The 57,671-nt window shown below is 67.1% G+C and carries 48 protein-coding genes and 3 pseudogenes (1 of these 51 only partly in view); 33 read left to right on the plus strand and 18 right to left on the minus strand.

Translation table 11 applies throughout. The features are described 5' to 3' along the window. From secA to ACW5E8_RS08625, 6 genes are all read left to right on the plus strand, one after another. Positions 1-2,155 carry the 3' portion of a preprotein translocase subunit SecA gene (secA, locus tag ACW5E8_RS08600; RefSeq protein ID WP_456965033.1) on the plus strand. 581 nt of this gene lie to the left of the window's left edge, so only the last 2,155 of its 2,736 coding nucleotides appear in the window; its start codon lies off the left edge, out of view; its stop codon occupies positions 2,153-2,155. A 114-nt stretch (positions 2,156-2,269) separates the two neighbouring features. After that, positions 2,270-3,292, plus strand: a complete 1,023-nt coding sequence (locus ACW5E8_RS08605) for a Nudix family hydrolase (RefSeq protein ID WP_456965280.1) — start codon at positions 2,270-2,272, stop codon at positions 3,290-3,292. Positions 3,293-3,458: 166 nt separating this feature from the next. Then, complete coding sequence (locus ACW5E8_RS08610; RefSeq protein ID WP_456965034.1) at positions 3,459-4,181, plus strand: hypothetical protein; 723 nt, start codon at positions 3,459-3,461, stop codon at positions 4,179-4,181. A 377-nt stretch (positions 4,182-4,558) separates the two neighbouring features. Then, entirely contained in the window at positions 4,559-4,855 is a 297-nt protein-coding gene (locus tag ACW5E8_RS08615) for a hypothetical protein (protein ID WP_456965035.1), read from the plus strand. A gap of 27 nt (positions 4,856-4,882) precedes the next feature. Then, positions 4,883-6,403 (plus strand): phospholipase effector Tle1 domain-containing protein, encoded by a 1,521-nt coding sequence (locus tag ACW5E8_RS08620; protein ID WP_456965036.1) that lies wholly within the window; start codon positions 4,883-4,885, stop codon positions 6,401-6,403. Beyond that, positions 6,400-6,849, plus strand: coding sequence for a hypothetical protein (locus ACW5E8_RS08625; protein WP_456965037.1), 450 nt, complete (start codon positions 6,400-6,402; stop codon positions 6,847-6,849). The genes ACW5E8_RS08620 and ACW5E8_RS08625 overlap by 4 nt, the downstream gene beginning before the upstream one ends. Positions 6,850-6,864: 15 nt before the next feature. Here ACW5E8_RS08625 and ACW5E8_RS08630 read toward each other — a convergent pair whose 3' ends face one another. The 5 genes from ACW5E8_RS08630 to pilB form a co-directional block, all read right to left on the minus strand. Continuing rightward, complete coding sequence (locus ACW5E8_RS08630; RefSeq protein ID WP_456965038.1) at positions 6,865-7,143, minus strand: hypothetical protein; 279 nt, start codon at positions 7,141-7,143, stop codon at positions 6,865-6,867. Further along, positions 7,140-7,766, minus strand: coding sequence for a dephospho-CoA kinase (gene coaE / locus ACW5E8_RS08635; RefSeq protein ID WP_456965039.1), 627 nt, complete (start codon positions 7,764-7,766; stop codon positions 7,140-7,142). The genes ACW5E8_RS08630 and coaE overlap by 4 nt, the downstream gene beginning before the upstream one ends. 18 nt (positions 7,767-7,784) lie before the next feature. After that, positions 7,785-8,645: a prepilin peptidase gene (locus ACW5E8_RS08640; protein WP_456965040.1), complete on the minus strand. Its 861-nt coding sequence runs from the start codon at positions 8,643-8,645 to the stop codon at positions 7,785-7,787. Between the two features lie 6 nt (positions 8,646-8,651). Further along, complete coding sequence (locus ACW5E8_RS08645) at positions 8,652-9,926, minus strand: type II secretion system F family protein (protein ID WP_456965041.1); 1,275 nt, start codon at positions 9,924-9,926, stop codon at positions 8,652-8,654. 168 nt (positions 9,927-10,094) lie between these two features. Then, entirely contained in the window at positions 10,095-11,819 is a 1,725-nt protein-coding gene (pilB, locus tag ACW5E8_RS08650) for a type IV-A pilus assembly ATPase PilB (RefSeq protein ID WP_456965042.1), read from the minus strand. A gap of 131 nt (positions 11,820-11,950) precedes the next feature. Here pilB and ACW5E8_RS08655 point away from each other — a divergent pair, with 131 nt between their 5' ends. From ACW5E8_RS08655 to ACW5E8_RS08685, 7 genes and pseudogenes are all read left to right on the plus strand, one after another. Beyond that, positions 11,951-12,823 (plus strand): glycosyltransferase family 2 protein, encoded by an 873-nt coding sequence (locus ACW5E8_RS08655; protein WP_456965043.1) that lies wholly within the window; start codon positions 11,951-11,953, stop codon positions 12,821-12,823. After that, positions 12,816-14,045 carry a glycosyltransferase family 4 protein gene (locus tag ACW5E8_RS08660; RefSeq protein ID WP_456965044.1) on the plus strand — a complete coding sequence of 410 codons (1,230 nt, stop codon included), beginning with the start codon at positions 12,816-12,818 and terminating at the stop codon, positions 14,043-14,045. Before ACW5E8_RS08655 ends, ACW5E8_RS08660 begins: the two co-directional genes overlap by 8 nt. A gap of 46 nt (positions 14,046-14,091) precedes the next feature. Further along, complete coding sequence (locus ACW5E8_RS08665; RefSeq protein ID WP_456965045.1) at positions 14,092-15,360, plus strand: lipopolysaccharide biosynthesis protein; 1,269 nt, start codon at positions 14,092-14,094, stop codon at positions 15,358-15,360. 295 nt (positions 15,361-15,655) lie between these two features. Next, positions 15,656-16,171, plus strand: a pseudogene (locus ACW5E8_RS08670) (class I SAM-dependent methyltransferase); the annotation flags it as partial. A gap of 18 nt (positions 16,172-16,189) precedes the next feature. After that, positions 16,190-16,444, plus strand: coding sequence for a hypothetical protein (locus ACW5E8_RS08675; RefSeq protein ID WP_456965292.1), 255 nt, complete (start codon positions 16,190-16,192; stop codon positions 16,442-16,444). Then, the gene (locus ACW5E8_RS08680) at positions 16,444-17,616 is read left to right on the plus strand and encodes a glycosyltransferase family 4 protein (RefSeq protein WP_456965046.1); all 1,173 of its coding nucleotides are present in this window, start codon (positions 16,444-16,446) and stop codon (positions 17,614-17,616) included. The genes ACW5E8_RS08675 and ACW5E8_RS08680 overlap by 1 nt, the downstream gene beginning before the upstream one ends. After that, positions 17,616-18,719, plus strand: a complete 1,104-nt coding sequence (locus tag ACW5E8_RS08685) for a glycosyltransferase (protein ID WP_456965047.1) — start codon at positions 17,616-17,618, stop codon at positions 18,717-18,719. Before ACW5E8_RS08680 ends, ACW5E8_RS08685 begins: the two co-directional genes overlap by 1 nt. A gap of 50 nt (positions 18,720-18,769) precedes the next feature. Here the strand turns inward: ACW5E8_RS08685 and ACW5E8_RS08690 are convergent, their stop codons facing one another. From ACW5E8_RS08690 to ACW5E8_RS08715, 6 genes and pseudogenes are all read right to left on the minus strand, one after another. After that, entirely contained in the window at positions 18,770-20,632 is a 1,863-nt protein-coding gene (locus tag ACW5E8_RS08690; protein ID WP_456965048.1) for a hypothetical protein, read from the minus strand. A 534-nt stretch (positions 20,633-21,166) separates the two neighbouring features. After that, positions 21,167-21,269: pseudogene (locus tag ACW5E8_RS08695) on the minus strand (prepilin-type N-terminal cleavage/methylation domain-containing protein); the annotation flags it as partial. A gap of 469 nt (positions 21,270-21,738) precedes the next feature. Beyond that, positions 21,739-21,837 (minus strand): annotated as a pseudogene (locus ACW5E8_RS08700) (prepilin-type N-terminal cleavage/methylation domain-containing protein); the annotation flags it as partial. Positions 21,838-22,175: 338 nt separating this feature from the next. Beyond that, positions 22,176-22,913, minus strand: coding sequence for a hypothetical protein (locus ACW5E8_RS08705; protein ID WP_456965049.1), 738 nt, complete (start codon positions 22,911-22,913; stop codon positions 22,176-22,178). A gap of 73 nt (positions 22,914-22,986) precedes the next feature. Further along, a complete protein-coding gene (locus ACW5E8_RS08710; RefSeq protein ID WP_456965050.1) occupies positions 22,987-24,375 on the minus strand; it encodes a sigma 54-interacting transcriptional regulator in 1,389 nt (462 codons plus the stop codon). 194 nt (positions 24,376-24,569) lie between these two features. Continuing rightward, a complete protein-coding gene (locus tag ACW5E8_RS08715) occupies positions 24,570-26,156 on the minus strand; it encodes a sensor histidine kinase (RefSeq protein WP_456965051.1) in 1,587 nt (528 codons plus the stop codon). 101 nt (positions 26,157-26,257) lie between these two features. On the opposite strand from ACW5E8_RS08715, the gene sucC reads away from it, so the two are divergent. The 5 genes from sucC to ACW5E8_RS08740 all read left to right on the plus strand — a co-directional run bounded on the left by sucC (position 26,258) and on the right by ACW5E8_RS08740 (position 30,851). After that, on the plus strand, positions 26,258-27,424 hold the full coding sequence (gene sucC, locus ACW5E8_RS08720) for an ADP-forming succinate--CoA ligase subunit beta (RefSeq protein WP_456965052.1): 1,167 nt from the start codon (positions 26,258-26,260) through the stop codon (positions 27,422-27,424). Between the two features lie 123 nt (positions 27,425-27,547). Beyond that, positions 27,548-28,426 (plus strand): succinate--CoA ligase subunit alpha, encoded by an 879-nt coding sequence (gene sucD / locus ACW5E8_RS08725; RefSeq protein WP_456965053.1) that lies wholly within the window; start codon positions 27,548-27,550, stop codon positions 28,424-28,426. Between the two features lie 208 nt (positions 28,427-28,634). Then, on the plus strand, positions 28,635-28,901 hold the full coding sequence (locus ACW5E8_RS08730; RefSeq protein WP_456965054.1) for a type II toxin-antitoxin system CcdA family antitoxin: 267 nt from the start codon (positions 28,635-28,637) through the stop codon (positions 28,899-28,901). Beyond that, positions 28,898-29,212 (plus strand): CcdB family protein, encoded by a 315-nt coding sequence (locus ACW5E8_RS08735; RefSeq protein WP_456965055.1) that lies wholly within the window; start codon positions 28,898-28,900, stop codon positions 29,210-29,212. Before ACW5E8_RS08730 ends, ACW5E8_RS08735 begins: the two co-directional genes overlap by 4 nt. A gap of 1 nt (position 29,213) precedes the next feature. Beyond that, positions 29,214-30,851, plus strand: coding sequence for an NAD+ synthase (locus tag ACW5E8_RS08740; protein WP_456965056.1), 1,638 nt, complete (start codon positions 29,214-29,216; stop codon positions 30,849-30,851). A gap of 112 nt (positions 30,852-30,963) precedes the next feature. On the opposite strand, the gene ACW5E8_RS08745 is transcribed toward ACW5E8_RS08740, so the two are convergent. Then, a complete protein-coding gene (locus ACW5E8_RS08745; RefSeq protein WP_456965057.1) occupies positions 30,964-31,818 on the minus strand; it encodes an outer membrane protein assembly factor BamD in 855 nt (284 codons plus the stop codon). 91 nt (positions 31,819-31,909) lie between these two features. Between ACW5E8_RS08745 and rluD the strand changes: the two genes are divergently transcribed. The 7 genes from rluD (at position 31,910) to ACW5E8_RS08780 (ending at position 36,915) form a co-directional block, all read left to right on the plus strand. Further along, positions 31,910-32,935 (plus strand): 23S rRNA pseudouridine(1911/1915/1917) synthase RluD, encoded by a 1,026-nt coding sequence (rluD, locus tag ACW5E8_RS08750; protein ID WP_456965058.1) that lies wholly within the window; start codon positions 31,910-31,912, stop codon positions 32,933-32,935. Between the two features lie 47 nt (positions 32,936-32,982). After that, a complete protein-coding gene (pgeF, locus tag ACW5E8_RS08755; RefSeq protein ID WP_456965281.1) occupies positions 32,983-33,780 on the plus strand; it encodes a peptidoglycan editing factor PgeF in 798 nt (265 codons plus the stop codon). 77 nt (positions 33,781-33,857) lie between these two features. Next, complete coding sequence (gene gloA / locus ACW5E8_RS08760) at positions 33,858-34,391, plus strand: lactoylglutathione lyase (protein WP_456965059.1); 534 nt, start codon at positions 33,858-33,860, stop codon at positions 34,389-34,391. A 223-nt stretch (positions 34,392-34,614) separates the two neighbouring features. Beyond that, a complete protein-coding gene (locus ACW5E8_RS08765) occupies positions 34,615-35,586 on the plus strand; it encodes a hypothetical protein (RefSeq protein ID WP_456965060.1) in 972 nt (323 codons plus the stop codon). Next, a complete protein-coding gene (locus tag ACW5E8_RS08770) occupies positions 35,583-36,128 on the plus strand; it encodes a GTP-binding protein (RefSeq protein WP_456965061.1) in 546 nt (181 codons plus the stop codon). The genes ACW5E8_RS08765 and ACW5E8_RS08770 overlap by 4 nt, the downstream gene beginning before the upstream one ends. Beyond that, positions 36,121-36,534 carry a roadblock/LC7 domain-containing protein gene (locus ACW5E8_RS08775; RefSeq protein ID WP_456965062.1) on the plus strand — a complete coding sequence of 138 codons (414 nt, stop codon included), beginning with the start codon at positions 36,121-36,123 and terminating at the stop codon, positions 36,532-36,534. The genes ACW5E8_RS08770 and ACW5E8_RS08775 overlap by 8 nt, the downstream gene beginning before the upstream one ends. A 21-nt stretch (positions 36,535-36,555) precedes the next feature. Beyond that, positions 36,556-36,915, plus strand: a complete 360-nt coding sequence (locus ACW5E8_RS08780) for a hypothetical protein (protein WP_456965063.1) — start codon at positions 36,556-36,558, stop codon at positions 36,913-36,915. 14 nt (positions 36,916-36,929) lie between these two features. Here the strand turns inward: ACW5E8_RS08780 and otsA are convergent, their stop codons facing one another. From otsA to otsB, 3 genes are read right to left on the minus strand one after another with little or no spacing between them, the layout of a single operon-like run. Continuing rightward, complete coding sequence (otsA, locus tag ACW5E8_RS08785) at positions 36,930-38,297, minus strand: alpha,alpha-trehalose-phosphate synthase (UDP-forming) (protein WP_456965064.1); 1,368 nt, start codon at positions 38,295-38,297, stop codon at positions 36,930-36,932. 1 nt (position 38,298) lies between these two features. Next, positions 38,299-40,119, minus strand: coding sequence for a glycoside hydrolase family 15 protein (locus ACW5E8_RS08790; protein ID WP_456965065.1), 1,821 nt, complete (start codon positions 40,117-40,119; stop codon positions 38,299-38,301). Beyond that, a complete protein-coding gene (otsB, locus tag ACW5E8_RS08795; RefSeq protein WP_456965066.1) occupies positions 40,116-40,874 on the minus strand; it encodes a trehalose-phosphatase in 759 nt (252 codons plus the stop codon). The genes ACW5E8_RS08790 and otsB overlap by 4 nt, the downstream gene beginning before the upstream one ends. A gap of 199 nt (positions 40,875-41,073) precedes the next feature. Between otsB and clpB the strand changes: the two genes are divergently transcribed. Beyond that, positions 41,074-43,653 carry an ATP-dependent chaperone ClpB gene (gene clpB / locus ACW5E8_RS08800; RefSeq protein ID WP_456965067.1) on the plus strand — a complete coding sequence of 860 codons (2,580 nt, stop codon included), beginning with the start codon at positions 41,074-41,076 and terminating at the stop codon, positions 43,651-43,653. Positions 43,654-43,749: 96 nt separating this feature from the next. Here clpB and ybaL read toward each other — a convergent pair whose 3' ends face one another. The 3 genes from ybaL to ACW5E8_RS08815 all read right to left on the minus strand — a co-directional run bounded on the left by ybaL (position 43,750) and on the right by ACW5E8_RS08815 (position 48,938). Next, on the minus strand, positions 43,750-45,456 hold the full coding sequence (gene ybaL, locus ACW5E8_RS08805; RefSeq protein WP_456965068.1) for a YbaL family putative K(+) efflux transporter: 1,707 nt from the start codon (positions 45,454-45,456) through the stop codon (positions 43,750-43,752). A 133-nt stretch (positions 45,457-45,589) separates the two neighbouring features. Continuing rightward, positions 45,590-47,968 carry a TonB-dependent receptor plug domain-containing protein gene (locus ACW5E8_RS08810; protein WP_456965069.1) on the minus strand — a complete coding sequence of 793 codons (2,379 nt, stop codon included), beginning with the start codon at positions 47,966-47,968 and terminating at the stop codon, positions 45,590-45,592. Between the two features lie 28 nt (positions 47,969-47,996). After that, positions 47,997-48,938, minus strand: coding sequence for a 2OG-Fe(II) oxygenase (locus tag ACW5E8_RS08815; protein ID WP_456965070.1), 942 nt, complete (start codon positions 48,936-48,938; stop codon positions 47,997-47,999). A 93-nt stretch (positions 48,939-49,031) separates the two neighbouring features. Between ACW5E8_RS08815 and ACW5E8_RS08820 the strand changes: the two genes are divergently transcribed. From ACW5E8_RS08820 to ACW5E8_RS08850, 7 genes are all read left to right on the plus strand, one after another. Beyond that, positions 49,032-50,933: an ABC-F family ATP-binding cassette domain-containing protein gene (locus tag ACW5E8_RS08820; protein ID WP_456965071.1), complete on the plus strand. Its 1,902-nt coding sequence runs from the start codon at positions 49,032-49,034 to the stop codon at positions 50,931-50,933. A 68-nt stretch (positions 50,934-51,001) separates the two neighbouring features. After that, positions 51,002-52,450: a hypothetical protein gene (locus tag ACW5E8_RS08825; protein ID WP_456965072.1), complete on the plus strand. Its 1,449-nt coding sequence runs from the start codon at positions 51,002-51,004 to the stop codon at positions 52,448-52,450. Positions 52,451-52,514: 64 nt separating this feature from the next. Continuing rightward, the gene (locus tag ACW5E8_RS08830; protein ID WP_456965073.1) at positions 52,515-52,967 is read left to right on the plus strand and encodes a universal stress protein; all 453 of its coding nucleotides are present in this window, start codon (positions 52,515-52,517) and stop codon (positions 52,965-52,967) included. Between the two features lie 55 nt (positions 52,968-53,022). Then, entirely contained in the window at positions 53,023-53,679 is a 657-nt protein-coding gene (locus ACW5E8_RS08835) for a hypothetical protein (RefSeq protein WP_456965074.1), read from the plus strand. Between the two features lie 193 nt (positions 53,680-53,872). Next, positions 53,873-55,498 carry a FecR domain-containing protein gene (locus ACW5E8_RS08840; RefSeq protein WP_456965075.1) on the plus strand — a complete coding sequence of 542 codons (1,626 nt, stop codon included), beginning with the start codon at positions 53,873-53,875 and terminating at the stop codon, positions 55,496-55,498. A gap of 1 nt (position 55,499) precedes the next feature. After that, positions 55,500-57,206 carry a CHASE2 domain-containing protein gene (locus ACW5E8_RS08845; protein WP_456965076.1) on the plus strand — a complete coding sequence of 569 codons (1,707 nt, stop codon included), beginning with the start codon at positions 55,500-55,502 and terminating at the stop codon, positions 57,204-57,206. A gap of 60 nt (positions 57,207-57,266) precedes the next feature. Then, positions 57,267-57,632, plus strand: coding sequence for an FmdB family zinc ribbon protein (locus tag ACW5E8_RS08850; RefSeq protein WP_456965077.1), 366 nt, complete (start codon positions 57,267-57,269; stop codon positions 57,630-57,632). Positions 57,633-57,671: the final 39 nt, after the last annotated feature.

The raw sequence follows: 57,671 nt of genomic DNA on the forward strand, positions 1-57,671 counted from the left end.
GAAGGACCAGCGCTACCAGCGCGGCCTGCACTACGCGATCATCGACGAGGTCGACTCGATCCTGATCGACGAGGCGCGCACGCCGCTCATCATTTCCGGCCCCGCCGATGAAACGCCCGACCTGTACATCAAGGTCAACCGCATCGTCCCCGAGTTCACCCGCCAGGCCGATGAACAGGCCGAAGGCGACTACTGGGTCGACGAGAAGGGCAAGCAGGTGCACCTGTCCGAGGCCGGCCAGGAACTGGCCGAGACCCTGCTGCGCCGCGCCGGCATCCTTGAAGAAGACGACGGCCTGTACGACCCGCACAACATCCATGTCGTGCACCACCTCAACGCCGCCATGCGCGCGCACGCCATCTACCAGCGCGACGTCGATTACATCGTGCGCGACGGCGAAGTGGTGATCGTCGACGAGTTCACCGGCCGCACCCTCACCGGGCGCCGCTGGTCCGACGGCCTGCACCAGGCGGTCGAGGCCAAGGAAGGCGTGCCGGTCCAGCGCGAGAACCAGACGCTGGCCAGCATCACCTTCCAGAACCTGTTCCGCATGTACAACAAGCTTGCGGGCATGACCGGCACCGCCGACACCGAGGCCTTCGAGTTCCAGTCGATCTACAGCCTGGAAGTGGTGGTGATCCCCACCCACCGGGAGATGGTGCGCATCGACCATCCCGACGCCGTGTTCCTCAACCGCGCCGGCAAGTACCGCGCCGTGGTCGCCGAGCTGAAGGAAGCGCACGCGCGCAACCAGCCGGTGCTGGTGGGCACGACGTCGATCGAAGTGTCCGAGATGCTCGGCCAGCAGCTCACCGAGGCCGGCATCCACCACGAAGTGCTCAACGCCAAGCAGCACGAGCGCGAAGCGCAGATCGTGGCCCAGGCCGGCCGCCCCGGCGCGGTCACCATCGCCACCAACATGGCCGGCCGTGGTACCGACATCGTGCTTGGCGGTTCGCTTGAAGCGGAGATCGCCGAGCTCGAGGCCGAGCAGGGCAGTCCGCTGGACACAGCCACCCACGCGAAGCTCAAGGCCGCCTGGCAGGAACGCCACGACGCCGTGAAGGCCGCCGGCGGCCTGCATATCGTCGGCACCGAACGCCACGAATCGCGCCGCATCGACAACCAGCTCCGCGGCCGCTCCGGCCGCCAGGGCGACCCGGGTTCCAGCCGCTTCTACCTGTCGCTTGAAGACAACCTGATGCGCATCTTCGCCGCCGACTGGGTGCAGAAGGTGATGGCGCGGATGGGCCTGAAGGAAGACGACATCATCGAAAGCCCGCTGGTGTCGAAGCAGATCGCCAACGCCCAGCGCAAGGTCGAATCGCACAACTTCGACATCCGCAAGAACCTGCTCGACTTCGACGACGTCAACAACGACCAGCGCAAGGTGATCTACGGCCAGCGCAACGAGCTGCTCGAGTCCGACGACATCGCCGACCACATCGCCGGCATCCGCGGCGACGTCGTGGCCGACGTGGTCGATCGTTTCGTGCCGCCGGACTCGGTGGACGACCAGTGGGACCTGCCGGGCCTGGAAGCCACGCTCGCCGCCGACTTCGGCCTGCCGCTGGAGCTGGTGAACTGGGCCGCCGCGCAGTCCGAACTGGATGCCGAGACCATCCAGCGCCACGTGCAGGAAGCCGTGGAGCAGGCCGTGGCCGACAAGACCGCGAACATCGGCCCCGAGACCATGCGCATGCTCGAGAAGCACATCATGCTCAGCGTGCTCGACGACAACTGGAAGCAGCACCTTGCGCGCATGGACTACCTGCGCCAGGGCATCCACCTGCGCGGCTATGCGCAGAAGCAGCCCAAGCAGGAGTACAAGAAGGAAGCCTTCGAACTGTTCTCCGAGCTGCTCGACAAGGTCAAGCGCGAAGTGGTGACGATGCTTTCGCGCGTGCGCGTGCGCAGCGAAGAGGAAGTGGCCGCGCTGGAAGCGCAGGAACGCGCCCAGGCCGAGGCCCAGGCCCGCCAGCTGCAGTTCCAGCACGCCGACAGCGGCGGCTACAGCGCCGACGAAGAAGCCGCCCAGCCCGACTACCAGTACGACGGCGACCCGGCCGACCGCGCGCCCAAGGTGGGCCGCAACGAACCCTGCCCCTGCGGCAGCGGCAAGAAGTACAAGCACTGCCATGGGCAGATCGCCTGACCCCCCTCCACCTCCTCCTGTGGGAGCGGCTATAGCCGCGATTGGCCCTTCAGCCGTAGCCGCGGATCGCCGCTGTAGCGGCTCCCACAAAAGCGGCTCCCACAAAGGCGAAGGCTGGGGTCGAAGGTGAAGCTGGTCGACGTCGTCGCCGGCGTCATCACCGACGCCCGTGGCCGGATCCTGCTGGCACGACGCACGGAGGGTCGTGACCTGGCCGGCCTCTGGGAATTCCCCGGAGGCAAGCGCGAAGCGGGCGAGACACCCGAGGCCGCGCTCACGCGCGAGCTGCAGGAAGAGCTCGGCATCGACGCCCGCGTCGATGGCCACCTGATCACCGTGCCCCAAGCCTATGCCGACAAGCGCCTGCGCCTGGACGTGCGCCGCGTCTCACGCTGGACCGGCGTCCCGCGCGGCCTCGAAGGCCAGGCCCTGGCCTGGGTGCCGCCGCACAAGCTTTCCAGTTATGCCATGCCACCCGCGGACATCCCCGTGGTGGCCGCGCTGCTGCAGCCGGATCGCTATGCGATCAGCCCCTCCTGTGGGAGCGGCTATAGCCGCGATCATGACGCCTCGCCAATCGCGGCTATAGCCGCTCCCACAGTGGAGGGCAAAGCGGCGGCCGCCTGGCTCGCCGGACTTGAAGCGACCCTGGCCGCCGGCATCACCCGCATCCAGGCCCGCTTACCGGGCGTCGCACCGGAGCTGCACCGCAGCCTGGTCGCCGGCGCTGCGCAACGCTGCCGCGCCGCGGGCGCCGAGCTGCTGGTCAACGCCGACCTTGCCCTAGCGCAGGAGCTCGGCATCGGCCTGCACCTGCGCGCCGCCCAGCTGGCGGGCCTGGCAGAGCGCCCCGCGCTGGCCGAAGGCGCGCTGCTTGCCGCCTCATGCCACCACGCTGAAGACCTGGCCCATGCCAGCCGCTTGGGCTGCGACTTCGCCGTGGTGGGCGCGGTGAAACCCACCGCCAGCCATCCCGGCCAGCCCGGGATCGGATGGGATGCCTTCGCCGGGCTGCGTGAATCCGCGAGCCTGCCGATCTATGCGATCGGCGGGCTGGACGCCGGCGACCTGGATGACGCGCGGCGCCACGGTGCCCAGGGGATTGCCGGGATCCGGAGTTTCTGGCGGGCGGTTTGAGCGTAGCCCCATGGCGGGCCGGGCAGTTTCCCGACTTGTCGCAGCTGGTGGCCCTGCGCAGCATTCCCTGACCACAGACAGGGAGCCACGCCATGGATTGCCGCATGTTCCTTCAGCGAATCGCAGGACGCTCCCGGTGAGGGCCGTTCGGGACTGCGCTGCCGCCGTGCTGCTGGCGGCCCTGCTGCCGCTCCCCGGGCTGGCCTCCCCGCTGCCGCCGGTGCGTGACCTGGCAGGCGTCTATGAGGCCGTCGCCTTCTGTGGCAGCCTTCCGGCGGGCATCTCGATCGTGCCGCACGCGGATCGGCAAAAAGTCCTCGACACGCGTCGCATCGAGCTGTCCGATCTGGGCTACGCGTTCGCCATCCCGCAGATCGCCGAATCGCAGCATGCAGCGGTCTCGATCATCCGCAACGACACCTCGCGTGGCGTCAACGACCACTACATCCTGATGCAGCGCGATGGCCTCACGCCCGATGCCGCCGTGGTGATCACCGAACTCCCGGAAGACTCACGCAGCCGCGAGCGTGCCTTCGATTCGGTGCGGATCATGCAGGGGCGGAACGCTGAGCGGGCCGGGTTCGCGCTTGAGCTGACCGAAGTGCAGGGGCCGTTTGGCGAGGGTCTGGAAATGATCATTCCGCGTCGCGCCGGGTCGAACTGCTTTCCCACCGCGCATTACATCTTCAATGAACCCGACGGCGGGCCTGCCACGCTGGGCATCAGCCGCTTTGCGAAAGACGGGGACCGGTTGCTCGAGTTCACCGTGATCGTCTACGTGCCCGAGGGCGTGGACGAGGAAGGCGCGAACGCGCATGCGCGCGCGATCATGGACGGGTTCTGGCACGCGCTGGAAAGGACCCCCGGACCTGAGGCTGGCCCGGGTTGACGCCCCGTCCACCCGCACCCAGGATGGTCCGCAGCACCATAGGGACATGGAGCACTGCGATGTCGCGTTGGACACCTGTTGGATCGGGCCTGTTGCTGGCCACCCTTGCTCTGTGTATTGGCCTGCTCCAGGGGTGCGAGAAGCGGTTCGACCCGATGGAGCCGCCGCCGGGGCACGGCCCTTACACCGGCACGTTGGATGACTGGCCGCTGTGGTTTGTGCAGCACAGGTTTGCTTCCAAGTGTTACAGCGTCCAAGGCTGCACTGTCTTCTATGCTGGAAGGCACGTGGGGTCCTTGACCTCGGGCCCACGTCGTTCCGTCGAATCGCTCGGCTTCCCGCTGGAAAGGGTCCTGCGCGGAAGCCACAGTGGCATCGTGAATTTCCCTCCGCCTGCGCAGGTGGAGTGGATCGCGATGGACGGCACCCGCCTGAGCGCCACGGTGGACATGGCTGAGATCTTCAAGGATCGGCTGCTTGTCCACACCACGCCCAGGGAGGCGATCCTCGAGAACAGCTTCCTCCCGCCGCCCGACATCGTGCTGGTGGTGGATGACCGGAGGATCGACGTCTACATGCGGACCTACCTCTTCCTGAAGGAGTTGAGGGATCCCACGAACCCGCACAGCAACTTCCGGTCGGAGGTCGTGCGGGTGCATTCCCGGGAGTATTGAGGCCAGGTCGCGATCAAGGAGGATGGCATGGACCAGCACAGGATCAGTCCCGACGGGGTGCAGGCACGGGCGCTTGGCAAGGAGGAACTCGACCTGATAGACGCGGCGCGCGCCGGGATGTGGCGGGTGCGCGCACCGGTGTTCCTGGACTCCGCGGATGATCGGGTGTTCTTCGTGGCGATGGACGGGACGTCGAACAGCCGTGAAAAGGATCCCCCGGAGAACCACACGGTCGTGGCCAAGTTCGAAGAGGCGTTGGCGGCCCGCGATCATCCTGCGATTGGCACCACTTACATCGCAGGCGTGGGCACGCAGGACGGTTTTCTTGCCCGGAGTTTCGACGGCGCCAAGGCGGTCACGCTCGATGCGCGGGCGGAGAAGGCCTACTACGACCTGTGCGTGCAGGTGAAAGCGTGGCGCGACGAAAACCCGGACGCCAAGATCCACGTCGCCGGCACCGGGTTCAGCCGGGGCGCCGAATCCTTCCCTATCCTGGCGAGGATGATCCACGAGCGCGGCATCCGCGATCCGACCGGAGTCCGGCCCACGTTCAACGAGGATGGCGTCCTGACCAGCATCTCCTGGCCGGACCAACCGCTGCTGGATCCGCCGGGCAGCATCCCGACAGCCGCGTTCCTCATCGATCCCGTCGGCACCGGGCGCTATGACACCGAGCGCAAGCTCCCCGCAAGCAACGTCGGCCTCGTCCAGCTCACCAGTTGGCTCGAACCCCGCGACCACTTTTCGTCCACGCAACATGCGCCGCTTGGGCTGAGCGACCAGGGGCGTGTCGCCAATTTCGCCATCGCGGGCGCCCATTCCGACTTGGGCGGCTCGTACCACATCGATGGCGTCGGGCGGGTCGTCTACAACCTTCAGGTGGACTACTTCAGCACGGTCCTCGGCGGCTTGCAGCTCGAAAAAGTGCCCGAGGCTTCCGATCCCCGCATGTACGTCGCACACCGGTCCGAACAGCACCTGCTCGGGCTGTGGCCCGATTACGGCTACCAGGCCGTCGGCGGGCGGATCATGCATCAGAAGCTGGGCCCCTCCTGCCGGCAGGTCGCCTCGCCAGACCAGTGCCTGCGCGAGCCGGTCGACCCGCGCCTGGCCGACGGCCTGACCTACAAGCATGTCGAGGTCTCGCGCCACCCGGGCGGCACGGACGCGAAGATGGAAACGGCGATGGCGGCCCTGGACGCGATGTACAAGCGCGAACCGGGCCTGATCGACAGCGCGGTCACGCACACCCGCATTCCCATGCGCGCACAGGCACTCGCGAAGATCAACGATTTCGACCTCGATGCCACGTTCCAGCAGCTGGCGACGTCCGCCCTGCGCAACGACACCGCGGGCATGCAGGCCGCGACCAGGCTGTATGCCGCCACTCCGCTTGGGATGGTGATGCAGGCCGGCGGTGCAGCCGAGCGTCTGACCCGGATGATCACGGAGCGGCGGACACAGGAGGAGGCGGCCGAGGCGACGTTGGAGCACGAGCGAAGCGCACCCCTACAGCCGCACGTGCAAGCACCGGCGATGGGCCTGTGAACGTGCCGCCCGAAGGCGTCGATCCGCGTGAGTTCGCGCTCCAGCTGGCCGTGGTGTCGGAGCGTCTGGACGAGCGCAGCGCGCTGGCGGCAGAGCGGATGGAGCTGGCGAGCGTCCACCTGGAGCAACGTACGGCCGAAGCCGTGAAACACATGGCGGCCGAATGCAAGCGCATGGGCACGACGCACCAGGCTGCCACGGAAGCTCGGGTGCGAATGCTCTGGATGCTTTCAGCCGGCTTGCTGGCAGCTACGTTGGCAGCGGCCGCCGTGGCAGCGTCTGCCGTCGGTTCCGCCCGCCGCGAGCTGGCCGCGATCCAGCGGGACCAGACGCTGACCCACGCCATCAACCAGGCCGACCTGACCCTGTGCGGTGGCCGCTTGTGTGCCCGGATCGAAGGGGAGGGCGGGGACACCGCTGCCTATCGGCCGATCGCACTGCGTTGAGGGACGATCGTGCGCCTACTGGCGGACATCCCAGTGCAGGTAGATCTGGATTCCCGCCTGCACCAGGATCCACAGCCATCCCGCGGCGGCCAGTTCGAAGCGCCTGCGGACGCTCCGCTCGGGATCACCCGCATGCCAGATCAGTATGTTGGCCAGGCACATCGAGAGGGTCAGCGTCACGATGCCCCCGCGCGTTCCCAACAGGGTGTACATCGGAGACAGCTGGACCAAGGCCAGGTAGGACAGCGCGATGGCCAGGCCGGCCAAGGCCGCAGTGAGCCGCATCGGCGTCATGGCCGACGCTGCCCGGTCGCCAGTGCGACATAGCGTTCGTGGAGCCCGGACACGGCAGCCTCGAGCGCAGCGAGCGGGCCGTCGTTGTCGATGACGTCGTCGGCGACCACCAGACGCTGCTCGCGGGTCGCCTGAGCCTTGATCATGTTCCAGGCCAGGGCTTCGTCAATCCCGTCGCGCCGCAACAGACGCTCAAGCTGCACCTGCACCGGAACGTCCACCACCAGCACGCGGTCGACCCAGGCGGCGTAGGCTTCGGGACCTGCTTCGGCAAAGAGCGGGATGGCTGCGATGGCGTACGGACCCGGCGCGGCCTCGCAGGCCGTCCGCAGCGCAGTACGCACGCGCGGGTGGATGATGTCTTCCAGGCGGCGACGGGCGACCTCGTCGGCGAACACGCGGCGGCGCATGGCCAGACGGTCCAGATTGCCGTCGGCATCCAGGGCCTCCTCGGCCCCGAAGGCCTCCACGATCTCTCCCAGACCCGGCGTGCCCGGTTCCACCACCTCGCGCGCGGCCACGTCGGCGTCGGCCACGTGGATGCCCAAGGCGCGGAAGCGGCGCTCGACCTCGGACTTGCCGGAGGCGATCCCGCCGGTCAGGGCGATGGTGTAGTCAGCCATGGAGCGAGTCTGGCAGAGCTAGAGGCCGGCGTAGGCCTTGTAGGCGCCGATGATGTGGTCGCCCCACATGAAGACGATCCAGCCGGCGACGGCCAGGAACGGCCCGAACGGGATTGGCGTCGCGCGCTCGCGGCCCTTGAGGAACAGCCACGCCCCGCCGATCAACGCGCCCACCAGCGACGAGATCAGGATGATCGGCAGCACGCCCGCCAGCCCGCACCAGGCGCCCAGCGCGGCCAGCAGCTTGAAGTCCCCGTGGCCCATGCCGTCCTTGCCGGTGAGCTGCTTGAACACCCACCACACGCTCCACAGGCTCACATAGCCCGCGATCGCGCCCAGCAGGGCCGCCTTGGGCCCGTGGTAGAGGTTCTCCACCGCCGCGATCAGCCCCAGCCACATCAGGGGCAGGGTGAGCGAGTCCGGCAGCAGCTGGGTGCGCAGGTCGATGCCCGACAACGCGATCAGGAAACAGGTGAGCAGGCAGGCGCCGAAGCCCTGCCAGCCGAAGCCGAAGGTCCACACGCAGGCCAGCATCAGCAGCATGGTCAGCAGCTCGACCGCCGGATACTGGGCGGAGATCGGCGCCTTGCAGCTGCGGCACTTGCCGCGCAGCGCCAGCCAGCTCAGCACCGGGATGTTCTCGTACCAGCTCAGCTGGTGCCCGCAGTGCGGGCAGTGCGAGCGCTCCACCACGATGCCGGGTGGCGGCGGATCGTAGAGCTCCGGCTCGCCAAGCATCTCGCGGCTGTCGCGCTTCCACTGCCACTCCATGCGCTTGGGCAAGCGCAGGATGACCACGTTCAGGAAGCTGCCAACAAGCAGGCCGAGGCCTGCGATCAGCGGGTAGCCGATCTCGGGGTTCTGGTCGAGAAACGCCATGCTTTCTTACATCACCGTCATGGCGAGCTTGAAGATGGGCAAGTACATGGCCACCACGATCGCGCCGACCATGCCGCCGATGATCACCATCACGAAGGGCTCGATCAGGCTGGAAATCGTGTCGACCGCGTTGTCGACTTCTTCCTCGTAGAACTCGGCGACCTTGAACAGCATGGTGTCGAGCGCGCCGGCCTCTTCGCCGATGGCGGTCATCTGCACCACCATGTGCGGAAACAGGTTCTGCTGCTTCATGGCCACGTTCAGCGGGTAGCCCACCGAAACGTCCTCACGCATCGCGTCCACGGCCTTCTGGTACACGGTGCTGCCGGTGGCGCCGGCCACGCTTTCCATGGCCTCCACCAGGGGCACGCCGGCCTTGAAGGTCACCGCGAGCGTGCGTGCGAAGCGGGCGATGGCGGACTTGTGCAGCACCTGGCCAATCACCGGGACCTTCAACAGCATGCGGTCCACGAAGTGCTGCAGCGGCGGCGAGCGCTTGAACATGAAAAGGAACGTCGCCGCCGCGGCGAAGCCCACGACCGCGATCGCCCACCACCACGTCACCATCCAGCCCGAGATCCCGAACACTAGCGCAGTGAACGCGGGCAGCTCGGCGCCATAGCTCACGAACTGTTCGCTGAAGATCGGCACCACGTACACCATCAGGATGGCGCAGACCAGCAGCGCCACCGCGATGATCGCGGCCGGGTAGAACAGCGCCTTCTTGATCTTGCCCTTGATGGATTCGATGTTTTCCTTGTAGTCGGCAATCGTGGCCAGCACCGTTTCCAGCGCGCCGGATGATTCGCCGGCGCGCACCAGATTGCGGTACAGCTCGTCGAACTGCACCGGGTGCTTGCTCATGGCCTCGTAGATGGACGAGCCGCCCTCGATGTCCATGCGGACGGAGTCGACCAGCTTCTTCATCCGCGGGTTTTTCTGGCCGTTGCCGATGATCTCCAGCGCCATCACGATCGGCACGCCGGACTTCATCATCGTGGCGATCTGGCGGCTGAACACCGCGATGTCCTTGGGCGTGACCGGCTTGCCGGCCGAGCCGAACAGCGGCTTGGACTTGGGCTTGACCTTGCTGGGCTGGATACCTTGGCGGCGGAGTTCGGCGCGCAGCAGGTTGGCGTTGCGCGACTGCTGCTCGCCCTTCATCTTCTTGCCGCGCTTGTCGGTGCCTTCCCAGACGAATATTGGCAGTGTCACGCCGTCGCGCTTCAGCTTGGCCGCCTGGCGGGCAGCGGTCTTGGTGGCAGTACCTGTCACGGCCATGTCGTTTCCCCGTTGATCCCCAGGCGCCGGCCGTGCCGGAACCCCATACGGTGATGGTAGCCGGTTGCGGCCGGCTGTGAAGCGCCGCCGTGTGACGCCCGGCAGAATTTAGGCGTCCGTGTGCCCGAAAACTACAGGAATCGACGCATCGACCGGTGTCGCACGTCGTCAGTCCGTGGTGACGCGGCTGATCTCGTTCAGGCTGGTGACACCGGCTTTGACCTTGAGCAGGGCCGACTGCCGCAGGTCGCGCACCCCCGACCGCTGGGCCGCCTCGCCGATCTGCAGGGCGTTGCCGCCTTCCAGCACGATGGTCGCGATCTCGTCGGTCATCGGCATGACCTGGTAGATGCCGGTGCGGCCCTTGTAGCCGTTGGTGCACTCGTCGCAGCCCACCGCCTCGTACACGGTGAAGCCCTCCTGCAAATCCTCCTCGGTGAAGCCTTCGGCCAGCAGGGCGTTCTCGGGCAGCTCGGCAGGCCGCTTGCAGCGGGGGCACAGCCGGCGCGCCAGACGCTGGGCGATCACCAGACTGACGGAGCTGGTGATGTTGTAGGGCGCAATACCCATGTTCATCAGGCGGGCAATGGTCTGCGGGGCGTCGTTGGTGTGCAGGGTGGACAGCACCATGTGGCCGGTCTGGGCAGCCTTGATCGCGATCTCGGCGGTTTCCAGGTCGCGGATCTCGCCGACCATGATGATGTCCGGGTCCTGGCGCAAGAAGCTGCGCAGCGCGGCGGCGAAGGTCATGCCGCGGCGCTCGTTTTGCTGCACCTGGTTCACGCCGGGCAGGCGGATTTCCACCGGGTCCTCCACGGTGGAGATGTTGCGCACCTCGTCGTTCAGGATGCCCAGCGCGGTGTACAGGCTGACCGTCTTGCCCGAGCCGGTGGGGCCGGTCACCAGCACCATGCCGTAGGGCTTGTGGATGGCATCTTCGAACAGCTTCTGCTGGTCGGGCTCGTAGCCGAGCTTGTCGATGCCCAGCTTCGCGGCGCTGGCGTCCAGGATACGCAGCACCACCTTCTCGCCGAAGAGGGTCGGCAGGGTGCTGACGCGGAAGTCGATCTGCTTGGTCTTGCTGAGGTTGAGCTTGATGCGGCCATCCTGCGGAATACGCTTCTCGGCGATATCCAGCTGCGCCATGACTTTCAGGCGGGCCGCTACGCGGGTGTTCAGTTTGACCGGCGCCTTGGCGGTCTGCTTGAGGATGCCGTCGATGCGCAGGCGCACGCGGTAGTCGTCCTCGTAGGGCTCGAAGTGGATGTCCGAGGCGCCCCGCTTGATGGCATCGATCAGCACCTTGTTGACGAACTTGACGATGGGCGTGTCGTCGGCCTTGCCGTCGGCAGCGTCGGCACGGTCGTCCTCGGCCCCGGCCTCGACGTCTAGGTTCTCAAGGCCGTCGGAGTCCTCCAGGGTGTCATTGAAGCTGTCCGACGCCTGGCTCCACAGCTCCACGGTGCGGCGGATGCTGTCCTCGTCCACCAGGATCGGCTCCACCATCAGGTTGGTGTGGAACTTGATCTCGTCCAGGGCGTGGGTGTCGGTGGGGTCCGAAGTGCCGACGAACAGCTTGCCGCCACGCTTGAACAACGGCAGCACGCGGTGCTTGGTCAGCAGCTCCTCGCTGACCAGTTTGAGCGCGCCGGAAGAAGCATCCATTGTGGTCGGATTGAACACCGGCATGCCGAATTCCATGGAGTTGGCCGCGGCCAACTGGGCAGCGGTCACCAGCTTGCTTTCACGCAGGTACAGGCTGACGGGCTTGCGTGCGGCCGTGGCCTTGTCGAGCGCCTCACGGGCCGCCGGCTCCTCGAGGACTCCGTCCAGCACCAAGCGCCGGGCGATGCCGGTGATGCCTACCAGATTGGCTGCCGAGACTGCACTCATGTCGTTCCTCCCCGAATGCCCGGACTTTACCGCAAGCACGCCACGTGCCAAAGGGACTTGCAGCACTTTTCGCAACCATCGCGTCCAGTCGATGATCGATTCAGGCTAACCTTTCTGCAAGAGGGGAACCCATGCGTCTATCTATCATCTTGCCTGCCAAAAACGAGGCCGAGGGTCTGCGGCAGACGTTGCCGCGCCTGCGCGAAGCCCAGCCCGATGCGGAGCTGATCGTTGTGGACGACGGATCCACCGACGAGACTGCGAGGGTTGCCGCGGCGCACGGGGCCCGCGTTCTATCCAGCCCGTACTCGATGGGCAACGGCGCGGCGATCAAGCGTGGGGCCCGGGCTGCCAAGGGCGAAATCCTCGTATTCATGGATGCGGACGGGCAGCACGATCCCGCCTGCATCGGCGCGCTGCTGGAAAAAATGGACGAGGGCTATGACATGGTCGTGGGCGCACGGGACTGGGGCGACCAAGCCGGCGTCCACCGCGGAGCAGCCAACGCCTTCTATAACTGGCTCGCGACCCGGATTACGGGTTTCAAAATATGGGACTTGACATCGGGGTTTCGTGTTGCGCGGGCGAATAGGTTCTTGGAGTTTCTCCACCTGCTGCCCAATGGCTTCAGTTATCCCACCACCAGCACCATGGCGTTCTTCCGTAGTGCATACCCGGTAGCCTACTTGCCGATCCCCGTGAGCCAGCGCATAGGAAAAAGTCACATCCGCCCGCTTCGCGACGGCATCCGCTTCTTGTTGATCATCTTCAAGATCGCAACGCTGTACTCGCCGTTGAAGCTATTTGTGCCGGTCAGCGCAGGGTTCTTCGTTGCAGGCCTAAGCTATTACGCATATACGTTTGTTACATACCACCGCTTCACGAATATGAGCATGTTGCTGTTCAGTGCGGCTGTAATTGTATTCTTGATCGGCCTTATTTCGGAGCAGATCACTAGCCTGACCTATTTGGCAGCAAAGTCGGTCAGCGAAAAGGATGATTAGCGGTCCAGCGAAGCGCGAGCGTCCCTGTCTGCTCGTGCTTGCGTCTACATATCCCCGGTGGTTGGACGATCCGGAGCCCGGCTTCGTTCACGAGTTGACCAAGCGAATGGTGACTCACTTCGATGTCGTCGTTCTGTGCCCGCACGCGCCGGGTGCAAGCGGTTCGCAACTGATGGATGGAGTCCGTGTGGTTCGCTATCGCTATGCCCCGCAATGTCTCGAGACCCTCGTAAACGACGGGGGAATAGTGACAAATCTGCGACGGCAACCTTGGAAGTGGTTTCTCGTTCCGGGCTTCATTCTGGGATTGTTCTGGAATACGTTGAAATTGATAAGGCGGCGCGAGGTCTCCGTAATTCATGCGCACTGGCTCATCCCGCAAGGCGTTATCGCAGCGCTTGCTCGTGTGATTGTCACCGAGCGCGCTCCGCCGTATCTGCTGACGTCGCATGGGGCGGACCTGTTCGCCCTGCGGGGCGCCGCACTTGGGCTGTTGAAGAAGTTCGTGGTGCGCAGGGCAGCTTTGGTCACGGTGGTCAGCCAGTCGATGCGTGACGAGCTCGCAGCAATTGGGGCAGAAATTTCAAAAGTTCTAGTAAGACCGATGGGTGTTGATCTCAAGCACAGATTCCTCCCGGACCCATCGATCGTTCGCTCGCCTTACGAGCTTCTTTTTGTGGGGCGTCTGGTCGAGAAAAAGGGGCTTCGCGACCTGATTGACGCTCTGCCTATCGTTCTTAAACAGTATCCGCACGCTACCCTCACTATTGCCGGATTCGGCCCAGAACTACATGAAAGGAGGCGGCAGGTAGAGCGGCTTGGGATCAGCTCTAGCGTTGATTTCATTGGAGCGGTAACTCAAGCCGAACTGCCTGCCCTGTATAGGCGGGCTGCCATGTTTGTCGCACCATTTGTCGAAGCCCGTTCGGGCGACAGAGAGGGTCTGGGCCTCGTCATGGTCGAAGCATTGGGCTGTGGTTGCCCGGTGGTGACGACTCGAACTCCTTCCGTGCGGGAGGTGTTCTCGGGTTGGCCCCTGTTCTTGGCTGAGCCTGGTTCGCCGCCATCGCTGGCGGCCCAGATCTTGGCGATTTTGGCCAATCCAGATACGGCGAGGGCATGGGCCGTCGAGAAGCTGGTGGACGTAAGAGCGAAGTTCGACCAAGACGCGGTTGCCGCGGCATACATTGCTCTCCTCGAATCGAAGAGGAAAACTGCATGAGACAACATACACGTCGCCGCGAAAGTCAAATCGGTGCGCGTCAGGGATGCTGCTCCCCGCCGTGAAGACGCGAATCTACGGCCTGCGTGAGCGGTCCTTCGGCGGCCTAGCACGTTCGACGGCTGCGGTTTTCTTCTGGAATGCTCTTCGGCTGCTGGCCCAGCTTATATGGATTGTGCTGATCGCCCGTGCGTTAGGCGTTACAGGTTACGGCACCTTCTCAGGAGTCGCTGGCATCGCGATCGCGATCAGCGGTATGTCTGGGCTTGGGCAGGGTTTGAGGATGTACCAAGACGTGGCTCGTGACGCCAACGTATTTCATGAAAGGTGGGCGCAATCAACTCGCGCGCTGACTTGGAGTGTTATTCCGTTGGCAGGCTCGTTCCTGTTGATTTCCCGAGTTGTCCTGCCGGATATCTCCTTTCAGCTCGTTCTCGCCCTGGCAGTTTCGGAAGTGATGCTCGCGCCGGTAATCCACCAGATGGCCTCCGCGTATGCTGCGCATCAGTGCATGTCTCGCGCCGCAGCATTACCAGTGATTCTCTCCGCCGCGCGTGTTGTAGCGGCCCTCGGCTTCGGCATGCTGCAAGACGATGCTGGTCCGGCTACGTACGGTTGGCTACATGCTTTATCGAGCGCGGTGGCAGTAGCGCTGGCACTGGCTATGTACCGTTCCGACTTCGGCGCAATCGGCACCGGGAAGAGGCTCACATGGACTGCTCTCATTCAAGGCCTCGGCTTTACTCCTTTGTGGGTGTCGAGACTCGCGCAAGGCAACCTTGACAAGGGCATAGCTTTGCGCGTGGGAGGGGGTGGTGCGGCCGGCGAATACTCTGCTGCACATCGGTTTTCAACCTTGGCCGCGATGCCGGTGGAGGCATTGGTGGCCGCTGCAATGCCGCGGTTGTTTAAGGCGGGTGCTGGTCAGGGTCATAGCAAACGGCTGATGGCGTCGTTGATCTTCACCACTCTATGCTATGGGGTTGCTGCTGGCGGCGTACTGTTTTTGCTCGCTCCACTCTTGCCGCTTGTACTGGGTCAAGCCTTTGAGTCCGCGGTGCCGGTGGCGACGCTGCTTGCGTGGTATGTACCCGTCTACTGCATCCGCATACTCGGTGCCAACGTTCTTCTAGGCTACGGTTGGAAACGATGGAGAATAGGCACTGAAGCCATCGGCTTAGCTTCGCAGGTGGCGCTTATGCTTGCTTGGATTCCAACCTTTGGTGCGCTCGGCGCTGCGTTCGCCCTCCTGGCGGCCGAAATGCTCGTTGCGGTGCTGAGTTGGTGGAAGATCGGAATGACCCTTCGTAGGTAAAACCATGGGGCGCTTTGGGCCGGAAGAGATTGTACGCATTCCTATTGCGGGATAAGCGCGGTGACTTCCAGTCTGGCTCTCCGCGCTTTGTAACCACCACTAGAATACTTCGGATGTTCGCATGCCAAACTGCATCGTCTGCGGCTCACAAACGGAAGTCGTCAGCGAGCTTCCGGGACTGGAGACAAGGTCGCGCATGGAATCCATGTTCGACTCTCTGCAAGAATGCTGCCCGCCAATTCCGAGTTATCGGGTCTTCCGTTGCGCTGCGTGCGCACTGGAGTTCGCTGATCCAATGGAAAGCCCAGGGGCTGAGTTCTACTCTTGGCTTTCGAGAGAAGGGACAGGGTCGCCAGGCTTGCGTTGGGAATGGGTGGTGGCTAGGGCGCTAGTCGAGACGAAAGCAGGCGCCGGCGACCTGCCCGTTAAGGTGTTGGACATCGGCTGTAGGGAAGGTGAGTTTCTAGATCTATTGGCTACCACGAAAAATGTGGTGACCCTAGGATTCGATCTCAATCCTGAGGTGGCGGAGATTGCCGTCAGCAAGGGCCATGACGTTTCCGTAGGTACGTTCGATCAAGTTAGAACCATTCTGCCCTCTGGTTTGGCATTTATAACGCTCTGGCATGTTGTGGAGCACCTCCCGGATCCGGTAGAGCTACTTCTTAGTGTTCGATCGCTGCTAAATGCAGAAGGCACAGTCCTGTTCTCAGTGCCGCTATCTCCGATGAGCCATGAGCTCACTGGGCTTGATCCACTGAATCACCCCCCACACCATCTCACCCGTTGGTCGGAGTGCTCAGTCCGTAGGCTGGCTGGGCGATTGAACATGAGCGCGACTGTCGAGTATCCAAAAGCGAAGCCATTGTCGTACCGGGTCGTGCGTGCTCTTGTCCTTCGTGCAATGCCGCCCTTCGGCGTCAAGGGGCGACTGCGCAAGGCTCTGCGATTGACGCTTTACACCTTGCGTAACCCGAAGGCCCTGTTTGCTGAAGTGGCTGCTCAGCGTGGGCGACATCGGGTAGGAACTAATCCGGCCCCGGACGTCATGCTGGTGAAGATGCAACTTGAGGCTAAACGCTGATGGCGCAAGCTCGAGACGGGAAAGGTGCTGCCCCGGCCCTTCGCATTCTCGTGTTCGCGAACTTGGCACCCTGGGTTCTAGGTGGGGCAGAGCACCAGACTGCGCGTCTCGTGGAGCGCTGGTGCCAAATGGGAGCGCATGTCGAAGTGGTCGGCTCTCGGATCCCAGATGGAGTTGCGAGCCTGGGGAGTGCGAGTGTCAGGACGCATCGGTTACGAACAATCCGCGGGTCGGGACGCGGCTTGCGTGGTGGGACATATCTCACATCTCTGTTGGCGTTCGCGTGGAGGAACCGCGGACGATTTGATGTTGCTTATTGCCGAGGCCTTTCAGATGCAGCTCTCGGACTTTCGCTTGCAAAGCGAATGGGGCTGGTTAAATGGCCATTCATGGCAGTGCCAATCAATGCACACGGAAATGGCGACGCGAATTTTCTTCGCTCGGTTCCGGCATGGCCGATGTGGCGTTCCCTTCTTGATGGACAGCTGGGTAGGGTGAACCTCATCAATGGCGACATGGCGGCGGAATTGGACGCCTTGGGTTTGCTGAAGCCGCCTCGAAGCCGAGTGCCTAACGGTATTGAGGTACATCCGCCGATAATTCGTAGGAACGTTAGCCGGCCGAGACGAGTTCTATGGACTGGACGCTTTGAGCACCAAAAGGGGCTCGATCTTCTTATCGAGGCGCTGCATTGGAACCGTGGACTTGCTGAGGCCTGCGTCGTGGAGTTGTATGGAGACGGCCCGCTGAGAAATCAGATTGTGGAGCATGTTGAGGCCCGTGGATTGGGCCGGATAGTGCGGTTCGGTGGTGTCGTCGACAAGGAGAAAATTCGGGCGACGTTGGCTACGGCCGATGCGTTCGTTCTCCCCTCGCGCTATGAGGGCATGTCCAACTCCGCCTTGGAGGCGATGGAGGCCGGACTCCCCGTGCTCTGCACGTCGTGCGGCGGCATAGACCTCGCTGTGAGGGATGGTGCGGGCTGGGTTTGTGCCGCTGGCGATTTGATCAGTCTAGGAGATGGATTGAGGGACATGTTGTCGGCCACCGACGATGACTGGCTGGCACGTGGACGAAAGGCCAGGCTGCTCGTCGAGCAACGGTTTCAAATTGATGAGGTGGCAGCGCGGAACCTGATGCTTCTGCGGGAACTGGCAGAGGCAAGGCTCTAGTGCGCGTCCTCGTGGTCTGCAAGCGGCAGTACACGGGCAAGGATCTTATCCAGGATCGTTTCGGACGCCTCTATGAGTTGTCTGTTGGTCTGTCCAAGATGAAAGACGAAGTCCGCGTTTGTGCTCTCAGCTATCGGCGCCGATCAGGGAAGGAGGCGGGTCGCTTCGACGGGACGAGTGTGGATTGGCATTCGCTCGACGCATTTCCTGCTGGACTGTTGCGACATGGTGCGTGGCTCGACGCAGTCGTTGCGGACTGGAGGCCCGACGTTGTCTGGGCCAGCTCCGACATGGTGCAGGCAGTGTTGGCAGTCCGCTGGTCCAGCCGGCGCGGCATTCCCTGCGTGATCGACCTTTACGACAACTATGAGAGCTTCGGCTTGTCGCGCTTTCCGGGGTTAAGGACGGCGTTCCGACATGCGTGCCGTGAGGCGGCTGGATTGACAGTGGTTAGTGCGACACTGGCCGAGCACGTTCGTCATAGGTATCGCGTGTCATGCCCTGTGGAAGTCGTTGTCAATGGGGTTCGCAAGGATTTCTTCCGTCCCCGCGACAGAGGTCTTGCTAGGGATCGATTGGGATTGCCAACAGGCGCGCGTGTAATTGGTACGGCAGGTGCTTTGACTGAAGATCGAGGCATTAGCGACTTGTTCGATGCGTTTGAACGTCTCGCACGTCACGATGACAATTTGTGGTTGGTGCATGCCGGTCCGACGGACCATAGTGCTCGTCGCTTGCGTCATCCACGTGTTGTGGATCTAGGCACGTTGCCTCAGCAAAGCGTGCCCGATTTGCTCGCGGCGCTCGACGTTGGCGTGGTGTGCAATCGGGATTCCGCGTTCGGCCGCTTCTGCTTTCCATTGAAGCTGCATGAGATGCTGTCCATGCGTATCCCGGTAGTGGCGGCTGCACTGGGGGATGTGCAGCAACTTCTGGCGGGTCACTCCCAATGTCTCTATGCGCCTGGCGATGTGGAAATGCTGAGTGAGAGAATCGCCGCGCAATTGTTCTCGCCATTAGTTCCCGACATTGCTTCGCCGACATGGGGCGATTGCGCAGAGACGCTGCGGCTTACGTTAAGCCGCAGTTGTTTGCTGTGCTAAAGGCTTTGGATAGGCTTTGAGATGTCCGGTGCGAACTGAGCGGGTGGGTGTCAGTTGTTGGATTGAAGTGCAGACCTAAGCAAGCGGGCGTGGAACAGTTCAATTTGTTCCGCAAGGTCAGGCCTGCTTTTTGCCTTGAGTTCCTCGGCTAGTTGCGCCGAAAACGGATCATGTGGAGGCCGGCCCTCGATGGACTTAACGAAGTAGGGGAGCGCGCGATCCGCGTCCCCTAGGTCGTTCATTACGAAAAAGCCAAGGCTAGCGCGGTTCACGGGTCCAAAGTTTCCGCGTTCCAGCAGGATATCCAGTGTGTTGATGAGTTCTTCCCTGTCCAGCTCTACACCCATGCGTGCATGGCCCACTAGGATCAGGAAGACCCGCGTGTTGTCATTGGTCATGTAAACCGTGCGCATCCGGTGTTGCAGGCGCTCCCAGTCGCTAGGCATTGCATCGCCGCGCAGGGTTTTCAGCACCACCAACAGCGTCAGGCTGTTAAGCGATTGCGGCGCGGCATCGGCCCCCATGCTGCAGGTTGCGATGGCTACGTCCAGCTTCGGATTGCCGGCCCCCGCGCCACCACCGGCCCTGAAGTGGCCCGCGCACAGTTCGACCCAGGCGCGACCAGAATGAGGTGCTGCTTGTGTGCCGTTCCACGCGATGCCCAGCGAGCTGCTCCAAGTATTGGAACGAATGATAGTGGAGGCGGCCAACGCGACGAGCAGGGCCGCACACAAGGTAGCGCCGATAGCGGGGCGGACATGGAGACGTTCGCCTGCATAGGCTAGCAGGCTGCCAATGCCCAGGACCGCGCCGATCAACGCGAAATGGTTGCGGTGTTCGAACGCCAACTCCAGGGCGACCACGTTGCTGGCGATGAAGTGGCTGGCGAAGAAAAGCAGTACGCCGAAGGAGAGCGGCGGCCACCGCCTGCGCACGTGCCAGGCCAAGCCCAGCAATCCCAGAACGATGCCAATCGCGGGAAGCGTCGTCCACGGCTGCAGCAGACCGCGAGAAGGCTGCAGCCAGTCGTAATAGAAAGGCATGTGCTGCGGCAGTGGCACGAGGATCTGCCACAGGTACAGACACAACACCCTGGCTTGGGTCAGCACGCGCTCCAAGGTTGAAAAATCACGCCCTGCCAATGTGTCCCATTGCCAGTAATGCGGGATCATCAGGAACAGGTAGGCTGAAACACCCAGCAACGCTGCTATCAGGTAACCACGCTGCAGGCGCTTGGATACGAGCATGTCTGCGGCAGCGAACCGCAGCACGGTCAACTCAAGTGCCAGTGTGTAGGCGGGCAGCAGGACGGAATCCTCCTTGCAGCCCAAGGCGCCGGCCCACAGCAACAGGGTGAGCAGGAGCCCGCCCCGGCCGGAGTGACCTGCAATCTGTGCCCGGCGCGCCTGCAGATACGCCAAGAGGGCAAGCACCAGGAACAGCGTTCCCATGGTCTGGATACGCTGCACCGTATACAGCACGGAGGAGACCTGCAGCGGGTGCACCGCCCAGGCCAGAGCGAGAGCCGGCGCCAGCCAAAGCACACGCTCACGGCGGACGTGGCTGGCCAGCAGCAGGCTGCGGAAAAACCAAGCAAGGGCAAGCGCGGTCAGCGCGTGGATGATGAGGTTGGTGGTTTTGAATGCCGCCGGATTTGGGCCGCCGGCGCGCCAGTAGTCCAATGCGAAGCTGAGCATGGGCAGGGAGCGCATGTCGCCGGACACGTGCTGTGTTGTCAGCACCTTGCCCACGGCTTCTGCGTCCAGTCGGCTCATATGCACGGCAGGGTTATTGACGATGTTGTGGAAATCGTCGAACACGAACTCGCCCGGCAGGCCGGGCATGAATACCAAGCCGGCCAACATGGCGATGATCAGGCTTGCCAGCAGGAACCGCGTGTTGGAGCTAGACATAGGCGTGGGGCACGCAGATCCAGGATAGTCGGATTGTCAACGATCGGCTGCGGGAATGCTCGCATTAGACGACGTAAAGCACGGATTGGGCCTGCAGCGGATGCTTGTCCAAGATGAAATCTCCGGGCAGCTCTGGCAGGAATGTGCGTAGGCGAAGGCAACGGAGGGGACAGCAACAGGAACCCGCGATGCGGCAAGGTCGCGGGTTGAAATGATGTGGTAAGTATCGTCGATAGCCCGACGCCCCGGAAGGCTGACGCCGTCGACGACAAGCCGAAAGTTTCGCCTTGGCGGTCGATACTCAGAGCAGGGTGCAGTTGCCTGTGTCCATGTCGCAACTGGTGGTGCGAGCGCCCTGCGCTGCCAGGTGCGGGGTGCCGGTGATGTCGGTGCCTATGGCGGTGGCAGTATCCGCGTCGCTGCAAGCTTGGAGCGCCGGAGCGGCCGGGGCGCGATCGTCCTGCAGCTGAGCTAGCGCAAAGCGTGCGTAGTTCACCATTTCCGCCTGACATGCGCCCTCGTCGGCGCGGATCCGGTAATCGTTGTACGCGGGCAGTGCGATGGCAGCCAGGATGGCGATAATCGCGACCACGATCATCAGTTCGATCAGAGTAAAGCCGCGTGCAGAGCTGGACATGGCGCCACCAACATTGATTTCCCCACTGTGGAGCACGCAAGGAGCGCGCCAACGAAGAATGCTGCATGTCGATGCCAAGCTCAGATTGTGATGTCGGACACAATCAAGCGGCCAGCGCGAGTGGTGTGGATGTCTCATCGTATTGGCCGACGGCAGCAGATGACAAAGAAAAAGGCCCCTCTTACGAGGGGCCTTGTTTCGTACCGTTGCGTTAGACCGACGGAGTCATTGAGCAGGTTGCCGTCGAAAGATCGCAAGTCGTCGGGGCAGAACCCGGGTCGTTCGGCTGGAAGTTCACGGTGCCGCCAGTGGTGACCTCGGTTTCACCGATGGTATCGGTGAAAGCCTGGCAGGCGCCGCTGCCATCAGGAGCCGTCGGCTGATCCATATTCGACTGGGCAGCCGCCACGGCCGAGTTCATATACGCCTTGGCCTCGGACTGGCAGGCGCCTTCCGCCGAACGGATGCGGTAGTCGTTGTAAGCCGGCAGCGCAATGGCGGCCAGGATGGCAATGATCGCAACCACGATCATCAGTTCGATGAGGGTAAAGCCCTTCTGCATCTTCATGGTGTATCCCCTAGGAGTTGATATGGGTACTTCACGTGCAGCGATGCCGGCTTGGGTTCCGGAACCGATGCTGCCGTGCGACGCCGCACGTGCAGTGAAGTGTATGCAGAACCCGTGCCAGTTGGTGGCTTCCGGGGCCGGATGAACAGATGTGCAACCGGATTCACGGTCTCGGCTGTCACTGGCGGGAATTAGGAGACGCGTTACGTCACTTTTTACCTCGGGAAGTGACGTTGAATGTCAGTGTTTGCGCCTCTCTTGTGACGCGTATCGCGTATTCGGTTTGGGGACGTCCGTGAGATGCGCGAGCCGCAGTCGAGCCGGTATCGCGAAACTGGTCACATCTTGACGGCGGCCGGGCGAAGTGGCCGCCCATGTATGGCGTCCACCAGCATGGCTGCGTGGCCAGCTTGCGATACCAGCGGCACCACGCGGATCGCAGTGCTCTCGCGATCCACGGCCGCCAGCGCAACACCCAAAGCTTCCGCATGGGCATGGCTGCGTGCGATCAGCTCTTCAGGAGTGCGGCCGCGCTGCGCCAGCATCGGCCCCACGTGGGCGTAGTCGATGTGGTATGCGGGACGTCGCGCATAGTCGTCGGCACCGGACAGGGCCAGTCCACCTGGCGGCAGGGCGCCCACGAGGATCGGGCCCGTCCATGACAGCGCGCGCTTTGCCTCCGGGGTGCGTGCAAGGTCTGCAGGGTCGATGTCCAAGGCGCGCACCAGCTCGATGTGGTTGCCCATGCCCACGAGGTAGACGGGACGCAGGCGCGCCAGCATCGCGATGGCGTACGCCAGGAACAGCAGCTGGATCAACACGACCACGGCGATGTCCATGCGCAAGCGGCGTTTGCCGCTGCGGTAGACCAGCCACGTGAGCACAGGGCCGGCCGCCAGTACTGCGGCAAACAGCAGCACGAGGTGACGATCGATGCCGGACAGCGGAAGCAGGGCGCCGGGGTACCAGAAGAACACCGGCACCGCCAACACGGCGCCGATCGCGGCGATGCTGGCGGCAAGGTGGACCAGCGCGGCCTTGTGGCGGGCCGGATCGCGGGTTGCGGTGGATTCCATGATCAAGCTCGGCAAAAGAGTTGGCGCGCCGAGCTTAGCCGCTGGAATGTTCCATGGGGGCGCCAACGGCGGCTCAGTCGATGCCGAGCTTCTTGAGCTTGTAACGCAGCGCCCGGAACGTGATTCCCAGCGCCGCAGCGGCCTTGGTCTTGTTGTACCGGCTTTCCTGCAGCGCCTGCTGGATGGCGGCGCGTTCGATCTCTTCTATATAGGAAGGCAGGGCGCTTGACGCAGTCTCGCGCGGGTTCATCGCACCCGGCGACTGTGCGCCGCTCCCCGGCATCGGCGGCAGCCGCCCCGGCGAACTGATGTTGTTCCCACCCGGCAGGCGCAGGTCCGCGGCGGTAATGCTGTCACTGTCCGCCAGCGCCATCGCGCGCTCCAGCACGTTCTCGAGCTCGCGCACGTTGCCCGGGAACGCGTACGCCGCCAGTGCGGCCAGCGCCTCGGGCCCCAGCTTGGGCGCGCTGCGGTGCATCGCCTGCGCCAGCCGCGCGAAGATCGCGTCGGACAGGATCGGCAGGTCGCCGTCGCGGTCGCGCAGCGCCGGCACGTGCAGTTCGATCACGTTGATGCGGTAGTACAGGTCGTGCCGGAAGCTGCCGGCATTCACCAGGGCGTTCAGATCTTTGTGGGTGGCCGAGAGGATGCGCACGTCGACATCGATCTCGGTCGATGCGCCCACGGGGCGGATCTTCTTTTCCTGGATGGCGCGCAGCAGTTTGACCTGCATCGCCAGCGGCAGCTCGGCCACTTCGTCCAGGAACAGGGTGCCGCCGTCGGCGCTCTGGAACAGGCCGGGCTTGTCGGCATGGGCGCCGGTGAAGCTGCCCTTGCGGTGGCCGAAGAACTCGCTTTCCATCAGTTCGGTGGGGATCGCGCCGCAGTTGACCGGCACGAAGGGGCTGTTGGCGCGTGCGCCCTGGGCGTGGATGGTGCGCGCCACGAGTTCCTTGCCGGTGCCGGATTCGCCGCTGATGTGCACCGGCGCCTGGCTGCGCGAGACCTTGGCGATGGTTTCGCGCAGGGCGACCATCGCTGGCGAGCCGCCAAGCAGGCGGCCGGCCTCTTCGGGCTGGGCGGCGCGGCGGGCGTTGAGTTCCAGCGCCTGGCGCACAAGGCCGCGCAGCACGTTGATGTCCACCGGCTTGCTGACGAAGTCGAAGGCGCCGGCCTTCAGCGCTTCCACCGCGGCTTCGACATTGCCGTAGGCGGTGATCATCGCCACGGGGGTGTCGGGGAAGCGGGTGGTGATGTCGCTGATCAACTCCAGTCCGGAGCCGTCGGGCAGGCGCATGTCGGTCAGGCAGAGGTCGTAATGGTTGGCGGCCAGCAGTTCGCGGGCGGCGGCCAGGTTGGCGGCGGTATCGGTGCGCAGCCCCATGCGGCCCAGGGTCAGCACCAGGAGCTCACGGATGTCGTGCTCGTCGTCGACGATGAGGGCGCTGCGGGTTTCAGTCATGGTTGATCTGGGGTGGCCGGTCCGTGGTGACCAATTTTGGCACTTTTTTACTTAGTGTGACGAGTGTCAAAAAGTACAGGGGGAGGGGGATTGCTTTTGTGGGAGCGGCTATAGCCGCGATTGGCCCATTCCGGCCAGGTCCTATCGCCGCTATAGCGGCTCCCGCAAAAGCTGTTGCTCCCATAAAAGCGGAACTATGGCCGCTCCAGCATCACCGATCCGCCGCGCAGGGTGATCCGGAAGCAGGCGCCGCCGCCGGGCAGGGAGACGTATTCGAGGCGGGCATCGTTGGCGCGGCAGAGTTCGTGGGCGATATACAGGCCCAGGCCGGTGCCGTGCTCGGAGGTGGTGAAGAAGGGCCGGAACAGTTGGTGGCTGACGGCGTCGGGGATGCCGGGGCCGCGGTCGCTGATCTCGATCACCGGGTTGCCGTCGAGCAGGTCGGCATTGATGGTGATCCGCGCGGGTTCGCCGGGCTGGTGGCCGTGGCGCACGGCATTGTTGGTCAGGGAGGTCAGCACCTGCTGCAGGTGGCGGGGGTCGACCATGGCCGGTACTTCGGGCCGACGGCCGGCCTGGCGCAGGGCGGCGTTGTCTTCGGGGCAGGTCTGGCGGTAGTCGGCGATGAAGGCGCGGACCTGGCCTACAAGATCCACGTTCTCGGGCTGGGCGCGCTCGCGGCGGGCCAGGCTCAGCACGCTTTCGACGATGGTGTTGGTGCGCATGCACTGCTGGTGGACGATCTGCAGCAGGCGGCGGTCGCTGTCGCCGATGTCGCGCGATTCCTCCAGCAGCTGGGTGGCGTAGCTGATCGCGGCCAGCGGGTTGCGGATCTCGTGTGCGAGGCTGGCGGAAAAGCGGCCCATGGCGGCGAGCGTCAGGGATTCTGCGCGGCGCGAGACCAGGGCGGTGTCGTCGAGGAAGATCAGGGTGGTGTCGTCGGTGGCCAGCAGGCGGGTGAAGCGTGGCAGCACTTCGTTGCCGTCATCGCCGATGGTCAGCGGGGTGTCGTCGGTGTCGCCGCTGCGGCGCCATTCGGCCACGCGCATGGCCAGCGCCGGCGACAGCTGGGGCAGGGTGCGCGGGGTTTCGCCGCGGATCTCGGCGCCGGCCTGGCCCAGCAGGATGCGGGCGGCCTCGTTGGCCATGCGGATGTGGCCGCGGCCGTCCACCATCAATACGCCCACGCGCATGCGGCGGATGATCAGTTCGTTGACCTCGGCCAGGTTGGCGGCCTCCGCGCCGCGCCTGTGCGCCAGCGTCCGGCTGTCGCGCATGTCGCGGCCAAGGAAGTTGGTCAGGGTGGCCATGGCCAGGTAGCTGACCGAGAACATCAGCACTTCGGCCAGCGGCCGTTCGCGGATGGGGCTGCCGCTGATGATGACCATCACGTACTGCGCGACCAGAGCGCCCGAGGCCAGGGCGGCGGCGGCCAGGCCCAGGTGCAGGGGCATCAGCAGGGCCGCGGCGCCGACGTTGAAGAGCAGCATCATCGCGATGCCGGGGCCGGCGTGGGGCAGGGCGTGGATGGCCAGCGTGGCGACGGCGATGTCGATCAGGACGCCGAACACCACCTGTGCGGGCAGCGGGACCGATGCGCGCCCGGACAGCACAAGCAGCACCGCGGAGGCGATCAGGTAGGTGGCCGCGACGGCGGTGGCCAGGGCCGGATCCCGCGCGTCGCCGCCGAACACGCCCTGCAGCGGGCCGAAAACGGCCAGCGCCAACAGCGCGGCTTCAAGCGTGCGGTACAGGGCCAGCAGGTAGAGCTCGCGTCTCATGAGGCGATCGGGGGCGGCTATCGGCACGCGGGCGGGCTCCTGGGGCATCGGGGCACTATAATGGTTGGCGCTGTGTCCCACTTTCCCACGACGGACCCCACATGAACTTCCACGAGTACCAGGCGAAGCAGCTGTTTGCCGAATACGGCATTTCAGTCCCGGCCGGGCGTGTCGCCCGCACCCCCGAAGAAGCGGTTGATGCTGCCAAGGCCATTGGCGGCGACTTCTGGGTGGTCAAGGCCCAGATCCACGCGGGTGGCCGCGGCAAGGCGGGCGGCGTGAAGCTGTGCCGCACGCTCGACGACGTGCGCGAGCACGCCAAGGGCATGCTCGGCCAGAAGATGGCCACCTACCAGACCGCCGGCGTCGAGCTGCCGATCGATTCGGTGCTGGTCACCCAGGCCACCGATATCGCCAAGGAGCTGTACCTGTCGGTGCTGGTGGACCGGTCGACACAGTCGATCACCTTCATCGCGTCGAGCGAAGGCGGCATGGACATCGAGCAGGTGGCCGCCGAGACGCCGGAGAAGATCCAGTCGCTCAACGTCAACTTCATCCAGGGCCTGCAGCCCTACCAGTGCCGCGACATGGGCTTCGGCCTGGGCCTGACCGGCAAGCAGGTCAACCAGCTCTCCAAGATCATGATGGGGCTGTACAAGCTGTTCAACGAGAAGGACCTGGCGCTGGTCGAGCTCAACCCGCTGGCGATCCTCACCGACGGCACGCTGGCCGTGCTCGACGGCAAGGTCGACTCCGACGACAACGCCTCGTTCCGCCACCCGGAACTGGTCGCCCTGCGTGACATCCGCCAGGAAGACGAGACCGAGGTCAAGGCCAGCCAGCACGACCTGAACTACGTGACCATGGACGGCAACATCGGCTGCATGGTCAACGGCGCGGGCCTGGCGATGGCGACGATGGACGTGATCCAGCTCGAAGGCGGCTCGCCGGCGAACTTCCTCGACGTCGGCGGCGGCGCCACCAAGGAGCGCGTGACCGAGGCGTTCAAGCTGATCCTCTCGTCCGACGACGTGAAGGCGATCTTCGTCAACATCTTCGGCGGCATCGTGCGCTGCGACATGATTGCCGACGGCATCATCGCCGCGGTGAAGGAAGTCGACGTCAAGGTGCCGGTGATCGTGCGCCTCGAAGGCACGAACGTGGACGCCGGCAAGGAGCTGCTGAAGAACTCCGGCCTGGCGATCACCCCCGCCGACGACATCAACGACGGCGCCCGCAAGGCCGTTGAAGCCGCGAAGGCTGCCTGACCCCCATTTCCTGTGGGATACCCCATTTCCTGTGGGAGCGGCTACAGCCGCGATAAGCCTCGCCAAGAGCGATCGCAGCTATAGCTGCTCCCACAGTCAGAAGATGAAGAATCGAGGAATCCAATGAGCGTTCTCGTCAACAAGAACACCAAGGTGATCGTGCAGGGCTTCACCGGCACGCAGGGCACCTTCCACGCCGAGCAGATGCTCGAGTACGGCACCAAGGTCGTGGGCGGCGTCACGCCCGGCAAGGGCGGCACCGAACACCTGGGCCTGCCGGTCTTCAACACCGTGGCCGATGCCGTGGCCGACACCGGCGCCAATGCGTCGGTGATCTACGTGCCGCCACCGTTCGCGGCCGACGCGATCCTGGAAGCCGCGGATGCCGGCATCAAGGTGATCGTGTGCATCACCGAGGGCATCCCGGTGCTGGACATGCTGCGCGTCAAGAAGACCTTGGTCACCACCTACCCGGACACCGTGCTGGTGGGCCCGAACTGCCCCGGCATCATCACCCCGGGCGAGTGCAAGATCGGCATCATGCCGGGCCACATCCACATGCCGGGCAAGATCGCGATCGTCTCGCGCTCGGGCACGCTGACCTATGAAGCGGTCAAGCAGACCACCGACGCCGGCCTTGGCCAGTCGACGGTGATCGGCATCGGCGGTGACCCGATCAACGGCCTGAACTTCATCGATTGCCTGAAGCTGTTCCAGGACGATGCGCAGACCGAGGGCATCATCATGGTCGGCGAGATCGGCGGGTCGGCCGAGGAAGAAGCCGCCGAGTTCATCGCGCAGTACGTGACCAAGCCGGTGGTGGGCTTCATCGCCGGTGCGTCGGCCCCCAAGGGCAAGCGCATGGGCCACGCCGGCGCGATCGCCTCGGGCGGCTCGGGCACGGCCGAAGGCAAGTTCGCCGCAATGGAGAAGGCCGGTGTCACCACCGTGCGTTCGCCGGGCGACCTGGGTGCCGCGATCGCGAAGCGCCTGGCGGGCTGATCGCCTGCCCTTTGTGGGAGCGGCTATAGCCGCGATCGCCGCCATAGCGGCTCCCACAAAAGCTGTTCTGGAAGCTCCCGCAAAGCGTGTCAGAGCAACTGCGCAAAGAGTCCGAAAAAGGCCGCCTCCGGGCGGCCTTTTTCATGCCTGCGTTTGACGCGCGGCCAAATAATGCGCATGATCGATGCGCACCCGATGGGAGATCGCCATGCGCATTCGTGAGGACTACGCCGGCTACGGCAAGCGCGCCACGAACCTCAGCGTCAACGAGGGCCTGCTCGAGGCCGCCCGGGCGCTGAACATCAACCTCTCCGCGACCCTGGAGAAAGCGCTGGACGCCGAAATCCGGGCGCGCAAGCGGGAGCAGTGGCTGGATGAAAACCGCGAGGCGATCGCCGCGTACAACCAGCGTGTCGCCCGCGATGGCGTTGCCGGCGATCATGTGCGTGCGTTCAAGGCGTCGCGGGAGACATGAGCCAGTTCTGGGTTTTTACCAATGCCGACGCAGCGTCGCGGCGTTCCATACCGTGCTGGCTGAACGTCCAGAGCGATCTGATCGATACTTCCGAGTCCCGAGTGGTCGTACCCCTGATCGCGCCCGAGTCCGCGGGACCGGCCATCGGCAACCTGATGCCGATCCTGACCGTCGCCGGAAAGCCGATGGTGATGGACACGGCACAAATCACCAACGTGCCGATGCAGATGCTCGGCAGGCGGCTGGCGGACCTGTCTTCCGATCGCCTGGCCATCATCGGCGCGCTGGACTTCCTGACGCATGGGATCTGACATGACTGAAACGCTCCGCATCGCCCTGGCCCAGTTCGACTTCCCGGTCGGCGACGTTGCCGGCAACACCACGCGCATCGCGACGATGATCGCCGAGGCGCGCGACGAGTACGGCGCCGACATCGTGGTGTTCCCGGAGCTCGCGGTCAGCGGCTACCCGCCCGAGGACCTGCTGATGCGCCCGGCCTTCCTTGCCGAGTGCGAGCAGGCGCTGCGCACCATTGCCGACGCGGCCACCGGCATCGTCGCCATCGTCGGCTGGCCGGAGTCGGCCGGCAGCGTGCTCTACAACTCCGCCAGCGTGCTGCGCGAGGGCCGCATCGAGCGCACCTACCGCAAGCGCGAGCTGCCCAACTACAACGTCTTCGACGAGCGCCGCTATTTCCACGCCGATCCCGACGGCGGTTCCTGCGTGTTCCACGTCAAGGGTGTGCCGGTGGGCCTGCTGGTCTGCGAGGACCTGTGGTTCGTCGAGCCCATCGCCGACACCGTGGCGTTGGGGGCGGAGCTGGTGCTGGTGCCCAACGCATCGCCCTTCGAGCGCGGCAAGCACGCGCAGCGCGACGCGATGATCGCCGCGCTGACCCGCGACCACGGCGCCGCGATCGCCTATCTCAACGTGGTCGGGGGCCAGGACGCGCTGGTGTTCGACGGTTCCTCCGTGGTCGCCGACGGCGACGGTACGGTGCACCCGGCCGCGGCGGCCTTCACCGACCAGTGGCTGGTGGTGGACTACGACCCCGTGCGCCGCGCCTTCATGCCCACCGTGTGGATGGACGACGGCGACGAGAGCATGGACGCGCTGGCCTGGCGCGCGGTGGTGCGCGGGATCCGCGACTACTTCGGCAAGAACGGCTTCAAGCGCGCATGGCTGGGGCTGTCGGGCGGCATCGATTCGTCGATCGTGCTGGCGATGGCGGTCGAGGCGCTGGGGGCGGAAAACGTCACCGCGGTGCGCATGCCGTCGCGCTACACCGCCGGCCTGAGCAACGACCTGGCCGCCGAGCAGTGCAGGGAGCTGGGCGTGGAGATGATGACCGTGCCGATCGAGCCGGCGTTCGAAGGCCTGCTGGCGAGCCTGGGCGATGCGTTCGAAGGCCACGCGGTGGATGTCACCGAAGAGAACCTGCAGTCGCGCGCGCGCGGCGTGATCCTGATGGCGCTGTCGAACAAGCTCGGCGGGCTGGTGCTGACCACCGGCAACAAGAGCGAGTACGCGGTGGGCTACGCCACGATCTACGGCGACATGTGCGGTGCCTATGCGCCGATCAAGGACCTGTACAAGACCGAGGTCTATGGCCTGTCGAAGTGGCGCAACACGGTGGGCGGCGCGCCCGTGATCCCGCCGGCGGTGATCGCGCGACCGCCTTCCGCGGAGCTGCGCGACAACCAGCTGGACCAGGATTCACTGCCGCCCTACGACGTGCTGGATGCGATCCTGATGCGATTCGTCGACCAGGAGCAGTCGCGCGACGAGGTCTGTGCAGCGGGCTTCGACGCGGCGACCGTGGACCGCGTGGTGGCGCTGGTGCGACGCAGCGAGTGGAAGCGCCAGCAGGCCGCGCCCGGGCCCAAGATTTCCCGCCGCGCCTTCGGCCGCGAACGCCGGTATCCCATCACCAACAAGTACCCGCACTAGTCCGCGAGGGCTTTTGTAACTTTATGTGGGAGCCGCTATAGCGGCGATTGCAGCCTGGCCGCTTCCACGGGAATCGGGGTTTTTCGCGGCTATGGCCGCTCCCACAAAAATGCTACTGGATCGCGGACTTTTCGCTTGCGAAGGGGTTGAGCTTGCGGATCGTCCAGGGGTAGTCCGGCCAGTTGCCCGTCAGGTAGGGGTGGTCGGGCTCGTTGAGTTCGAGCACGCGGCGCGCATCGGCGGCCAGGGTCTGGTTGCCCAGCTCGGTGTAGGCGGCGGTCAGCACGGCGACGGCGTCGTTCTGGTATTCGCTCTGGGGATAGGTCTCGAGCAGGTAGCGCGCGCGCTCGGCCGCGGCGACCCAGGCGTCGCGGCGCATGTAGTACAGCGCGGTTTCGATCTCGTGGCGCGCGAACATGTTGCGCAGCTCGGCCATGCGGTTGGCGGCGTCGGCGGCGTAGCGGCTGTTGGGGTAGCGCTCGGTCACGATGCGCAGGTCGTTGTAGCCCTGCAGCGGCGTGGCCAGGTCGCGGCGGCTGGCGTCGAGGTTCCAGGCGCGCTGCAGGAACACCGTGTCGCGGGTGGAGTTCACCAGGCCGCGCAGGTAGTACACGTAGGCGACGTTGCGGTGCGTGGGATAGGTGCGGATGAAGCGGTCGATCGAGGACACGGCGTCATCGTGGCGGCCCATCTTGAACTGGGCATAGGCGATTTCGATCATCGCCTGCTCGGTGTACGGGCCGTAGGGATACTGCGCGACCAGGCGGCGATAGGTGTTGGTGGCGCCGCTCCAGTTGCCGCCGCGCATCAGCGCGTGGCCCTTGTCGTAGAGGACTTCGACTGCCACGCCTTCGTTGGCGTCCTCGTCCTTGAACATGTTCTTCATCCGTGCGCAGCCGGAGGCGGCGAACACGGCCAGCAACACGAGCAGCAGTGCGCTGCGGAACAGGGTGGTGCGTCGGGTCATGGTGCATCCGGGACGGGAAAGGCGTGAAGCGGGGATAATAGCAGCCAGCCCCGGCCCGCCAGCCGCCACCGACTGAACCCGAGCCGACCCCATGACCGACGACTTCCCCGCTGCCGCCGCCGAAGACGCGGACGCCGCCCCCGAGGCCCCCCGGGCTGCCCGGGTCCCCGATGCCATGGCCGGGCGCCGCTTCGACGCGGTGCTGGCGGAACTGTTCCCCGAGTTCTCGCGCTCGCGGCTGGCCACCTGGGTGAAATCCGGCGATGTCCTGCTGGACGGCGCCACCGTGCGCCCGCGCGAAGCGGTGCGCGGCGGCCAGGAGATCCTGCTGACCGCCACCCTGGAGACCCAGGTCCGCGCCGAGCCCGAGGACATCCCGCTGAGCGTGCTGTACGAGGATTCCGAGGTCCTGGTGATCGACAAGCCGGCCGGCCTGGTGGTCCACCCGGGCGCCGGCAATCCCACGGGTACCCTGGTCAACGCCCTGCTGTTCCGCGACCCCGCGTTCGCCGCGGTGCCGCGGGCCGGCGTCGTCCATCGCCTGGACAAGGACACGTCGGGCGTGATGGTGGTGGCGCGCACCCTGCAGGCGCAGACCTCGCTGGTGGCGCAGCTGTCCGCGCGCGACGTGCACCGGCAGTACCTGGCGGTGGTGGTGGGGGCGCTGGTGTCCGGGGGCACGATCAGCGCGCCGATCGACCGCCATCCGCGCGACCGCCTGCGCATGGCGGTGCGTGACGACGGCCGCGAGGCCACCACCCACTACCGGCTGCAGGAGCGTTTCCGCGCCCACACGGCGCTGGAGTGCCGGCTGGAAACCGGGCGCACGCACCAGATCCGCGTGCACATGACGCACCTGAAGCACCCCATCGTGGGCGACGCGCTCTACGGCGGCGCCGTGAAGCTGCCACGCGCGGCGCCGGACTCGCTGGTGGCGGCGCTGCGCGGCTTCCGCCGCCAGGCCCTGCATGCGCAGGTGCTGGAGTTCGTGCATCCGACCACCGGCGAGCCGGTTCGCTGCGAGGCGCCGGTGCCCGAGGACATGCTGGCGCTGATCCGCGAGCTGCGCGCCGATGCCGCTGCGCACGCCGTCACCGGGGCGGGAGTCCGCCGGTGAACGCGGGCGGTGTGGGGCGCGGCCATGGCGGCGCGGATCCGGCATCGCTGCGCCGGGCATGGATCGAGGCCGACTGGCCGGCGCCGCCCGGCGTGCGCGCGCTGGTGACGCTGCGCCGCGGCGCGGGCGCCTCGATGGTGCCCTTCGACCGTTTGAACCTGGGCAATGCGCGCGGCCAAGCCGGCGACGATCCCGTCATCGTGGCCGCGAACCGCGCCGAGCTGGTGGATCGCGCGGAGCTGCCTTCGGCGCCGCACTGGCTGCGCCAGGTGCACGGCACTGCCGTGCTGCGGGTCGACGCGCCCTTGCCGCCGGGCAACGCGACCACCGAGCGCGGACGCATGGCGGCGGAGCCGGAGGCCGATGCCGCGGTCACGGATGTCCCCGGCGCGGTGCTGGCCATCCTGACCGCCGACTGCCTGCCGGTGGTGCTGGCCGCGCGTGACGGCAGCGAGGTCGGCGCCGCGCATGCGGGGTGGCGCGGTCTGGCGGCGGGCGTGCTGGACACCACGGTGGCGGCGATGCACTCCCCGCCGCGCGATCTCGTGGCCTGGCTGGGTCCGGCCGCGGGCCCCGCTGCCTATGAAGTCGGCCCCGAGGTGCGCGATGCCTTCGTGGCCGGTGATGCAGGGGCCGATGCGGCGTTCGTGTCCACGCGCCCGGGCCACTGGCACGTCGATCTGTACGCCCTGGCGCGTCGCCGGTTGCAGGCCGCGGGCCTGGCCGCGGCGGACATCCACGGCGGCGGGCTGTGCACGATCACCGATCGCGCGCGGTTCTATTCCCACCGGCGCGACGCACGCACCGGCCGCATGGCCACGCTGGCGTGGTGCGATCCGCGTTGACCGGCAATCGATGCAGGCGGGGATTGATCCGGGCGCTGCGATAATGGCCGTTGTTTCCCCCCCACAGGAATCCGACCATGACCGATACCCCTACCGACCTGGGCGGCGCCACCGCCGCTGTCGCCGCGCGCGATCCTGCTACCGCAGGCTTCGTCTTCAACCACACCATGCTGCGCGTCAAGGACGCGCGTGCGTCGCTGGATTTCTACACCCGCGTGCTCGGCTTCAGCCTCTTGCGCAGCAACGATTTCCCGGAGGCGGCGTTCTCGCTGTACTTCCTGGCGCTGGTCGATGACCTGTCGGCGATGCCGGAGGAGCCGGAGGCGCGCCAGCACTGGATCGCCGGCCTGCAGGGCGTGCTCGAACTGACCCATAACCATGGCACCGAAGACCAGGACGGGCCGGTCTACCACGACGGCAACAGCGAGCCGCGCGGCTTCGGCCACATCTGCCTGAGCGTGCCCGACCTGCGCGCCACCTGTGCGCGCCTGGAGGCGCTGGGCGTGCCGTTCCAGAAGCGCCTGGAGGACGGGCGTATGAAGCACCTCGCCTTCATCAAGGACCCGGACGGCTACTGGATCGAACTGATCCAGCCTTCGCCGCTCGACTGACGCTTTTTTCACCACGTCGGGGCCCTGTTCCCTGGCGTCGGTCGCGTTGTCGATTGCCTGCGCCGGTGGAACGGACCGGCGCGCGAAGCCGCCCCTGAAGTGCGTGCTGCATCACTACATGACAGTACGCCCGCACCTAACATTTGCATCTGCGGAACAGGGGATCGAATTGGTTATGCACGCCACGACCACCGGCCATGCCGGAGTGGTCAGGGTCTTGATCATGGGCACGGATATGCCCACCGAGCAGGCGCTGCTGCAGCGTCTGCAATCGATGTTCGCCGCCTCCGCGCCGGATGCGTCGAACACGGCCGTTCCAGCGCCCGCGCTGGCCATCAGCGACGACCTGTCCACCTGTGATCTGCTGGTGGTGCGGGGCAGCAGCGCGATGTCACGGGTCGGCCTGCGCATGGCGGAAACCCGTCCCGGGGTGGCGTTCTGGACGCTCGACGACGATGGCAGGCTGCATGACGGCCGCAGTTCGCCGCCGGTGCCGCTGACCGACGCGGCCATCCGCGCGGTGCTTGCGGCTGGCGGAGACGGGCGCGACGAAGACATGCGTCCGATCGCACGCGTGCTGCGCGAGCGCATGGTCGCCGGCCAGGGCCTGGCCACGCTGGTGCGCGGCGGCGAGCCGCAGGCGCTGCTCGACTTCGACCGTCGCCTGGCGGTGCCGCTCGCCGGCGTCGAGGATGGCCTGGCCACGGCGCTCGCCCGGGATTTCCACCAGTTGCGCCTGGAGCCGCTGACGGCCCGCGACTTCAACAACGGCATGTCGTCCACGCCGCCGGTGCCGCTGGCGCCGCTGCTGTGGAACATCGCGCTGCAGGTCGAGGGGCCGGTGCCGCTGTTCGATCCGATGGACCGCCGCACCGTGCTTTCGCTGCGGCAATGGCCCGACTTCCGCGCGATCGCGCGCCGCCACGACCATTTCCGCCTGTGCTGCCTGCTGCTCAAGCGACCCAGCACCACGGTCGAAGCCTGCGAGCTGCTGGAGCTCGATGCGGCCACGGTCGATGGCTTCTTCAACGCCGCATACCTCAGCGGCCATGCGGATACGGGTCGGCACGAGCACGCCGTCTCGCCGCTCGCGGTGGCTGCCGCCGCTGCCCGCGCGCGCCCGCGCAAGAGCGGCGGGTCGGCACTGGCGCGGATGTGGCGCTCGGTCCGCAACAGCATGCAGGTGGGGACATGATCGAGCACAAGATCGTCATCCTGGGGTCGATGGGCGCCGGCAAGTCGACCCTGGTGCGCACGGTCGCGAACGATCGTGTCGTGGATACCGATGTCGACAACACCGATGCCGCGTCGGAAAAGCTCGCCACCACGGTGGCGATGGACTATGCCGATGTCGCGCTGCCCAACGGCGACCGCATCCGCCTGTTCGGCACCCCGGGGCAGGCACGCTTCTCCTTCATCTGGCCGATCCTGCTGGAAGGCGCGGCCGGCGCGGTCGTGCTGCTGGATGCCAGCGGCGCGGAGCCCGCCGCCGAGCTGGACCGCTACCTCGACGTGCTGGGCGAGCACGCGCCCGCGGTGCCGGTGGCGATCGGGCTGACCAAGCTGGACCTGGCCGACGCCACGGTGGCGCAGCGCCTGGCCGCGCATGTCGGCACGCGTGGCCAGGCCGTACCCCTCGTGCCGGTGGACGCGCGCGTCGCCGGCGACATCCTGATGCTGATGGACATATTGATGATCCAGATCGACACCGCGGACCTGGTGGCCACCCATGGCTGACGCATCCTTGCGCACTCCCCGGCCGTCCGACGCGCAGACCGCGCGGATCCGCGCCGAACTCGACGCCTTCGCCGACGCCGTCCCCGGGCTGCGCAACGCCGTGGTCGCCAGCGTCGACGGCTTCGCGCTTGCCGAGGCCAGCGGGCAGGGCGACAACGGCGAACGCCTGGCCGCGATGACCAGCTCGATGCTGGCGCTGGCCAAGGCGGTGACCCGCGAACTGGCGCTGGGCAGCATGGAAGTGCTGATGATCGAAGCCGACCAGGGCAAGGTCCTGATGCTTTCGATCCCGGTGCCCGCGCGCCCGCTGCTGCTGATGGCGGCCTGCAGCCAGCGCAGCGTCATCGGCAACGTGCTCTGGAGTGCGCGCGAGTGCAGCCAGAAGATCCTTTCCGCAACAACCTGACCACAACACAAGGACACCGAAATGGCCAACCTGAAGCAATCCCTTGATGAACTGATGACCCTCGACGGCGCCCAGGCCGTGTCCCTGGTCGACTACAACAGCGGCATGCTGCTCGGCGAAGCCGGCGGCGGCATCGACATGGAAGTGGCGGCGGCCGGCAATACCGAAGTGATCCGCGCCAAGCTCAAGACCGCGAACTCGCTGAAGCTCGACGACAGCATCGAGGACATCCTGATCTCGCTCGGCAAGGCGTACCACATCCTGCGCCCGGTGGCGTCCAAGCCCGGCCTGTTCTTCTACGTCGTGCTCGATCGCAGCAAGTCCAACCTCGCCCTGGCACGCCGGAAGGTGCTGGACGTGGAAGGCGCGCTGGAGCTGTAACGGTTGCGGGACACTCAGCGGGCGGCGAGCTTGCCCAGGAAATCCCGCCGCCAGGCGTGGATGTCGTAGCCCTCGATCCGGTCCATCATCGCGCGCCAGCGCTGCTGGCGTTCGGGCAGCGGCATGGCGAGGGCCTGGGCCAGTGCATCGGCGACGCCGTCGATGTCGTAGGGGTTCACCAGCAGCGCGGTGTCGAGTTCGCGCGCTGCGCCGGCGAAGCGTGACAGCAGCAGGACCCCGGGATCGGCCGGGTCCTGCGCGGCGACGTATTCCTTCGCCACCAGGTTCATGCCGTCGCGCATCGGCGTGACCACGCCGACATGGGCGGTGCGGTAGAAGCCGGTCAGCACTTCGTGCGCGAAGTTGCGGTTGACGTAGCGCACCGGCGTCCAGTCGGGCGTGGCGTGGCCGCTGTTGATGTGGCCGGCCAGCGTTTCCAGCTCGCGGCGCAGCAGCCGGTATTCCGGCACGTCGCTGCGCGAGGGCGGGGCGATCTGCAAAAAGGTGAGCTGGCCGTTCTGGTCCGGGTGCCGTTCAAGGTGGCGTTCAAAGGCGCGGAAGCGCTCGGGCAGGCCTTTGGAATAATCCAGGCGGTCGACGCCGATCGCCAGCCGGCGCCCGCTGAGGCTGTCGCGCAGGCGCCGCACCGGCAGGCGCTTCATCGCGCGCGCCGCCTGGCCGGCGATGGTGGACACGTCGATGCCGATCGGGAACGCACCGCCGTGGAACTGGCGGCCATCGGGCGTGGCCAGCACGCCGGTGCCGACCACGCCGCCGCCGCCGTACAGGCGCACGTAGTCCTGGAAGCGTTCCAGGTCGCGTTCGGTCTGGAACCCGACCAGGTCGTACGACGACAGCGCCGCGAACACTTCGCGGTGTTCGGGCAGCGCCGCCAGCAGGTCCGACGACGGCATCGGCACGTGCAGGAAGAAGCCGATGCGGTTGCCCACGCCGCGCTCGCGCAGGCGCTGCGCCAGCGGGATCAGGTGATAGTCATGGATCCAGACCAGGTCGTCCTCGCGCAGCTCCGGCGCCAGGCGGTCGGCGAACAGTTCGTTGACGCGGCGGTAGCCGGCATAGGTCTCACGGGTGTAGTCCACCAGGTCCATGCGGAAATGCAGCAGCGGCCACAGCGTGCGGTTGGCGAAGCCGTTGTAGTAGTCGTCGAAATCGCGCTTGGACAGGTCCATCACCAGGTAGCGCGTATCGCCCTCGCGCTCTTCGTGCATGCCGCCTGAGGACCCGGTGACCGTGCGCCCGCTCCAGCCAAACCACAGGCCGCCGTGCTCGGCGAGCGCGGCCCGCAGCGCGACCGCAAGGCCGCCGGCCCGGGCTTCGCCGGGCAGGGAAACGCGGTTGGACACCACCACCAGGCGCGCCATCTCAGGTGGCCGCCGACCACGGGCGCGACAGGCGCATCGCGGCCATCACCACGCCGACGTGGGAATACGTCTGCGGGAAGTTGCCCCAGGCCTCGCCGTCGTCGAAAGCCATGTCCTCCGACAGCAGGCCGAGGTGGTTGCGCCGGGTCAGCAGGCTTTCGAACTGCTGCCGGGCCTCGTCGACGCGACCGATGGAGGCCAGCGCGTCGATGTACCAGAAGCTGCAGATGGTGAAGCTGGTTTCCGGGTGCCCGAAGTCGTCCGGCGCGATGTAGCGGAACAGCGAGGTGCCGCGCCGCAGCTGGCTGCCGATGGCCTCGACGGTGGCGATGAAGCGCGGGTCGTGGGCGTCGATGAAGCCGAGGTCGGCGAGCAGCAGAAGGCTGGCGTCCAGGCGCCGGCCTTCGGCGGATTCGACGAAGTGGCCGAGCTCCTCGTCCCAGGCGTGCGCGAGGATGTTTTCGCGCATGGTGTCCGCGCGCTGGCGCCAGTGCGCGGCGCGCGGTGCGATCCCCAGGTGGGCGGCGATGCGCGCCAGCCGGTCGCAGGCGGCCCAGCACATCACGCTGGAATAGGTGTGCACCTCGGCGCGGCCGCGGAATTCCCAGATGCCGGCGTCGGGCTGGTCGTACAGGGCCCAGGCGCGGTCGCCCAGCGGTTCCAGGCGGTGGAAGGCCTGCTCGTCGCCGGGACGCACCAGGCGCTGGTCGAAGAACAGCTGGGTGGCGGCCAGCACCACGCTGCCGTAGACGTCGTGCTGCTTCTGCACCCAGGCCAGGTTGCCGCGGCGCACCGGGCCCATGCCGCGGTAGCCGGCGAGTGCTGGCACGTCGTGCTCTTCGAGCTTCGCTTCGAAGGCGATGCCGTACAGCGGCTGCAGCCCGTCCTCGCCGGTGGCGAGGTTGAGCACGTAGCGCAGGTAGGACTCCATGGTCTGGGTGGCGCCGAGGCGGTTGAGCGCACGCACCACGAAGGCGGAATCGCGCAGCCAGCAGTAGCGGTAGTCCCAGTTGCGCTCGCTGCCCGGTGACTCCGGGATCGAGGTGGTCATGGCGGCGACGATGGCGCCGGTTTCCTCGTACTGACAGAGCTTGAGCGTGATCGCGCTGCGGATCACCGCGTCCTGCCATTCCAGCGGGATCGACAGGTAGCGCGACCATTCGCGCCAGTAGTCGAGCGTGAGGCGCTCGGCGTTGCGTGCGAAGCCGGGCACGGAGCTGGTGAGCGTTTCGTCGGGGCCGAGCACCAGGTGGCGCTCGCCGTCGAGCTCGAACGGCAGCGATTCACGCACCAGGCGCACGGGCACGTCGCTGGTCAGGCGCAGGGTGAAGCCGGGCAGCAGGTAGCGGATGTGGTTGCTGCCCCAGGTCTGCTCCGGCACGTCGGCGCCGTAGTTCGCCAGCGGCCGCAGCACCACGCGCACGCGCGGCCGGCCCGCGAGCGGGCGCAGCCGGCGCACCAGCATCACCGGGCGGTAGAAGCGGCCGTGCTGGCGCCAGCGCGGCATGAAATCGGTGATCTCGACCGCGCCGCCGTGGCGGTCGTGCAGCACGGTGCGCAGCACGGCGGTGTTCTTGATGTAGGCCTGCTCGGCGCTCTCGAAATCCTCGAGTTCGATGGCGTAGTCGCCGCCCCCGATCTTCGGCGAGAGCAGGGCGCAGAAGGCGGGGTCGCCGTCGAAGGCGGGGATGCAGCACCAGCTGACGCGCGCGCGGGCGTCGACCAGCGCCGCGACGCTGCCGTTGCCGATCAGGCCGAGCTCGAGGCTGGCCTGCCCTGCCGTTGTGGGAGCGGCTACAGCCGCGACGTTGCCTCCGCTCACGGCCGCGCACCGATCCAGGCGTGGACCTCGGCCGGGCCGGACAGGCCAAAGTGCGCGGCGCTTTCACGCGGCCGGCCCACCAGCACGCTGACGCCGCCGTGCGCGTTGACGGCGGCGAAGCCGGCTTCGTCGGTGATGTCATCGCCAGCGAACACCGGTCGGCGACCGGCGAAGGGTGGCTCTTCGAGGAAGGCCAGGATGGCCGCGCCCTTGTCGGCGCGCCCGCCCTTGTGCGCGGCGGGGCGCAGTTCGAGCACGTCGTTGCCGGGCTGAAGGCGGTAACCGGGCAGGCGCGGGAGGGCGGCGATGGCGAAGGCCTGCAGTTCGCTGGCGGCCTGGGGGGCGGCGCGCCAGTGCAGCGCGAGTGCTGCGCCCTTGTCTTCGACGATGGCGCCGGGATGGCGGGCGGCGACCTTTTCGGCTTCGGTGCGTACCAGGGCGAGGGCCGCGGGCGCGCGCGGGGCGCGGTGGCCGCGGCGCCCGTGCCGGCGTTCGAGTCCGTGCAGGCCGGCGGCGGGCATGACGTGCGGTGCGAGCAGGGAGTCGAGCGTGGCCAGCGAACGGCCGCTGACCAGGGCCACGGCGCCGTCCAGGCGCCTGTGCAGCGCATGCAGGGCATCGCGCAGGTGGCCGGGAACGCTGACCTCGTCCGGGCTGGGCGCGAAGTCCAGCAGGGTGCCGTCGACATCGAGGAACAGCGCGCAGCTGTCGTCGATCGGGGGCGGCGGCGGGAGCACGGGGGTCTCGACGGCCATGGCCCCATTGTGGCGCAAGCAGTGTGAGTGTTCCCGTACGGGTCCGGCTCCCCCTCTTTTGTGGGAGCCGCTATAGCGGCGATCGCGGCTATAGCCGCTCCCACAGTCGCCCCCGAGCTCCCACAGCTTGAATCAGGTGGCACCAAGCCGCATTTCCGGGGTATTGCCGGATATCCCGGTTCGATACCGAGGCCTCACCATGCGAATGGACAAGCTCACCTCGCGGTTCCAGCAGGCGCTGGCCGACGCGCAGTCGCTGGCCGTGGGCCGCGACCACAACCTGATCGAACCCGCCCACGTGCTGGCGGCCCTGCTTGACGAGCAGGGCGGCGGCAGCGGGCCGCTGCTGGCCCAGTCGGGCGTGAACGTGCCGTTGCTGCGCGAGCGCTTGGGGGAGATCCTCGAGCGGCTGCCCAAGGTCTCCGGCCAGGCCGGGCAGGTCTCGCTGGGCAACGACCTGGGGCGGCTGCTCAACCACACCGACAAGCTCGCGCAGCAGCGCGGCGACGCCTTCATCGCTTCCGAACTGTTCCTGCTGGCGGCGCTCGACGACGGCGGCGACGCCGGCCGTGCGCTCAAGGCCGCCGGTGCCGACAAGGTGCGCCTTGAGGCGGCGATCGAATCCATGCGCGGCGGCGACAAGGTCAACGATGCCAGCGCCGAGGAAGCGCGCCAGGCGCTGGAGAAGTACACCATCGACCTCACCGCGCGCAGCGAGATCGGCAAGCTCGATCCGGTGATCGGCCGCGACGAGGAGATCCGCCGCACCATCCAGGTGCTGCAGCGGCGCACCAAGAACAACCCCGTGCTGATCGGCGAGCCCGGCGTAGGCAAGACCGCGATCGTCGAGGGCCTGGCGCAGCGCATCGTCAACAACGAGGTGCCGGAAGGCCTGCGCGGCAAGCGCGTGCTGTCGCTCGACATGGGCGCGCTGATCGCCGGCGCCAAGTACCGCGGCGAGTTCGAGGAGCGGCTGAAGGCGGTGTTGAACGACCTGGCCAAGAACGAAGGCCAGATCATCCTCTTCATCGACGAGCTGCACACGATGGTCGGCGCCGGCAAGGCGGAGGGCTCGATGGACGCCGGCAACATGCTCAAGCCGGCGCTGGCGCGCGGCGAGCTGCACTGCATCGGCGCGACCACGCTCGACGAGTACCGAAAGTACGTGGAAAAGGACGCGGCGCTGGAGCGGCGCTTCCAGAAGGTGTTCGTGGGCGAACCTTCGGTTGAGGACACGATCGCGATCCTGCGCGGGCTGAAGGAAAAGTACGCGGTGCACCACGGCGTCGAGATCACCGACCCTGCGATCGTGGCGGCGGCGACGCTGTCGCACCGCTACATCGCCGACCGCAAGCTGCCCGACAAGGCCATCGACCTGATGGACGAGGCCGCTTCGCGCATCCGCATGGAGATCGATTCCAAGCCCGAGGAGCTCGACCGCAAGGAGCGGCGGCTGATCCAGCTGAAGATCCAGCGCGAGGCGCTGAAGAAGGAGAAGGACGCCGAGTCGAAGCAGCGCCTGGCCGATCTTGAAGCCGAAATCGCCACGCTGGAGCGCGAGTACAACGACCTGGAAGAAGTGTGGAAGGCCGAGAAGGCCACGGTGCAGGGCGCGACCAGGGTCAAGGAGCAGATCGAGGCCGCCAAGCTTGAACTCGAGGCCGCGCAGCGCCGGCAGGACTTCGCGAAGATGAGCGAGATCCAGTACGGGCGGCTGCCCGAGCTCGAGAAGCAGGCAAGCGCGGCGAAGGAGGCCGAGACCCGCGGCTTCACCCTGCTGCAGGACCGGGTGACCGCGGAGGAAATCGCCGAGGTGGTCAGTCGCTGGACCGGCATCCCGGTGAACCGGATGCTGGAGGGCGAGCGCGACAAGCTGCTGCGCATGGAAGAGCACCTGCACGCGCGCGTGGTCGGCCAGGGCGAGGCGGTGAAGGTGGTGTCGGACGCGGTGCGCCGCTCGCGCGCCGGCCTGAGCGATCCCGATCGGCCCAGCGGATCATTCCTGTTCCTGGGCCCGACCGGCGTCGGCAAGACCGAACTGTGCAAGGCGCTGGCCGAGTTCCTGTTCGACAGCGCCGACGCGATGGTGCGCATCGACATGAGCGAGTTCATGGAGAAGCACGCGGTGTCGCGGCTGGTCGGTGCGCCTCCGGGCTATGTCGGTTACGAAGAGGGTGGTTACCTGACCGAGGCCGTGCGCCGACGCCCGTACAGCGTGATCCTGCTCGACGAGGTCGAGAAGGCGCACCCCGACGTGTTCAACATCCTGCTGCAGGTGCTCGACGACGGCCGGCTCACCGATGGCCAGGGCCGCACGGTGGACTTCCGCAACACCGTGATCGTGATGACGTCCAACCTCGGCAGCCAGATGATCCAGGAGCTGGACGGCGACGGCTCGCCGGAGGCCTACACGCAGATGAAGGCCGGCGTGATGGCGGTGGTGCAGTCGCACTTCCGGCCGGAGTTCATCAACCGGCTCGACGACATCGTCGTCTTCCATCCGCTGGACAAGACGCAGATCCGGGAGATCGCGCGCATCCAGATGCGCGGGCTGGAGAAGCGGCTGGGCGAGCGCGGCATCCGCATCGAGGTCAGCGACGCGGCGTTCGCACTGCTGGGCAATGTCGGCTTCGACCCGGTGTATGGGGCAAGGCCGCTGAAGCGCGCGATCCAGCAGCAGCTGGAGAACCCGCTGGCGCAGAAGATCCTGGCCGGGGAATTCGGGCAGGGCGATACCGTCCGCGTGGAGGTCGAGGGCGGCAAGCTGACCTTCAACTGAGACCCCTGTTTCACGCAGCCCTGTGGGAGCGGCTATAGCCGCGATAGGCGGTGTCATGCGGCATCGCAGCTATAGCTGCTCCCACAAGGGCGGGAATCAGGCCCGAACCGGCCGATACGGCGGCGTCGCCATCACCATCTCCGCCAGCGAGTAGGCCAGTTCGCGCTCCGCCAGCACCGCGCCGTCGGCGCCATGTTCCAGAAGGTGCTTCACCTCGGCGTCGCTGTGCGCGCGCGCGAGCACGGTGATCGCGGGGTTCAGGGCCTTGAGCCGGGCGATCGTCTCGCCGGCTTCGAGCGCGTTGGGGATGGCGAACACGGCCATCGCGGCACGTTCGGGCGCGGATTCCAGCATCACCGGCTCCGAGGCGGCATTGCCGCGCACGGCATGCAGGCCCCGCTCGCGGGCGGCGTCGACAAGTTCGGCATCGTCCTCGATGACCACCAGGGGCACACCGCCGGCGGCGAGCAGGATCGCAAGCTGCCGGCCGACGCGGCCGTAGCCGACCACGATGGCGTGGCCCGACAGCGATTCGGGCAGGTGGTGGCTGGCGGCGTCCTCGGCGACTTCGCGGGCGGTGGCGCTGGCGGCCTCGGCATCCGCCTTCGCGTCCTGCCGCAGCAGCCAGCGGTCGACCACGCCGAACGACACCGGGTTGAGCATGATCGAGATCAGCGCGCCGGCCAGCACCAGGTCCTGTCCTTCCTCCGGCAGGATCCCGAGGGTGACGCCCAGCGCCGCGATGATGAAAGCGAACTCGCCGATCTGCGCGAGGCTGGCGGAGATCGTCAGCGCCGTCGACTTCGGGTGCCCGAAGCCGCGCACGATCAGGTAGGCCGCCGCCGACTTGCCGAACATGATGATGAAGGTGGTGGCCAGCACCAGCAGCGGCTCGCGCACCAGGATGGCGGGGTCGAACAGCATGCCGACCGAGACGAAGAACAGCACCGCGAAGGCGTCGCGCATCGGCAGCGAATCCTGCGCCGCCTTGTGGCTGAGCTCGGACTCGTTGAGCAGCATGCCGGCGAAGAACGCGCCCAGCGCGAACGACACGCCGAACAGCTCCGCTGATCCCAGCGCGATGCCCAGCGCGATCGACAGCACCGCCAGCGTGAACAACTCACGTGACCCCGTGCCCGCGGTGCGCTCCAGCATCCACGGGATCACGCGCCGCCCGACCACCAGCATCACCGCCACGAACAGCGCCACCTGCACCAGGGTCTTGCCGATGGCAACCAGCAGCGTCCCCACGCCGACCGGTTCGCCGCCCGCGCTGCCGTAGACGCTGGCGACCGCTGGCATCAGCACCAGCGCGATCACGCAGGCGAGGTCTTCGACGATCAGCCAGCCAACCGCGATCCGTCCGCGCGTGGTCTCCAGCAGGCGCCGCTGTTCCATCGCCCGCAGCAGCACCACGGTGCTGGCAGTCGCCAGAGAGAACCCGAACACGATGCCGTGCAGCGTCGGCCAGCCCAGCACCGCCGCCAGCCCCCAGCCAAGCAGGGTGGCGACGCTGATCTGCACCACCGCGCCGGGGATGGCGATGGACTTCACCGCCATCAGGTCGCGGATCGAGAAGTGCAGGCCGACGCCGAACATCAGCAGGATCACGCCGATTTCCGCCAGCTGCGGCGCCAGCGCCTGGTCGCCGACGAAGCCGGGCGTGAACGGCCCGGCGATGATGCCCGCCACCAGGTAGCCCACCAGCGGCGACAGCCGGAGCCGGTGGGCCACCAGCCCGAGCACATAGGCCAGGACGAAGCCGGCCGTGAGGATCGCGATGAGCTCGGTGTGGTGCGGCATCACGGGCTCCCGCCGGGGGGCTGGGACAGGATAGAGGCAATGTGGGAGCGGCTACAGCCGCGATACCGCGGATCCAATCGCGGCTGTAGCCGCTCCCACAGGAAAAAGGGCCCGTCCATGTGCCCTTCGATGGCTACCAGCTGTAGCCGATCTTTCCGTACACGAAGGCGCCGTTGAAGCCGAAGGGCGACAGGTTGCTGTACGGGAACTGGCCGTTGGTGGAGTTCGGGAACGTGTTCTCGTCGGGATACTCGTTGAGCAGGTTGTCCGCGCCCAGGGTGAAGGTCCAGTTGTCCCGCCTGTAGGCCGCCGAGGCATCGAGCAGCCACTTGGCGTCGTAGGTCTGGTCGTTGGCGGCGTTGGCGGGACGGGTGGTGACGCTGCCGTAGCGGGTGGTGGCCAGGGTGAAGTCCCAAGCGTCCAGAGACCAGGTGCCCGACAGCAGCAGCTTGGTGTTGGGGAAGCCGTCCTCGATCCGACCGATCTCGGTGCGGTCGATGCGCTCGAGGTTCAGGCCGGCCTGCTCCAGCTCCTCGGGGTTGGGCGCGATGCGCGTGATCTCGGTGTCCGTGTAGTTGTAGCCGCCAGTGAGGTTGAGGCTGCCGTTACCGAGATCCATGCGGTAGCTCGCCACCACGTCGATGCCCTGGGTGCGGGTATCGATGGCATTGGTGAAGTAGCGACCGCCGTTGACGCCGAAGATGCCCTGCGATTCGAGCAGCGCGCGCACGTCGCTGCCGGTGAGGTTGGACGAGAGCGCGATGCGGTCGTCGACTTCGATGTGGTACGCATCGATGGTGACGTAGAGCGCGTCCACCGGCTGCAGTACCAGGCCCAGGCTGTACGACAGCGACTCCTCGGGCTGCAGCGGATCGGCACCGAAGGCCTGCGCCACGGCGCTGGAGGCGGGGAAGGTGCGGATCTCGAACGGGTCCGCGATGCCGGCCAGGAAGATGGTGCTGACCGTCTGGAAGTACTGCTGCGCCAGCGACGGCGCGCGGAAGCCGCTGGCCACCGTGCCGCGCAGGGCGACCGCGTCGGTGAACGCGTAGCGTGCGGAGAGCTTGCCGGACGCCTGGCTGCCGAAATCGTCGTAATCCTCGTAGCGCCCGGCGATGCCGCCGGAGAACTTCTCGGTGAAGTCGGCCTCGAGCCCGGCATAGACCGCGTGGCTGTCGCGCGAGTACGCGCCCGAGACTTCCGGCGCAAATCCGCCGAAGCCCTGCGCGCCGCCGGGGCGGCTGAGGTCGGGCTGCGCATAGGAGCCGTATTCGCCCGGTGACTGGTTCCACTTCTCGTTGCGGAACTCGACGCCCATCGCCAGCGTCGCCGGGTAGGCCAGGCCGAAGTCGAGCTGCCGGCTCACGTCGAAGTTGGCGATGTTCTGGGTGGTCTCCAGCGCGCCGTCGTAGAACGAGGTCGGCGAGCTCGCGCCGATGCTGGCGTTGAGGGTGTTGCGGGTGAAGAACTCGAGGTTGTTGTAACCGTGGTTGAAGCTGAGGTCCCAGCTCCAGGCCTCCCCGAACGCGCCCTTGAGGCCGGCGACGATGGCGCGGTCGCGCGAGACGTTGTTGATCTCGGGCAGGAAGCCGTCCGGGTAGATGGACGGGATGTTCTGCGAGGGGTTGCCCGGCGCGCGGAAGAACGCGAACGAGGTGATGTCGCGGTTGCTGATCGAGCCGAAGGCGTACAGCGCCAGCGTGTTGCTGATGTCGAAGCCGGCGTTGAACGAGGCCGCGGCGGCGTCGACTTCCGGGTCGCCGATGACGAAGGCCTTCTGGCCAAGCTCCGGCTGGGTCGGCCCGGGCGTGCCGGCGAAGGGACGCGCGCGGTTGGTGCGGTCCTGCTGGTTGAGCTGCGCCGACAGGTGCACGAAGCCGCGGCCGTCGGCCAGGCCCAGGCCGGTGTCGCCGGCGAGCTGGGTCTGGGCGCCATCGCCCGCCGAGTACTGGCCGTGGCTCACCGACAAGCTGCCGCCTTCGGACGCGCCCTTGAGCACCACGTTGACCACGCCGGCAATGGCGTCGGAGCCGTACTGCGCGGACGCGCCGTCGCGCAGCACTTCCACGCGTTCGATGGCGGAGATCGGGATGGTGTTGAGGTCCACCGGCGCCGAGCCGCGGCCGATGGTGCCGTTGAGGTTGAGCAGCGAGGAGGCATGGCGGCGCTTGCCGTTGACCAGCACCAGCACCTGGTCGGGTGACAGGCCGCGCAGCTGCGCGGGGCGGATGGCGCTGGTGCCGTCGGTCAGGGCCGGGCGCGGGAAGTTGAGCGAGGGCAGCGCGCGCGCCAGCGCGGTGGCAAGCTCGGTGGTGCCGGTGGCCTGCAGCGCTTCGCTGCTGATGATGTCGATCGGCGACTGCGATTCCGCCACGGTGCGGTCGGCCACGCGCGTGCCGGTGACGATGATGTTGTCGAGGCTGGTGGCGTCGCGGCGTGGCTCCTGCGCCTGGGCGGCGAGGGCGGGGACGAGCGCTGCGGACAGGGCGAGGGCAAGCGGAGACAGTCTCATCGGCGGATCCTTGCTTGGAGGGAAAGAGTCAGGCGAACACGCGCTCGCGCATCCAGCGCGTCGCGATCCATTTCTCGCCGCGGATGACCGGGGCACCTGCGTGGAATGACATCGGGTCGGTGCGCGACTGCGCATCGGTGTAGGCGAAATAGACGGCGCTGCCCTTGTGCGGCGAGATCGACAGGCCGCTGTCGGGGAAGGTGGTCTCGCCGCCGGCCTCGACGTCGGCGAGGTAGATCACCAGGCTGGACACCCGCTGCCCGCCGTTGTTGAGCAGCACCGCCTGCCCGGGTTGGTCGATGTGGAAGTAGTCGAAGTGCGCCTGGTACTCGGCGCCGACGCCGTAGCGCATGATCTGGAGGGGCTCGCCGCGCTCGGTCGGCACGCCGGTGATCCGCGCGATGCGGGCGTCAATGCGCGACACCAGCGGCGATTCTCCGCGCTTGACCGACGCCAGCTCGCTGGTGCGGCGCTGGTCGATCTCCGACCCGCCGCGCTTGGAGTCGACCACGCCGGCCCGCTTCAGCCGCGGCTGGGCCTCGGCAATCAGCGCGTCGCATTCAGCGTGGGTGAGCACGTTCTCGAACAGGACCACGTGCGGGCGCGCCGAGCGGAACGCGATCCGGACGTCGCCGTGGTCGCAGGCGATGGCGTGGCCGATATCGGCCGGGATCGCGGCCATGGGCAGGAACGGCGGCGCCTTCACGTCTCCCCTGGCGCCTGCGGCCGGCGCGACGGGTGCCTGCACCAGCCCGGTCGGCAGCGCATGCGCCACCGGGGGCTGGCCGGCGGCGGCGCGCGAAAACCCGGCTTTGAAGCCGTCGGGATCGGTGAGCACGGCGTTGTAGAGCTGGCGCACCTGGATCTCGGTGAAGCCCTGCCGCGCCATCGCCGGCAGCACCTGGTCGACCCGCGCGCCCGCGACCACCTGCGAATGGAGCCAGGCTGCGACCTGGACGCTGACCTGCATCGCCATCCGATCCTCCCCGCGTCGCGCCCCGACCGGCGCGATTCCGACGTTACCCCACGTGGGCCCGGCCGTGCAGCCCGGTAAACTGTGCGGATGATCTCTTTCCGAAGTTTCGCCCTGCGGCGTGGCGAACGCCTGCTCCTGTCCGACGTCGACCTTTCACTCCATGCGGGCTGGCGCGTCGGCGTGGTCGGCCGCAACGGCACCGGCAAGTCCTCGCTGTTCGCCGCCGTGCGCGGAGAAGTCGAAGCCGACCGCGGCGACCTCGACCTGCCCACGCGCATGCGCATCGCCTCGATCGCCCAGGAAATGCCCTCGCTGCCCGACCCCGCGATCGATTTCGTGCTGGCCGGGGACGTCGCCGTGCACGCGGCGCTGCAGGCCGAGGCGAATGCCTTCGCCGCCGAGGACTGGGAGGCGGTGGCCGAGGCGCACCAGAAGCTGGAGGAAGTCGGCGGCTACGACGGCGCCGCGCGCGCGGGCAAGCTGCTGCACGGCCTGGGTTTCCCGGGCGAGGCGCAGCAGCGGCCGGTATCGAGCTTCTCCGGCGGCTGGCGCGTGCGCCTGAACCTGGCGCGCGCGCTGATGACGCCGTCCGACGTGCTGCTGCTCGACGAACCCACCAACCACCTCGACCTCGACGCCGTGCTGTGGCTGGAGCAGTGGCTGCTGAAGTACCAGGGCACCCTGCTGCTGATCTCGCACGACCGCGAGTTCCTGGACAACGTCAACACCCACACACTGCACCTGCACGGCGGCAAGGCGAAGCTCTACATCGGCAACTACACGTCCTTCGAGCGCCAGCGCGCCGAACAGCTGCGCCAGCAGCAGATCACCCACGAGAAGGTGCAGGCCGAGCGCGCCCACCTGCAGAGCTTCATCGACCGCTTCAAAGCCAGCGCCGCCAAGGCCGCGCAGGCGCAGTCGCGGGTCAAGCGGCTGGCGAAGATGGCCGACACCGAGGCGGTGCGGGCGGAGCGCGAGGTGCGGATCGATTTCCCGGCGCCGGTCCGGCTGCCGCATGCGCTGCTGCGGTTGAACCACGCCGATTGCGGCTATCCCGGCGCCGCTCCCGCAGCTGCTCCCACAGTGATCCTCCGCGACGCGAACTTCGGCCTCGAGGCTGGCGACCGCATCGGCCTCCTCGGTCCCAACGGCGCCGGCAAGTCGACGCTGGTGAAGTCGCTCGTGGGCGACCTGCCGCTGCTGACCGGCGAGCGCTACGCCCATCCGGACCTGCGCATCGGCTACTTCGCCCAGCACACGGTGGAGGCGCTGGTGGCAGGCACGTCGCCCATCGACCACCTGCGCGAGATCTCGCCCGAAGGGTCCACCCAGGACTTCCGCAACTTCATGGGCAAGTGGAGCTTCCCCGGCGACCGTGCCTTCGAGTCCATCGACGGTTTCTCCGGCGGCGAGCGCGCGCGCCTGGCGCTGGCGCTGATCGCCTGGCGCCAGCCCAACGTGCTGCTGCTCGACGAACCCACCAACCACCTCGACCTCGAAATGCGCGAGGCGCTGGCCGAGGCGCTCTCCGACTTCCCCGGCGCGATCGTGCTGGTCTCGCATGACCGCCACCTCATCGGCCTGGTGAGCGACACCTACTGGCGGGTGTCCGAAGGCGTGGTCCGGCCCTTCGATGGCGACCTCGACGATTACGCGGCGTGGCTGCGCTCGCGGCCGCAGGACGCGAAGTCCGCCGGCGCGGCGCCCGAGGCGCGGCTGGTGGCCGTCGAGCCGCCGCCACCGCCACCCCCACCGCCCAAGGCCGCGCGATCGAAGGTCAATCCCCACAAGCTGGCGCAGGCCGAAGCGCAGGTCGCGACGCTGGAATCCGGGATCGCCGACATCGATGCCAATCTCGCCGACCCGGCGTTCCACGACGGCCCCGACGCTGCCGCGCGCGCGAGCGATGCCGCGCAGCGCCGTGCCGCGCTGGTGCTGGAGCTGGCCGAGGCGGAAATCGCGCTGCTCGCCCTGTACGAGGCGTCGTAGCGCAGGATCACGGTGCTGCCGCTGCGGCGCAGGGCTATAGTCCGGAGCGTCGCCTGCCGGAGCTGGACATGACACGACCGGTCGCCTGGATCGCCGTCGCGCTGCTTGCAGCGCTGTTCGTGACCGCAGCCTCGCCAGTCGAGGCGCGGTTCCGACCTCCAGCGAACGGTCCGCTGCTGCTGGTCGGCGAAATCCATGTCGGCGGCGAGCACAGCGGCGTGCTTGAACTCCGCCTGGACGGCAAGCCGCACGCATCGATACCCGTGGGCACCGGCATCTTCGAAATCGCGATGCCGCGCGACGGCCACGCCGGCATGGTCAGTCTGGAGTTCACCGCGCCCGGGCTCCGGCTGCGCTCGCTGGTCGGCGGCCAGCAGCGCCTGGCGCGTCGCGCCGGCGCCGGCGGCCGGCTGACGGTGGACGATGAGGATGGCCTCCGGGTGTCGCCGCTGGGCACGGCCATGGCCGTCGTGGCATCCGGCCCGGACGGGCTGCCGCCGCGATCGGACGTGGCGCTGGCGGATGCGGTGCAGGCCGCGTCGCCCGGCGACATCGTGCAGGCCAGTGCCGCGATCGAACGCCTGGCCCTCGAGCCGACGCGGCTGCCCAAGGGATTCCCGGACGGCCTGGCCCTGGTCGAGGATCCCGCGGCGTTCAACATGGCGATCCAGGCCGATCCCGGCCTGGTGTCGGATCCGCAGCTCGTCCTCGACCCGTTGCCGTTCACGCCCCTGGGTGCGGGCGACGTGGGCGACGTCGTCATCTTCGCCGGCCCGCTTGCCGCGCCGGGCACGCCGATCACCGGGCCCGGGCTCGTGATCGAACGCGAAGCCGGAGGCTTCCGGCTCCACGACCAGCAGTTCGACGGTCCGCCCTACCTGGGCGGCATCAGCGCGACAGGCGTGCTGGAACTGGTGCCCGCATCGCCCGTGGCGCAGTTCGCGGGCTATCGGCACTGCGCCTCGCTCGGCCACGACACCATGTTTGTCGTCCACACCGTGCAGCAGGATGTCCGCCGCCACTGGCGTGGCGCCGATGCGTCGCTCTGGCAGCTCGGCACGGACAGCCTGTTGCGCTCACCCGAATGTCCCGAATTCAAACCGGTGGCGCTGCGCAGTGTCCGCCTGTCGGCGGCCCCGGACATGATGCGCACGCGCCTGCTCACCACGCCGCGCCGCGTCCTCGGCCGCCATTCGCTGCCGGTGTTCTGCGGGTCTCCGCTGCCGCACGGCGGGATTGCGCTCGACCCGTGTGGCCAGGCCGACCATGTATTCGCACGCGACGGCAGCGGCGTGGCCTATCCAGTAGGCGAGGCGCCGATGGCCTTCGGCTGGGAACACGACGCCCATGGGGCCATCCGGGTGGACTACGGCGACGCCAGCACCCGGTTCTGGATCATCGACCCGGGCGATCGCACGATCCAGGCGGTGGCCTACGTGGCCGCGGCCGTGGTGGTCGGCTATCCAGGCACGTCCAGCGGCCACGCCACGCTCGTGCGCGGCGGCCTGCCGGATTGACCTGCATCAACGCGTCCTTGCGCGCGCGGGTGCATGGTGGAGCTGCAACGACAGGAGAAACGCCATGTACAAGCAGATCCTGATCCCGACCGACGGTTCGGACCTTTCCCTCGCGGCCATCGACCAGGGCCTGGCCTTCGCCAGCGAAATCGGCGCGGCGGTGACGTTTTTCACCGTGACCGCGCCCATCCGCGTCTACGGCGTGACCGGCGAACAGCTGGCCGGCGGCTATGAGGAATACACCAAGGTTGCGCGGGAAGAGGGCACGCGCCGGTTGGCCGCGGCCGAGGAGCGCGCGAAGGCGGCGGGCGTGCCCTGCCAGACGCGCATGGTCGAGAGCGAGCACCCCTACCAGGCGATCATCGATGCCGCCAACGACGCCGGCTGCGACCTGATCGCGATGGCCTCGCACGGCCGCCGCGGCCTCAGCGGGCTGGTGCTGGGCAGCGAAACGCTCAAGGTGCTGACGCACTCGACCATCCCGGTGCTGGTCTACCGGATGCCCAAGGGCGCCTGAGGGCGTTGCCGGCAGCGCACGCGGCGGTTAGGGTGGCCGGATGAATACGATCCGGATGTCCGCGCTTTCCGCCGCGCTGGTGGCCCTTGCCGCCTGCACCCCTTCCACCGACCAGGCCACCACGGCCGCCGCCGCCGCCGCGCCGGCCGAGGCACTCGACGCGCCCGTGCCCGACACGGCGCCGGCAGACGCCTTCCTTGCCGCGCTCGCGACCCACTGCGGCCAGGCCTTCGCCGGGCGCATCGTCGCCAACGAACCGGCATCGCCCGAACCCGACGCCTTCGAAGGCAAGGACCTGGTGATGCACGTGCGCGGCTGCGACGACCCGACCAGCGGACTGCGCGTGCCCTTCCACGTCGGCGACGACCACTCGCGCACCTGGGTGCTCACCCGCACCGACGACGGCCTTCGCCTGAAGCACGACCACCGCCATGAAGACGGCAGCCCCGACGTGCAGACCATGTACGGCGGCGAGACCGCGACCGCGGGCACGGCCGTGCGCCAGGAATTCCCGGTGGACGCGGAGTCGATCGAACTCTTCGGCCGCACCGGTGCCGATGTCTCGACCACCAACACCTGGGCGATGGAGATCGAGCCCGGCAGCCGCTTCCTTTATGAACTGTCGCGTCCGGGCGGCCGGATGTTCCAGGTCGAATTCGACCTGACCACGCCGGTGGCCGAACCGCCGGCGCCCTGGGGCTCTGCCGACTGACCTTGATAACTCCGGCGGACGCCACGCGCCACGCGCGTGGCGTTCACGGGCGTGCCAAGGCACTCGCCTACAATCAGCGTCATCAGCGGTTTGGTGGATGGTGCTTTTGAATCCGATCGTCAGCGTCGCACCCCTGCCGCGCCCGTGTTCCCGTCGTGCCGTGCCCGTGTCCCCCCGCCGTCGACCATCACTGTTGAAGCGGCTGCTTCCCGCGCTGTTGGCGCTGTTCGCGATGCTGGCGTCCTTGGACGTGGCGGCGCAGGAATGGCGCTACCGTGTCCGCCCCGGCGACAACGTATGGGACCTGGCGCGCATGCACATGCGCCCCGACGTGCCGTGGCAGCAGCTGCAGGCCTTCAACGGAGTGGACGACCCCTATCGCCTGGAACCGGGCTCGGTCATGCGCTTCCCGCTGGCGTGGCTGCGCGTGCAGCCGGCCAAGGCGCGGGTGGTGGCCGTGTCCGGGGCGATTTCGGTGTATGCGGACGCGGCATCCGGCGCCGCCGTGCCGGCCACGGTGGACCAGTTGCTGGGCGCCGGCACGATGCTGCGCACCGCGTCCGACGCGAGCCTCACGCTGGAGTTCGCGGATGGTTCGCGCCTGCAACTACTGGCTGACAGCGAACTGCACCTCGACCGCCTGAGCGCGTGGGGGCGCACCGGCATGGTCGACACGCGCTTGCGTCTGCCGCGCGGTAGGACCAGCCACGACGTCAAGCCGGGGCGTGGTCCGGGATCGCACTTTTCCGTGGAATCGCCCGGGCTGATGACCAGCGTGCGCGGCACGGGTTTCCGGGTGGCGAGCGACGGTGAAGCCAGCCGATCCGAAGTCTATCGCGGGCGCGTGGATGTCGAGGGTGGCGGCCGTCGGGTGCAGGTGGGCGCGGGGCTCGGTACGCATAGCGATGCGGGGCAGGGCCCGATCACGCCCGTCCCGCTGCTGCCCGCGCCGGACCTGGTGCGGCTGCCCGATACCGTGCAGTGGATCCCGGCGAAGCTTGCGTGGGCGCCGCTGCCCGGTGCACGCGGCTACCGGCTGCAGGCCAGTTCGCACGACGATTTCCGCACCTTGCTGCAGGACGTGAGGGTCGATGCTGCCGCCGCGCGTTTGGACGTGCAGGCGGCAGGCACCGTGCATGTGCGCGTGCGTGGCATCGACGAGCGCGGACTCGAAGGCCTGGATGCGGTGCGCGTGCTCCAGATCGCAGCCCAGCCCGGCCCGCCGTTCACGGTGAGTCCGGGCGTCGACAGCGAGGTCGCGGGCCCGCGACCGCGGCTGCGCTGGACGGCATCCGAGGGGGCCGCGAGCTATCGCGTACAGGTGGCGCGCACCGCGGACTTCAGCGATCTGCTGGTCGATCGTGAGGAGGTGGCCGCCGTGGAGCTGCGCACGCCGGTTGAACTCGCGCCGGATACGTATTACTGGCGGATCGGAGCCGTGGACGCGACCGGCCGTCCCGGTCCGTTTGGGGACCCGGTGCCGTTCGCCGTGCGAGCGGCCGACGCCCCGCCCATGCCGACGGCCGATCGCGATGGAAAGATCCTGCAGGTCGGCTGGCAGAGTGCGGGCGAGGGGCAACGTTATCGCTTTCAGCTGTCGCGCAAGGCGGACTTCAGCACGCTCGCGGAGGACCACCTCGTCGATGAAAACCTCATCGCGCTGCCGGATATCGGCACCGGGACGTGGCACATGCGCGTGCAGGTCGTGGAGAGCGACGGCTATGCCCATCCGGTGGGTCCGACCCAGGCGCTCAAGGTGGGCTGCGGCGCGTGCCGCGTGCTGCTGGGTATCGCCGCCGCCGTGTTGATCGTGCTCTAGCATGCGCAGCTGGTCGCTGCAGGGCGTGTACATGCGGATCCTGGCCGGCGCTGCCGGGGCCGCGGCGGTGGCCGTGCTGACTCTCACGCCGATGACCTGGCGCGCGGATGCGTGGGTCTACGATCGACTGCAGGCCGCGTTCGCGCCGGCCGCGGATGATCGCATCCTGCTGGTGACCGTGGATGACAGGAGCCTGTCCGCGCTCGGCCGGTGGCCGTGGCCGCGCGGCGTGCATGCGGCGCTGCTCGACCGGCTGGAGCCGGCAGGCGTGCGCGGCATTGCCCTGGACCTGATGTTCGCCGAGGCCAACGCCAGCGATCCGTCGGGTGATGCGGCGCTGGCGCGCGCCATCCGTCGCAACGGCAAGGTGATCCTGCCGGTGATGGCCGAGCCCTCCGGGCCCGAGGGTCCGCTGATCGAACAGATGCCGCTGCCCCCGCTGATCGACGCGGCCGCGGCGCTGGGGCATGTCGAGGTGGCGGCCGGAAGCGATGGCGTGGTGCGCGAAGCGGCCCTGTACGCGGGACTGGGTTCCGCGCACTGGCCGGCCCTGGCCCTTGCGCTGCACGAGCTGCATGCCGGCGTGACGCCGCGTGCGGAGTTGCCCGGGTTGCGCCCCGGCGCGGATGCGCCGTCGCCGTCGCCCTACCAGTGGAGTCGCGATCACCGCGTCATGATCCCGTTCGTGTCGACGCGCGGCTTCCAGAAGGTGTCGTACATCGACGTGCTGCGCGGCGAGGTCCTGCCAGCGCTGCTGCATGATCGCTGGGTGCTGGTGGGCGTCTCGGCAACCGGCATCGCCCGCGACGTGCTGGTGCCCGGCGTCGGGGTCGGTGAGCGCATCTCCGGCCTGGAATACCACGCCAACGCCCTCAACATGCTCGAACAGGGCACGGCCGTGACCGCGCTGCAGCGACCATGGCAACTGCTGCTGGGCGCCGGCGTGCTGCTGCTGCCGCTGCTGCTCTACCGCGAGCGTGCACGCGTGCGGCGCGGGTGGGTGGTGGTGCTGCTGGCGATCTTGGCGACGTTCGCGGCCAGCACCACACTGTTGAAGTTCGGGCAAGCATGGTTCGCGCCTGCGCCGACGGTCGCGGTGTTGCTTGCCGGCTACCTGGCGCTCGTGGTCCACCAGTTCCTCCGTTCGCAGCGCCTTGCCAGTTCCGACGGCCTGACCCGGCTGGCCAACCGGCACATGTTCGATGCCACCCTGGAACGCGAACTGCGCGCGGCGCGGCGTGCGGGCCGGCCCCTGTCGCTGCTGCTGGTCGACGTCGACCACTTCAAGACCTTCAACGACTCCTACGGCCACCAGGCCGGGGACCAGGTGATGCGTCGTGTCTCGGGGGTGCTGGACGGCTGGGCGCGGCGACCGCGTGACATGGCGGCGCGGTATGGCGGCGACGAACTCGCGCTGGTGCTGCCCGAGAGTACGGCGGCGGCGGCGCTTGGCATCGCCAACAGCATCGTCGCAGACGTGCGCCGCCTGAAGGTGCCGCACGGCAAGTCGCCCACCGCCGCCATCGTGTCCGTCAGCATCGGCATTGCAACGTTCGACCCGGCGCTGCACTTGCAGGATATCGATCTGGTGGAGCGCGCGGACGCTGCGCTGTACACCGCAAAACGCGAAGGGCGCAATCGGGCGCTCTGCGCGACGGCGGCGCAGGCAGCGGCGCCGCAGGGGGAGTCGGCGCAGCCCGCATCTTGAATTCCGCGTCCGCGACCCCAGACTGCGCGATCTCAACGTCAACGAATCGATACCGTCGCCATGCCGATCTACGCGTTCCGCTGTGCCCCGTGCGGGCATGATTTCGACCGTCTGCAGAAGCTCTCGGATCCGGATCCGGACACCTGTCCGGCCTGCGGCGCGAGCGGAGGAATCGGTCGCCAGCTGACCGCGCCGGCATTCCGCCTGGCCGGCAGCGGCTGGTACGAGACCGACTTCAAGAAGGACGGCGACAAGAAGCGCAACCTCGCCGAAGGTGGTGAAGGCGCCGGGAAGCCGGACGGCGGCAGCGCCGCTGGCGGTGCGCCGGCAAAGACGGACAGTCCCGCTGCGCCGGCTACGCCCGCGGCCCCTGCTGCCGGGAAATCGGATGCCAAGCCGGCGGTGGCCAAGCCCGACGCCGGCTGAGTCGGAGCGCTGCGGCGGAGGAGGACCTGCGGCAAGCCT

The organism is Luteimonas sp. A649, assembly GCF_054072735.1.

Coding starts and splice junctions, on each gene's coding strand:
- gloA (WP_456965059.1), top strand. CDS start 33,858: ATGACCGATACCCCTACCGACCTGGGCGGCGCCACCGCCGCTGTCGCC.
- ACW5E8_RS08745 (WP_456965057.1), bottom strand. CDS start 31,818: ATGACCCGACGCACCACCCTGTTCCGCAGCGCACTGCTGCTCGTGTTG.
- ACW5E8_RS08620 (WP_456965036.1), top strand. CDS start 4,883: ATGGACCAGCACAGGATCAGTCCCGACGGGGTGCAGGCACGGGCGCTT.
- ACW5E8_RS08640 (WP_456965040.1), bottom strand. CDS start 8,645: ATGGCGTTTCTCGACCAGAACCCCGAGATCGGCTACCCGCTGATCGCA.
- ACW5E8_RS08660 (WP_456965044.1), top strand. CDS start 12,816: ATGATTAGCGGTCCAGCGAAGCGCGAGCGTCCCTGTCTGCTCGTGCTT.
- coaE (WP_456965039.1), bottom strand. CDS start 7,766: ATGGCTGACTACACCATCGCCCTGACCGGCGGGATCGCCTCCGGCAAG.
- ACW5E8_RS08770 (WP_456965061.1), top strand. CDS start 35,583: ATGATCGAGCACAAGATCGTCATCCTGGGGTCGATGGGCGCCGGCAAG.
- ACW5E8_RS08845 (WP_456965076.1), top strand. CDS start 55,500: ATGCGCAGCTGGTCGCTGCAGGGCGTGTACATGCGGATCCTGGCCGGC.
- ACW5E8_RS08645 (WP_456965041.1), bottom strand. CDS start 9,926: ATGGCCGTGACAGGTACTGCCACCAAGACCGCTGCCCGCCAGGCGGCC.
- ACW5E8_RS08715 (WP_456965051.1), bottom strand. CDS start 26,156: ATGAGACGCGAGCTCTACCTGCTGGCCCTGTACCGCACGCTTGAAGCC.
- ybaL (WP_456965068.1), bottom strand. CDS start 45,456: ATGCCGCACCACACCGAGCTCATCGCGATCCTCACGGCCGGCTTCGTC.
- ACW5E8_RS08780 (WP_456965063.1), top strand. CDS start 36,556: ATGGCCAACCTGAAGCAATCCCTTGATGAACTGATGACCCTCGACGGC.
- ACW5E8_RS08730 (WP_456965054.1), top strand. CDS start 28,635: ATGCGCATTCGTGAGGACTACGCCGGCTACGGCAAGCGCGCCACGAAC.
- ACW5E8_RS08675 (WP_456965292.1), top strand. CDS start 16,190: ATGAGCGCGACTGTCGAGTATCCAAAAGCGAAGCCATTGTCGTACCGG.
- ACW5E8_RS08850 (WP_456965077.1), top strand. CDS start 57,267: ATGCCGATCTACGCGTTCCGCTGTGCCCCGTGCGGGCATGATTTCGAC.
- ACW5E8_RS08665 (WP_456965045.1), top strand. CDS start 14,092: ATGCTGCTCCCCGCCGTGAAGACGCGAATCTACGGCCTGCGTGAGCGG.
- ACW5E8_RS08815 (WP_456965070.1), bottom strand. CDS start 48,938: ATGCAGGTCAGCGTCCAGGTCGCAGCCTGGCTCCATTCGCAGGTGGTC.
- ACW5E8_RS08655 (WP_456965043.1), top strand. CDS start 11,951: ATGCGTCTATCTATCATCTTGCCTGCCAAAAACGAGGCCGAGGGTCTG.
- ACW5E8_RS08740 (WP_456965056.1), top strand. CDS start 29,214: ATGACTGAAACGCTCCGCATCGCCCTGGCCCAGTTCGACTTCCCGGTC.
- ACW5E8_RS08735 (WP_456965055.1), top strand. CDS start 28,898: ATGAGCCAGTTCTGGGTTTTTACCAATGCCGACGCAGCGTCGCGGCGT.
- ACW5E8_RS08705 (WP_456965049.1), bottom strand. CDS start 22,913: ATGGAATCCACCGCAACCCGCGATCCGGCCCGCCACAAGGCCGCGCTG.
- ACW5E8_RS08835 (WP_456965074.1), top strand. CDS start 53,023: ATGTCCGCGCTTTCCGCCGCGCTGGTGGCCCTTGCCGCCTGCACCCCT.
- ACW5E8_RS08630 (WP_456965038.1), bottom strand. CDS start 7,143: ATGACGCCGATGCGGCTCACTGCGGCCTTGGCCGGCCTGGCCATCGCG.
- otsA (WP_456965064.1), bottom strand. CDS start 38,297: ATGGCGCGCCTGGTGGTGGTGTCCAACCGCGTTTCCCTGCCCGGCGAA.
- ACW5E8_RS08765 (WP_456965060.1), top strand. CDS start 34,615: ATGGGCACGGATATGCCCACCGAGCAGGCGCTGCTGCAGCGTCTGCAA.
- pilB (WP_456965042.1), bottom strand. CDS start 11,819: ATGAGTGCAGTCTCGGCAGCCAATCTGGTAGGCATCACCGGCATCGCC.
- sucD (WP_456965053.1), top strand. CDS start 27,548: ATGAGCGTTCTCGTCAACAAGAACACCAAGGTGATCGTGCAGGGCTTC.
- sucC (WP_456965052.1), top strand. CDS start 26,258: ATGAACTTCCACGAGTACCAGGCGAAGCAGCTGTTTGCCGAATACGGC.
- otsB (WP_456965066.1), bottom strand. CDS start 40,874: ATGGCCGTCGAGACCCCCGTGCTCCCGCCGCCGCCCCCGATCGACGAC.
- ACW5E8_RS08690 (WP_456965048.1), bottom strand. CDS start 20,632: ATGTCTAGCTCCAACACGCGGTTCCTGCTGGCAAGCCTGATCATCGCC.
- ACW5E8_RS08830 (WP_456965073.1), top strand. CDS start 52,515: ATGTACAAGCAGATCCTGATCCCGACCGACGGTTCGGACCTTTCCCTC.
- clpB (WP_456965067.1), top strand. CDS start 41,074: ATGCGAATGGACAAGCTCACCTCGCGGTTCCAGCAGGCGCTGGCCGAC.
- ACW5E8_RS08825 (WP_456965072.1), top strand. CDS start 51,002: ATGACACGACCGGTCGCCTGGATCGCCGTCGCGCTGCTTGCAGCGCTG.
- ACW5E8_RS08775 (WP_456965062.1), top strand. CDS start 36,121: ATGGCTGACGCATCCTTGCGCACTCCCCGGCCGTCCGACGCGCAGACC.
- ACW5E8_RS08810 (WP_456965069.1), bottom strand. CDS start 47,968: ATGAGACTGTCTCCGCTTGCCCTCGCCCTGTCCGCAGCGCTCGTCCCC.
- ACW5E8_RS08710 (WP_456965050.1), bottom strand. CDS start 24,375: ATGACTGAAACCCGCAGCGCCCTCATCGTCGACGACGAGCACGACATC.
- ACW5E8_RS08820 (WP_456965071.1), top strand. CDS start 49,032: ATGATCTCTTTCCGAAGTTTCGCCCTGCGGCGTGGCGAACGCCTGCTC.
- rluD (WP_456965058.1), top strand. CDS start 31,910: ATGACCGACGACTTCCCCGCTGCCGCCGCCGAAGACGCGGACGCCGCC.
- ACW5E8_RS08680 (WP_456965046.1), top strand. CDS start 16,444: ATGGCGCAAGCTCGAGACGGGAAAGGTGCTGCCCCGGCCCTTCGCATT.